Origin of the sequence: Caballeronia sp. Sq4a, from assembly GCF_023170545.1 — a bacterium.
Lineage (GTDB): Bacteria > Pseudomonadota > Gammaproteobacteria > Burkholderiales > Burkholderiaceae > Caballeronia.
This window is the reverse complement of record NZ_CP084250.1, coordinates 2033245-2089204: the sequence shown is the minus strand read 5'-3', so window position 1 is coordinate 2089204 and position 55960 is coordinate 2033245. Positions and strand designations below refer to the sequence as shown.

Here is a 55960-nt window from a genome sequence, read left to right as displayed (position 1 = left end):
CTTCTTGTCCTTCAGATGGTTCGCGCCTTCGTAGCCGTAGCGCACTTCGCGCAGGCCGACCACGCCCGCCATGTCCTGCAATTCGCAGTCGCCGTTGGCGGGGCAGGTGAGGCAATCGAGCGGGTGATCGGAGATGTAGAGCTCCATCACGTTACGCCGCAGCAGTTGCAGCTTGTCGCTTTGCGTGCGGACTTTCATGCCCGCTTCGACAGGCGTCGTGCAGGACGCCGGATAGCCGCGCTTGCCTTCGATCTCGACGAGGCACAGCCGGCACGAGCCCCACGGTTCCAGCGAATCGGTGGCGCAGAGCTTCGGCACGTTGACGCCCGCTTCGATCGCGGCGCGCATCACGGACGTGCCGGCGGGCACCGTGACCGACTGGCCGTCGATGTCGAGCGTCACGTCGATGTCGGCGTGGCGCAGCGGCGTGCCGTAGTCGGTCTCGTCGAACGGATCGCGGCGTTGCACCGATGCCGCGCTCTTGCACGCGCAGTTGCCCGAACCGCAGCCGTTGATGGTGTTGGACATGTTCTGTGTCTCCGTACTTTTATGCCGCTTTCCGTGCAGGCGTGCGGGGCAGGCCGAAGTCTTCGGGGAAATGATCGAGCGCGGAGAGCACCGGGAACGGCGTCATGCCGCCCATCGCGCAGAGCGAGCCGCCGATCATGGTGTCGCACAGTTCGCGCAACAGCGTGATCTGCTTGACCGACGTATCGCCTTCGCGGATCTTCGCGATGACTTCCTCGCCGCGCGTCGAACCGATGCGGCACGGCGTGCACTTGCCGCACGATTCGATCGCGCAGAAGCGCATCGCGTATTGCGCGAGTTCGGCGAGATTCGAGGTGTCGTCGTGAATCACGAGGCCGCCGTGGCCGACCACCGCGCCGACCTTCGCATACTCTTCGTAGTCGAGCGGAATGTCCCACTGGCTTTCCGGCAGATACGTGCCGAGCGGGCCGCCCACTTGCACCGCGCGCGCCGGCCGGCCGCTCGCCGTGCCGCCGCCGAAATCGCGGATGAGTTCGCGCAGCGTCACGCCGAACGCGAGTTCGACGAGCCCGCCTTGCTTCACGTTGCCCGCGAGCTGGAAGGGCAGCGTGCCGCGCGAGCGGCCCATGCCGTAGTCGCGATAGAACGCCGCGCCTTTCGCGAAGATGATCGGCACGGTGGCGAGCGTAATCACGTTGTTGATGACGGTCGGCTTGCCGTACAAACCGGTGAGCGCCGGCACCGGCGGCTTCGCGCGCACGACGCCGCGCTTGCCTTCGAGCGATTCGAGCAGCGCCGTTTCCTCGCCGCAGACATACGAGCCCGCGCCTTTGGCCACGTAGAGCTCGAACGCGTGCGACGTGCCGAGCACGCTCGCGCCGAGCCATCCGGCTTCGCGCGCGTTATCGATCGCGCGATTGAGCGTCGCGATCGAATGCGGATACTCGCTGCGGACGTAGATATAACCTTTGGTAGCGCCGGTCGCGACGCCCGCGATGATCATGCCTTCGATCAGCATGTACGGATCGCTTTCCATGACGAGCCGGTCGGAGAACGTGCCGGAGTCGCCTTCGTCCGCATTGCAGACGACGTACTTCTGATCGGCCAGCGCCGCGCGCACCGTCTTCCATTTGATGCCGGCCGGGAACGCCGCGCCGCCGCGCCCGCGCAGTCCGGAATCGACGAGCGCCTCGCACACCGCGTCGCCGTTCATCTCGAGCACGTTGCGCAGACCTTGCAGGCCGCCGAGCGACACGTAGTCGTCGATAGAGAGCGGGTCCGTGATGCCGATGCGCGCGAACGTCAGCCGCTGCTGTTTCTTCAAATACGGAATCTCGTCGACGACGCCGACGTGCTTCTCGTGCGCGCCGCCTTCGTGGAAGCCCGCATCGAAAAGCGCCGCGATCTCGTCTTCTTCGACGTTCGCGTAGCCGATGCGTCCTTGCGCCGTCTCCACTTCGACGAGCGGTTCCAGATACAAGAGCCCGCGCGAGCCGTTGCGCACAATCTGCACGTCGATGCCGCGTTGCGCTGCTTCGGTCGCAATCGCCTTCGCGATGCGATCGGCTCCGAGCGCGAGCGCCGACGAGTCGCAGGGAACATAGATGCGCGTCATGCCGTCACCTCGCTGCTTTGCTTGGCCGCGTCGTACAGGCGATCGAATTTGTGCGGCGTCACCTTCGCGTAAAGCTCGCCGTTGATGGTGATGGCGGGCGAGAGCGCGCACTGGCCGAGGCAATACACGGATTCGAGTTCCGTGTCCTCTGCATGGCCGCTGTCGAAACGGCAGCCCGTGTGCCCTTCGATGTGATCCTTCAGCGCCTCCGTCCCCATGCTGCGGCACGCTTCCGCGCGGCATAGCTGCACGGTCACGCGCGCGGGCGGCGCGGAACGGAAGTGATGATAGTAGGTGATCGTGCCATGCACTTCGGCGCGCGAAAGCGATAACGTGCGAGCGAGCGGCGCGACGACTTCGGCCGGCACGAAGCCGGTTTCGTCCTGAATGGCGTGCAGGATCGTCATCAATGTCGCGCCTTGCACGGCGTGACGGCGCACGAGTTCGTCTGCTTCGGCGGCGGACAGCTGCGGTTGCGTCATGGGGCTCCTCCGGGGCTCGGCATATGTTTTATCGGTGCATATATCAGTCGTATAATCGGGGCGCCGAGCCCGTGAAGCAACAATAGGCGTCGTGATATATCTTGGCAATAGGAAAGGACGATGCATATGGTTGACGTCGAATGCCGCGCCGAACTGATCCTGCGCGACCCCGATGGCCGCGAAACCAGTCTCAGCGCGGTTGTCCCGCTGTTGCAGCTCGTGGCGCAGACGGGCAGCATCGCCAACGCGGCGAGCGCTAAGGGTTTGTCCTATCGCCATGCATGGGGTCTGCTGCGTGAAATCGAGGCGCGGCTCGGTGGCGCGCTCATCACGAAATCACGCGGGCGCGGATCGGTGCTGTCGGAACTCGGCGAGTCGGTTTTGCGCGCGCAGCGTCTGTGCGGCGATCGCCTCGAAGCGCCGTTGCAGGCAGTCGCCACCGATGTCGCCGACGAACTGAATCGCCGGCTCGCGGGCGAAGTATCGAACCTGCGCATTCACGCATCGCACGGCTACGCGGTCGCCACGCTCGTTCGCGCGCTCGGCGAACGGCGCGTGCCGGTCGATATCAAGTACCGCGAAAGCGCGGAAGCGGTGAGGGCGCTCGCGCGCAGCGAATGCGAGCTCGCCGGATTTCACTTGCCTATCGGCAAGTTCCGTTCGACGTGCGCGGAGATCTATCGACCGTATCTCGATCCGAAGAAGCATCAGCTGATTCGCCTGACGCGGCGCACGCAGGGACTCTTTCTGCCGAAGGGCAACCCGAAGCAGATCAGCGGCTTGCGCGATCTGGCGCGCAACGACGTGCGTTTCGTGAACCGGCAGCCCGGGTCCGGCACGCGCATGCTGTTGGACCTGTCGCTGCGCGGCGTGGGCGTCGATCCGGACGAAATCAATGGCTATGCGTCGACGGAGCTCACGCATTCGGCAATCGCGGCGTTCGTCGCGAGCGGCATGGCCGACCTGGGCTTCGGCGTGAAACCCGCGGCGCAGCACTTCGGACTTGATTTCATTCCGGTCATCGACGAGGACTATTTCTTCGCCTGCGAACGTGCGCGGCTCACCGAAGCGAGGCTCGTGAGTGTCCTCGGCGTGCTGCGCAGCGCGGCATTCAGCGATAGCGTGGCGCATCTGGGCGGCTACGATCCGCAACGCTGCGGGACGCTCTTGGAAGTCGAGGAGGGGCTTCACGGCTGAATTCGCTCGAGACGCGAAACGGACGGTAAGACGAATCTCTCCCGTCGAAACCGCCCGCCGCGGCGAATTGCGTTAACCTAGCGGCTTCGGTTTTTCGTTTCAGCGTTTTCTTCTCGTTCCAGACGCGCCTTCGACGCGCGAAATCGCCATGAAATTCACGTTGCTCGCTTCACTGTCCGCCGCGCTCGTCGCCGGCGCCGTTTATCTCACTCCGGCAGCATTCGCGCAAAACTCGCCGGGCATTCCTGGCGGCGTGCTGCAGGAGAACTTCCGCATCAACGAGCATCCGCAGATGCCGTTCGCCGCCTCCGCGCCGTCCGACAAGTATCAGCGCGGCACGTCCGCGATGCGCCGCCGTGGCGACAACGGCGACCCCGACGGGTGCAACCTGAAGTGCCCGAAAGACGGCAGCAATTAAAAGCCGGATGAATCGCGGCGCGTGCAATGCGCGCCGTCAGCGTGTCTTTCCTTCCTTCGCTTTTCGGTTGTATCCCTTCGCGCCATGTGCGCGCCGCCTCATACCGCAGCCATTGAACTCCGCAGCGACCGAAAAAGACTACGAGATGGCCGATGTGCCATGCGGGCCGAGGAGTACCTTGATCGACGTGTCATCGAGCGATAGTTCGATGCGCACGGCCGTTTTTTCTCCGACCTAAAAACCATAAAAACAGGAAGTGCGCGGCTGCGCGAACCACGCGAGACAGCGTGGGGCAAGCAGCAACGGACGCCACGCAACCGTGGGCAGACGTGGCCCCGAACGCACTTCGGACCACCGAGGGACTGCACGCATGCGAATTCTCCAGGTCATACTGGCGCCTCGCCTTTCGGGGGCGGAAGTTCTCGCCAAGGGCGTCGCGATCGGTCATCAGCGCGCGGGACATAGCGTCTCGATCGCCTCGCTGATGCCCGAGCACGACGATTTCAGGCACATTAGCGCAGAGTTGCGCGCGCACGGCGTTTCGTGCGTCTTCCCGGCGAAGAATCCGACGAAGCTGGGCCGGCTGCTCTTTCTGCATCGCGCGATCCGGTCGTTCAAGCCCGACATCATCTTTGCGCACGCGACCATTCCGGCGCTTTACGTGCGCGCGTTGCCGACGCGCGTGCCGATCGTCTGGGTCATGCACTCGGGCGCGAACGACTTCGCCAATGCCGCGCTGATGCGCGCCGAGCGCCTGCTGTCGAATCGCGCGAAGGCGGTGATCGGCGTATCGCAGAAGAACATCGACGACTATGTGAAGGAGATCGGCCTGCATCCGTCGATGATCGTGGTGCCGAACGGCGTCGATGTCTCGCGCTTCGCCGACGATGCCGGGCCGCGCGTGCCCGTCGCGCATAAGCAGATCGTGCAGGTCGGCCGCTATATTCCCGAGAAGAATCAGCTGCAGACGGTCGAAGCGTTCGCGCACGTCGCCTGCGCCGATCGCGATGCGCGGCTCCTGCTATGCGGCGTCGTCGAAAACCTCGACTATCACGCGGCGGTGGTCGAGCGCGTCGCGCAGTTGGGGCTGAAGGATCGCGTGTCGATTCAGGGACCGCAGCAAAACGTCGCGCAGATTCTGCGGGCGTCGAGCGTGTTCGCCATGCCGTCGAGCTTCGAAGCGCACAGCATCGGCTTTCTGGAGGCGCTCGCGTCGGGCATTCCAGTGGTGGGCAACAGCATTGCGTCGTTCGCGTTCGCGGGCGGTTTCCCGGGCGTGCAACTGCTCGATACGAGCGACATCGCCGCCTACGGCCGCGCGCTTCTCGATGCGCTCTCGCAGCCGCGCGCCACGCGCCCGCTGCAAGGACTGACGCTGCAAAGCACGGCGGATCGGTATCTTGCGATTGCGCGCGATGTGCTGGATTTGCGCGTGGGGCTTGGTTGACGGGCGAGGGGGCGAAGAGCGCGCTGACCGCAGCACGGGACGGCGCGTTTTTTTTCCACCTCTTTGCTGCGGGCGTCTTGGGTCAGCGCCGTTCCGAGTACAGTTACGACACGTCGTGCTGAACTGAGCGTTGGCGTCCGTTGAACGGCAACACTTGAAGATCACGCGCCGCCCCGATCGAAAGGGCGGCGCGCTTTTGTTTGCCGCCGCAGGATGCGAGCGTCATGGTCCATAGCGATTCCAATGTAATTCCGGCACGTCCGGCTGAACTTCGCGTAGGCGTTAGTTAAACGGCAAGACTTGAAGAACACGCGCCGCCCCGATTGAAAGGGCGTCGCGTTTTTATTTGCCGCTCCAGTAAGCGAGCGTCTCGAGCCAAGACGAATCGGAGTACGAACGGCTCAAACGCGGCCAAATATTATGCGCGTGGGCGCAAGCGAAACGCCAATGATGAGAGACGCCACGCGCCGCCCGAACCAGAAGCGCGGCGCGTGTCCTATTTGCCGCCCCAGTAAGCGAGCGTCTTCAGCCAGAGCGATTCCGAATATAACCCCGGCAAGTCTCCCCAAATCTGCACCGGCCCCAGCCTGAACGACGCGTCGACGTCATAGCCGGATAAGCTCGGCGCGCCGCCGGTGTAATAGAACTCCTTGAGAATCGCGTTCGCGCGGCTGAACAGGATCAGCGTGGCGTGGTTGTCGTGATCGTTGCGACGAATCAGCGCCGGCATGGAATCGGCGTACGACGTGCCCGCCAGCGTCGCGGCTTCCTCGGCCGGGCCGAACACCTTGCCGCCCTCGATGCCGAAGACGCGCGTGCTGGCCGAGTCGCCACGTGGCGCGAGCACCGCGAGATCGTCGATGCCGTCACCGTCGATATCGCCCGCCGCGACTTTCACGGACGCGGCGCGCAGTTGCGGGTACACGTTCGTGCGGTAGCTGGCTTCGAATGCAGCGCCCGTGCTCGCCAGTTGCGAGAGCGCGAGCGCGCCGTTCACGTTCTCCATCGCGATGAGTCCCGCGCGCTCCGATCCCGCGACGCGCGCAGGCACGAAGCGGGCGCTCGCGGACAGCGCGGGCGCGTTCAGCCAAAGCGCAGGGGCGCTTGCCGTCGCTCCGTTCGATGCGAGCACCCAGAGATCCAGCCCTGCGTCCTTGCGCTGCTGTGCAATCGCGACGTCGGCGCGGCCATCGCCATTGAAATCGCCCGCGATGTATTGCTGCGCGGTGGCAGGCGTCCATTCGGCGCTCGTCTGGAACCAAAGTCGCGGCGCTTCGAAGCGCGTGCCCGCGCTTTTGAGCAGCCAGAACGCGGTGCCACCGTTCCGTGGCGTGATCACCATCAAATCGGCGCGACCGTCGCCGTCGAAATCGCCCAGCAGAAAGCGCGCGCTGTCGAAGCAGAGCGTGTCCGCCTCGCAGGTCGGCGCGCTCGCCTGCGGATCGAACGGCACGGCGTTCAGATACCACGGCGCGGCCTGATCCATGCGCGACATTTCCGCGACCCAGACGTTGAACCCCGGTCCGTCCTTGCGACGCTGCACGTACACGGCGCTGTCGCGGCCGGTGCCGCGGACGTCGCCGTAAAGCGCGCCTTCCTGGCGGGTATCGGTCCACACGGTCTGCGGCGTCGGCGACCAGCGGTATTCGGCGGTCAGCAGCGAGCAGCGCCCGGCGGTCACGGCGCCGTTTTTCTCGCCCAGACAGTGATTGAGCGGCGTGTAGACGAAGCCGAAGTCCCACGGCGTCCACCGCTGCGACGCGCTTTTCGCGTTGCACGCCTCTTCGACGAGCCCAGCATCGCGTTCGGCGATGCACGCGTGGGTGGCGGCGTTCACGAGCAGCGCGTCGTTCTTTTCGCCGGGCGTCGCGGGCAACTGTTGCCAGAACCAGTTCTGCGATGCATCGCCCGAACACGCGCCAAGGCGCGGCGGCTGGCCCGCGCCGCCGGATTGCAGGCATCTGCTCGAATATTCGTTGACGAGCTGCAACGGACGCAGCTGGAAGTCCGGGCCGGCGTCGTTCGCGCGGGCGCTGCTCCAGTAGCGGCGAGCGACCCAGTTGCCGTCCCACATGTATTCGTCGAAGACGTGGCCGGCGTCGTTGCCGTCAACGGAAAAGTAGCTGCCGACGACATCGCGCTTGCGCAGCGTCTCTTCGGCGTCCAGATTCTTGGGCAGGCCGCCGGTTGGGTAGGTGACGTGATAGCCGATCGGCAGATCGCGTTTGAGGCTCTGCGCGACCACGCGCGTGACGCGCGCCGCGTAGATGTGGTCCGGGTGCTCCATGAACGCGACCGTGTCCGGATTCAGCGTGTAGATGGCGGTGGCCTGCGTGAGAATCGCGCGCAGCGTCGCGGACAGTGAGGCCCGGTCGTATGTCGTCGCCCCCGTGCCGTCCGACTGCATCGGATAAGTGGTCACCGTCTGGCCGCGATCCCACAGCAGCCCGAGCGGGACTTTCCCGCCGCGCACGCCGCCGCCCGGCAGCCGCAGTTCGAGCAGCTTGACGCGCGGCTGTCCGGCAAGCACCAGTTGATGCACGGGCTTGCCGGCAAGCATGACGGTCGATTCCTGCCACCGGTCCGGCACGCCCGCCATTCGCGCGTAGGCGAGCTTGGTGCCGGTCTCGCGTAGCAGCACGTAGTCGAACTTGGCGCCGTTCGCGCCGCCGATCAGATGAACGGTGGTCACGCACCAGCCGGCGTCGAGTTTGTCGCTGATGCCGGGATTGACGAAGAGCAGGTCGTCATCCAGATGCGCCACCACGGTGACGAGCGTGCCTGCGCGGCAATCGGCGGAGGCGGTCGCTGTCGCAGCCCGCGCGGCCATCGGAAGAAGCAGGGCGAGCATCGCCCACACGAGCGCCATCACGCTCGTTCGAATGTTCTTGATACCGCTTTCTCGATACATGCTTCTCCCGCAACGCGCCGGTTCGCCGGATAAAGCAGAAGATTGCCTTCGCGCGGACGGCACGGTCGGTTGCCGAGCGAACACGTCTGACGGATACAAGCGCGTTCAATCCGACGAAAAAAAGCCTCGCCGAATGGCGAGGCTAAAGTACTTGGAATGGCTTCCCGTCCACGAGAACGAGAAGCGTGAAAAGGTTAATGTCGCGGCGCTAGGAGAAAAATCGGATTTGTCGGAGAACGACCTCCGCATCCGTCTCCGCGCCAGGATTGTTGACCGAGGTCAGTCATGTAAGCGGAACAAAGGGAAGCGTGCGCTGATTGTCAGATGGCTGACGCGCAGCAATAGATTCGGACGGCTCCGATACGAAGCGCGCACCGCGGCCTCTATTCTGTGGCCCGTAGCTCGCGTCGTCTCTGCCGCAGCTATGTCTCTCAAGGATGTTTGCCCCGCCTCGCGCGGGGCTTTTTTTCGCCTGTGCGATGAGACAGAGGCAGCACGCACGCTAAGGCACAAACAAAAAACCCGCGACGCTTGCGCGATCGCGGGTTTCGAAATGGGGTGGTGGAGGCGGCGGGAATCGAACCCGCGTCCAGAAGCGCTCTACGACCAGTTCTACATACTTAGTTCTGTCTTTTGATTTAACCGCAACGACGCGGACGAACACGCTGCGTTACGGCGATTCACTAAATTTTCGATCTTGGCGTCGTGACGCCACCAAGACTTATCTGACGTATATGACCTCTCGCGGTATTGCTACCCTAACCCGTCAGCGAATTAGTGAGAGGACGGCGGCCCTTAGGCTGCCAGTGCGAACGTATCGTCGTTTGCAGTTACGTTTTTCCCATTGATTAACGAGGTGACGGGTCCTCGGTATGCCCTGACCGCTTCACAACCCCTGTCGAAACCAGGTCGCCCCCAAAGCGGAACTGAGATTATCCCACGAAATACTGTATGAGGCGAACCGCGGCTTTTTTCAAGAGCCTGCGCCGTCCGCGCTCGCGCCGTCAGGGGATCTCGCGCAGCAGCAGCTGCAACTCCTCGGTTGATTCGACGACGTGATCCGCGTGCCAGCGATGCGGCGGGATGTCGTCGCCACAATAGCCGTACGCGGCGGCGACCGTGATCATGCCGGCGGCGAAGCCGGCCTGAACGTCGCGCAGGTCGTCGCCGACGTAGACGATGCGCTCCGGCGCGACGTCGAGCAAATCCGCAGCGTGCAAAAGCGGCGCGGGATGCGGCTTCGAATGCGGCGTCGTGTCGCCGCAAACGAGGCAGCCGGCGCGCGTATCGAGCCCGAGCAGTCCGACGAGCGGCGCGGCGAGCCGCGTCACCTTGTTCGTGACGATGCCCCAGCGCACGCCGCGCGCGTCTAGCTCGTCCAGCAATTCGCTGATGCCCGGGAACAGCGTCGTTTCGATGCAGAGGTCCGCCTCGTAATTGGCGAGGAACTCCTCGCGCATCGAGGCGAACTCGTGGTGCTCCGGCCCGATTTCGAACGCGCCGCCGAGCAAGCCGCGCGCGCCCGCCGATGCGTACGGCCGCAGCGCCTCCAGCGGACGCATTTCGAGCCCGCGGTCGTGGCGCATCTTGTTGACGGCCGCCACGAGATCCGGCGCGGTATCGGCGATAGTGCCGTCGAGATCGAACAGCACCGCCTGGCAGAGCCCGAGCGAGCGGCCATCGGCCGCGCGTTGCGGCTGCGGCGTGGGATCGTCGGGCAGGGGCTTCGTCTGGACGATGCCCGTTTCGTCTTGTTCTTCCGGAGTCATGGCGTCACGCTTCCCGACGGCAAGCCATCATGTAGTTGATGCTCGTGTCGTTGGAAAGGCCGAAGTGCTGTGAGATCGGCCGGTACGTGATGCCCTTGATGTCGACCGGCAAGAGCGACGCCGTGCGCGCGAACGTCGCCAGTTCCGAGGGCTTGATGAAGCGCGCGTAATCGTGCGTGCCGCGCGGCAGCATCCGCGCAATGTACTCGGCGCCGATCACGGCGAAGAGATACGCCTTGGCGTTCCGGTTGAGCGTAGAGAAGAACACCCAGCCGCCGGGTTTGACGAGCGCGGCGCACGCGGCGACGGTGCCAGCGGGATTCGGCACGTGCTCGAGCATCTCCATGCAGGTCACGACGTCGTACGAGCCCGGCTCGCGCGCGGCGAGCGCCTCGGCCGAGATTTCCTCGTACGCCACCTCGACGCCGCTTTCGAGACTATGCAGGTCCGCGACGCCGAGCGCGTTCGACGACAGATCGATGCCTTTCACCGTTGCGCCGCGCGTGGCCATCGACTCCGACAGGATGCCGCCTCCGCAGCCGATGTCGAGGACACGCTTGCCCATCAGATGCGCGTGCGCGTCAATCCAGTCGAGCCGCACCGGATTCAGCTCGTGCAGCGGCTTGAACTCGGCGTTCGGGTCCCACCAGCGATGCGCCAGATCGCTGAATTTCTGCAGTTCGTGGGGATCGACATTCGTCATGAGGAGGACCTTGGCTAAACGTGAATCGGTAGGGTCGAGTATATAGGCGGTCAACAGACCGGGCAAAACGCACGGCGCGTTCCGCGGTGGCATGCAGCAAGAAACTTCGTGAATGCGCCGCCGTTGGGCATAAAAAAACCCCCGCCGAGGCGGGGGTTCGAGTCTGCGGCAAGCCGGCAGAGCTTACTGTTGCGGCTGACGCGTCGTGCCGACAACTTCGACTTCCACGCGACGATCCGGTGCGAGGCAGGCGATGAGTTGCTTGCGATTGCGCTGCGTGCACGAACCCTTCGTGACCGGGTCGCGCTTGCCCTTGCCTTCCGTGTAGATACGGTTGGCTTCGATGCCCTTGCTGACCAGGTACGCCTTGACAGCTTGCGCACGGCGCAGCGACAGACGGTCGTTGTACTTGTCCGAACCGATGCGGTCGGTGTAACCCGTTGCAACCACGACTTCGAGGTTCAGCGCGCCGATCTTCGATGCGAGATCGTCCAGCGCGGTCTTGCCGGCCGGCTTCAGGACTGCCTTGTCGAAGTCGAACAGGGCGTCGGCCTGGTACGTAACCTTCTGGCTGGTGATAGCCGGTGCGGGCGGCGGCGGCGGAGCAACTGCCGGAGCCGGGGCTTGCGCGACCAGTGCGCCATCGCACTTCGCGTTAGCCGTGGCCGGCGTCCAGAATGCGTCGCGCCAGCACAGTTCGTTCGTGCCGTTCATCCACACATACTCGCCCGTGCCATTCACCCAGTTGTCATTGACGGCTTGTCGCGAGGCCGGCACCGATTGCGCCGAGGCCGATGCAGCCATAACTGCGGTAGCTGCAATGAACGCGAGCTTTGAAAGTTTATTCATATTTCTCCTCTCGAAATTGAGATTACCGCAGGTTTACTGCGAGCCTTGTAGACGAAGACAGGTCATACATTGCTCGAAGTATAACATTCCCCTGCGGAACAAAACGCTTTGTATAGACTTCGAGCAGTGTCTAACTTTGTGCGTTGGCATTTTGCCATATCGTTCCCTTGCAACGATAAAAATATCCCCGCACCCAGTTCGGCCGCAACCTTATGTGGTGCCTCCGCAACAAGAAAGGGACAGGAGCCGGCCCCGCGCCACAAAGGCGCCGAACCTGCGCATATCGCGTGCCTAAACGGCGTTTCCCGCGCATTTTTATCGCCGCCGCTTCGCCGTTGCCGAAGCGCTGAGGCGGCATGATAGCCCGGCTCGATGACCAATTGACGGAAATCGTTCCCCAGTTTTTGTAAGTAATTGGTACAGCCTGACGCCGTTCAGAATGCCTGCGACGCCGCACGGACGGCGCACCAACACTATGTATACGCACCTCGCCGGACGCGAAGGTGCCGCATGGTAGAATCTCGCGATGCGCTGCGTTCGCAGCGCCGCAGCGTACGCCGGCTACGCGCCTGGCCGGCGCAAGTCGCGCGGCCGGCTGGCGGGTGTCGCGAAACTCACGAACGCGCTGCCGTGTCGCTGCTGCACAGTTCAAGACACGGATAATGGATCAATTCGCCAAAGAGACTCTGCCTATCTCCCTCGAGGAGGAAATGCGCCGTTCGTATCTCGATTACGCGATGAGTGTAATCGTCGGGCGCGCGCTTCCCGATGTCCGCGATGGCCTGAAGCCGGTGCATCGCCGGGCGCTGTACTCGATGCATGAACTGAACAACGACTGGAATCGCGCGTACAAGAAGTCGGCGCGTATCGTCGGGGACGTCATCGGTAAGTACCATCCGCACGGCGACGCCTCGGTGTACGAAACCATCGTCCGCATGGCGCAGCCGTTCTCGCTGCGCTACATGCTCGTGGACGGGCAGGGCAACTTCGGTTCCGTCGACGGCGACAACGCCGCGGCCATGCGCTACACCGAAATTCGCATGGCGAAGATCGGCCACGAGCTGCTCGCCGACATCGACAAGGAAACCGTCGACTTCGGTCCCAACTACGACGGCAGCGAAAACGAACCGCTCGTGCTGCCGGCGCGAATCCCGAATCTGCTGATCAACGGCTCGGCCGGCATCGCGGTCGGCATGGCGACCAACATTCCGCCGCACAATCTGCGCGAAATCGTCGATGCCTGCCTCCATCTGCTGAACAATCCCGAATCGTCGGTCGACGAGCTCATCGAGATCGTGCCCGCGCCGGACTTCCCGACCGCCGGCATCATCTATGGCGTGGCCGGCGTGCGCGACGGCTACCGCACCGGGCGCGGGCGCGTCGTCATGCGCGCGGCCACGCACTTCGAAGAGATCGACCGCGGCCAGCGCATGGCCATCATCGTCGACGAAATTCCGTATCAGGTGAACAAGCGCACGCTGCTCGAGCGCATCGCGGAACTCGTCAACGAGAAGAAGATCGAGGGCATCTCCGACATTCGCGACGAATCCGACAAGAGCGGCATGCGCGTCGTGATCGAGCTCAAGCGCGGGGAAGTGCCCGAAGTCGTCCTGAACAACCTGTACAAGCAGACGCAGCTTCAGGACACGTTCGGCATGAATCTGGTCGCGCTCGTCGACGGTCAGCCCAAGCTGCTGAATCTGAAGGAAATGCTGGAGTGCTTCCTGTCGCATCGACGGGAAGTGCTGACGCGGCGCACTGTATACGAACTGCGCAAGGCGCGCGACCGCGGTCACGTGCTCGAAGGTCTCGCCGTGGCGCTCGCGAACATCGACGAGTTCATCGCCATCATCAAGGCTGCGCCCACGCCGCCTATCGCGAAGCAAGAGCTGATGAACCGTCCGTGGGACTCGTCGCTCGTGCGCGAAATGCTGACGCGCGCGGAGACTGAAGCCTCGGGCGGGCGCCTCGCGTATCGTCCGGAAGGGCTTAATCCGGCTTACGGTCTGCAGGAAGACGGCCTGTACAAGCTGTCGGACGTGCAGGCGCAGGAAATTCTGCAGATGCGGCTGCAGCGCCTGACGGGCCTCGAGCAGGACAAGATCGTCGGCGAGTATCGCGAGGTCATGGCGCAGATCGCCGACCTGCTCGACATTCTCGCGCGGCCGGAACGCATCCGGCAGATGATCGTGGAAGAACTCGGCCAGGTGCGCGCGGAATTCGGCGACGAGCGTCGCTCGCGCATCGAAATGAACGCGACCGAGCTCAATACCGAAGACCTGATCACGCCGCAGGAAATGGTCGTGACCATGTCGCATGCCGGCTACGTGAAGTCGCAGCCGCTTTCCGAATACCGCGCGCAGAAGCGCGGCGGGCGCGGCAAGCAGGCCACGCAGATGAAGGAAGACGACTGGATCGACACGCTCTTCATCGCGAACACGCACGATCACATGCTGTGCTTCTCGAACCGCGGCCGCGTCTACTGGGTCAAGGTCTACGAAGTGCCGCAAGGCTCGCGCAACTCGCGCGGCCGGCCGATCGTCAACATGTTCCCGTTGCAGGACGGCGAGAAGATCAACGTCGTTCTGCCGATCAAGGAATTCTCGGCGGACAAGTACGTGTTCATGGCCACCGCGCTCGGCACCGTCAAGAAGACGCCGCTCGAAGCGTTCAGCCGTCCGCTGAAGAAGGGCATCATCGCGGTCGGTCTGGATGACGGCGACTACCTGATCGGCGCGGCCATCACCGACGGCGCGCACGACGTCATGCTGTTCTCGGACTCGGGCAAGGCCGTGCGTTTCGACGAAAACGACGTCCGCGCGATGGGCCGCGAAGCCCGCGGCGTGCGTGGCATGCAGCTCGAAGAAGGGCAGCAGGTCATCGCGCTTCTGGTGGCGGGCGGCGAGAACCAGTCGGTGCTGACGGCCACGCAGAACGGCTTCGGCAAGCGCACGCCGATCAACGAGTACACGCGCCACGGCCGCGGCACGAAGGGCATGATCGCGATCCAGACATCGGAGCGCAACGGCAAGGTGGTCGCCGCGACGCTCGTCGATTCGGAAAGCCAGATCATGCTGATCACCACGTCGGGCGTGCTGATTCGCACCCGCGTGTCAGAGATCCGCGAAATGGGCCGCGCAACCCAAGGTGTTACACTCATCAGCCTTGACGAGGGCACGAAGTTGTCGGGACTGCAGCATATCGCCGAAGCCGAGGCGGACGCTGAACTCGAAGAAGCGGACGCAGCCGATGCCGCCGCGGATGCCGACGCTTCCGCCGCACCGCCCGACGAATCTCAAAATGGCGACGCGGGCGAAGACGCCTGATATTTTTTGTGTCGCCGGTTTCTCGTTATCGCTTTTGAAAGCCTGAATTGGTTAAGCTGCGCGACGTGAGCCTCATGCCGGCGCTGCGTTTCTCGAGTGAGAACGCGAGCGCCGCTCGTGCGGACGTGCAAGGCTCGTCGCGAGTGCTGAACTGAATATTTTTTACAGGGAGTAATGATGCAAGGACGTTTCAAGCAGTGGATGTTGCTGGCCGCTTTCGTGCCGACTTTCGCGATGGCTCAGTCGCTTCAGAACCAGGCGCCGAACCAGGCGGCGGCGCCGGCCGCAGCAGCACCGGTTGATCCGGCCAAGCAAGCTGCGATCAAGGATCTGCTCGACGCAATCGACGCGCAAAAGCTCGTCGGCGCAATCGGCAACAGCGCACAGATGCAAGCGAAGCAGCTCGTTCCGGCCATCCTGTCGGACGCGCTGTCGGAAAACAAGTCGCTGAACGACAAGCAGAAGCAGGCTGCTGTCCCGACGCTGCAGAAGAACGCAGTGCCGAAGCTGGTGGACTCGGCAGGCCAGGTGTTCGCCACGGATAACTTCCGCCAGGACGCCATGAAGGCCCAGTACGACGCGTACGCGAAGTACTACTCGACCGACGAGATCAAGGACCTGACGAACTTCTACAAGAGCCCGACGGGTCGCAAGTTCATTCAAGTGCAAGATCAGGTCGGCCGCGACGTCGTCAACGGTCTGATGCAGAAGTACATGCCGCAAGCCATCAAGGCAACCCGCACGCAAGCGGATCAGGAAGTGGCGAGCGTCAAGCCGGGCAAGTAAGCACGGCGTGACAACCGGAAAACCCGCGGCGAGGCGCGCTGCCCCGCGCGTTGGCGGGTTTTCAGGACAGTGCGATAATGGCTGTTTGTGCAAACGCACAAGCAGCCATTTCCTTTTTAGGCGCGCGTCATCCGCTGAACTCAGCGACTCGACCCAACGCCGCGCCTGCCATTCGGGATTCCACATGCGCGTGTTCAATTTCTCCGCCGGCCCGGCCGCGATGCCAGAAGAAGTGTTGAGGCAAGCCGCCGACGAAATGCTCGACTGGCACGGCAGCGGCATGAGCGTGATGGAAATGAGCCACCGCGGCGCGGAATTCATGTCGATCCACGAAGCGGCGCTCACCGACCTGCGTGAACTGCTGAAGGTGCCGGCTTCGCATCGCATCCTGTTTTTGCAGGGCGGCGGCATCGGCGAAAACGCCATCGTGCCGATGAATCTGCTCGGCGCGAAGAAGACTGCGGATTTCGTCATGACGGGTTCGTGGTCGACGAAGTCCTACAAGGAAGCGCAGAAGTACTGTACGCCGCACGTCGCGGCCACGGGCAAGACGGAGCAAGGCTTCACGCGCGTGCCGGCCATCGGCGAATGGAAGCTGTCGGACGATCCCGCCTACGTGCATCTGTGCACGAACGAAACCATCGACGGCGTCGAGGCCTTCGACATTCCCGATCTCGGCGACATTCCGCTCGTCGCGGATGCATCGTCGCACATCCTGTCGCGTCCGATGGACGTCGCCAAGTTCGGCGTGCTCTTCGCGGGCGCGCAGAAGAACATCGGCATGGCGGGCGTGACGGTCGTGATGGTGCGCGAAGACCTGCTGGACCGCGCGCTGTCCATTTGTCCGTCCGCGTTCGAGTGGAAGACGGTCGCCGAGAACAACTCGATGTTCAACACGCCGCCCACGTACGCCATCTACATGGCCGGTCTCGTCTTCAAGTGGCTCAAGAAGCAGGGCGGCCTCGAGGCGATGGAAGCGCGCAACGTCGAAAAGGCGAAGCTGTTGTACGACACCATCGACGCCAGCGATTTCTACGTCAACAAGGTCGAGCGGCAGAATCGTTCGCGCATGAATGTGCCGTTCTTCCTTGCCGATGAATCGCGCAATACCGATTTCCTGGCCGGCGCCAAAGCGCGCGGGCTACTGCAGCTGAAGGGCCACAAGTCCGTCGGTGGCATGCGGGCATCGATCTACAACGCGGTGCCGGTCGAGGGCGTCAGGGCGCTCGTCGACTATATGAAGGAATTCGAGCGGACGAGCGCGTGAACGCGCCGTCGCTCCTCTAACCGCATTCGCTCAACACGCACCGCATGGACGACGATCTCAATTCAAAGCTCAAACCGCTGCGCGAGCGCATCGACGCGCTCGACGCACAACTCATCGCGCTCTTGAACCAGCGCGCTTCCGTGGCGCTCGAAGTGGGCGAGGTGAAGAAGCACTTCAACGCGCCGGTGTTTCGTCCGGAGCGTGAGATGCAGGTCATCGCGCGCTTGCAGGCCATGAGCGACGGCCCGCTCGCCGCCGACCACATCAGCGCGATCTGGCGCGAGATCATGGCCGCGAGCCGCGCGCTCGAACAGACGCTGCGCGCCGCGTTCCTCGGGCCGGTCGGCACCTACAGCGAACAGGCGATGTTCGAATACTTCGGACACTCGATCGAAGGCCTGCCGTGCCCGTCCATCGACGAAGTGTTCCGCTCGGTCGAAGCCGGCGCGGCGCAGTACGGCGTCGTGCCCGTCGAGAATTCGGCGGAAGGCGCGGTGTCGCGCACGCTGGATCTGCTGCTGCAAACGCAACTCGTGATCGGCGGCGAGCTTGCGTTGCCGATTCATCACAATCTGCTGACGGCGTCCGGCTCGCTGGAAGGCGTGACGCGCGTCTGCGCGCACCCGCAGGCGCTCGCGCAGTGCCAGCGGTGGCTTTCCGCGAACGCGCCGCATCTGGAGCGGCAGGCGGTGTCGAGCAATGCCGAAGCCGCGCGCATGGCCGTGGCGGATCCGACCGTGGCTGCAATCGCCGGCGACCGCGCGGCGACGCACTACGGCCTGGGCGTCGTGTATTCGCTGATCCAGGACGATCCGCACAACCGCACGCGCTTCGTGATCATCGGCAAGCAGCCGTCGGACGCGAGCGGCCACGACCAGACTTCGCTCATCGTGTCGGTCGCGAACGAGCCGGGCGCGGTGTTCAAGCTGCTGGAGCCGCTCGCGAAGCACGGCGTCTCGATGACGCGCTTCGAATCGCGGCCCGCGCGCGTCGGGACGTGGGAGTACTACTTCTATATCGATCTCGAAGGCCATCGCAACGATGCGTCGGTGGCCGCCGCGCTGGAAGAACTCGGGCAGAAGGCCGCGTTTCTCAAGATTCTCGGGTCGTATCCGCGCGCCCGGTAAAATTCGCGCTTTCAGCCGTTCCGTCTTCCGCGTCTTTCGACGCGCTTTTTGCGATGTCCCGTGGCCGCGTTCACTTTCAATAAACTGGTTATTTTCGGCGTCGGCCTGATCGGCGGATCGCTCGCGCGCGCGTTGCGCGAACGCGCCGGGCTCGCCGGGCGCGTGGTCGGCGTCGGGCGTTCGGCGCAGTCGGTGGCGCGCGCGGTCGAGCTCGGCGTCATCGACGAAGCCGCCGCGCTGGATGACGACGCCGCGCTCGCTCGCGCTTTGCAGGGCGCCGATATCGTGCTGCTCGCCGCGCCGGTCGCGCAGACGCAGCCGTTGCTCGCGCGCATCGCGCCGTTTCTGGACGCGCACGCCATCGTGACGGATGCCGGCAGCACGAAGAGCGACGTTGTCGCAGCGGCACGGGCGGCACTCGGCGAACGCGTCGCGCAGTTCGTGCCGGGACATCCGATTGCCGGGCGCGAGTCGAGCGGCGTCAATGCCGCGTTGCCTGATCTTTATGTCGATCGCAATGTCGTGCTGTGTCCGCTTGCCGAGAACGCGCCCGAAGCCGTCGAGCGCATTGCCGCGATGTGGCGGGCGACCGGCGCGGCGTTGCACACGATGAGCGAGGCGCAGCACGATCGCGTGTTCGCGTCGGTGAGTCATCTGCCGCATGTGCTCTCGTTCGCGCTCGTCGAGCAGATTCTCGAAGCGCCGGACGCGCAACTGAAGTTCTCGTTCGCTGCGGGTGGCTTTCGCGATTTCACGCGCATTGCGGCGTCGAGCCCGGAAATGTGGCGCGACGTCTGTCTGGCGAACCGCGCGGCGCTGCTCGCCGAACTCGACGCCTACACCGACGTGCTGGCGCGGTTTCGCGCGGCCATCGACGCGTCGGACGGCGCCGCGCTCGAAGCCGCGTTCGCGCGCTCGCGCGTGGCGCGCACGGAGTGGCAGGAACGCGGCGGCAAGAAGATTTCCGGCGATCCCGCCGCGAAATAAGACACACCAGGAAACAGCATGGAACATCTCGACCTCGGACCCTTCGCGCGCGCGTCCGGCACGGTGCGGCTGCCCGGCTCGAAGAGCATCTCGAACCGCGTGCTGCTGCTCGCCGCGCTTTCGACCGGCGAAACGGCGATCACCAATCTGCTCGATTCCGACGACACGCGCGTGATGCTGACCGCGCTGGAAACGCTCGGCGTATCGCTCCAACGCGATGGCGAGCGCGTGACCGTCACGGGCACGGGCGGCGCGTTTCCGTCCAAGTCGGCGGAGCTTTTTCTCGGCAACGCGGGAACGGCGGTGCGTCCGCTGACGGCGGCGCTCGCGGTCAACGGCGGCGAATACCGCGTGCACGGCGTGCCGCGCATGCACGAGCGGCCGATCGGCGATCTCGTCGACGGCTTGCGTCAGATCGGCGCGAACATCGACTACGAGCAGAACGACGGCTTCCCGCCGCTCAGGATTCACGCGTCGAAGATCGCCGTGGACAAGCCCATTCGCGTGCGGGGCGACGTGTCGAGCCAGTTTCTCACCGCGCTCCTGATGAGCCTGCCGGTCATCGAGGGCCGCAGCGGCCCGGTGACGATCGAAGTCGAAGGCGAGCTCATTTCGAAGCCCTATATCGAAATCACGGTGCGGTTGATGGAACGCTTCGGCGTCACCGTCGAGCGCGACGGCTGGGCGCGGTTCACCGTGCCCGCGGGCGCGTCGTACCAGTCTCCCGGCGCGATCATGGTGGAAGGCGACGCGTCGTCCGCGTCGTATTTTCTGGCGGCGGGCGCCATCGGCCACGGGCCGGTGCGCGTGGAAGGCGTCGGACGGTCGAGCATTCAGGGCGACGTCGGCTTCGCGGATGCGCTCAATCGCATGGGCGCGAACGTGATGATGGGCGACGACTGGATCGAGGTGCGCGGCGTCGAGTCCGACGACGGCAAGCTCGCGCCCATCGACATGGACTTCAACCTGATTCCCGACGCCGCGATGACCATTGCCGTGGCCGCGCTTTTCGCGAACGGCACGACGACGCTGCGCAACATCGCAAGCTGGCGCGTGAAGGAAACCGACCGCATCGCCGCGATGGCGACCGAATTGCGCAAGGTCGGCGCGACGGTCGAGGAGGGCGCGGATTATCTGGTCGTCACGCCGCCGGCGAAGCTCACCGCGAACGCCGCGATCGACACCTACGACGATCACCGCATGGCCATGTGCTTCTCGCTCGTGAGTCTGGGCGGCGTGCCCGTGCGCATCAACGATCCGAAGTGCGTGAACAAGACTTTCCCCGACTATTTCGACCGTTTCGCGACGCTCGTCAGAACCTGAGCCGCGCCATGCCTTCCATCACGAAAACAGCAACAACGGGCCGCAACGGCCATACGCAATGAAACCGAGCCGTCCATTCGACCCCACTCCAGTCATCACCATCGACGGGCCGACGGCGTCCGGCAAGGGCACGGTCGCGGCGGTCGTCGCGGCCACGCTCGGGTTTCACCTGCTCGACAGCGGCGCGCTGTACCGGCTCGCGGCGCTCGCGAGCGTCCGCTACGGCATCGACAAGGGCGACGCCCCCGCGCTTGCAAACCTCGTCGGCGACCTCCATATCACCTTTCGCGAAGGGTGCGCGCAACTGGACGGCGTCGATGTATCGACCGAAATCCGCGCCGAGGAAATCGGCAATCGCGCGTCCGCGATCGCAGTGCATCCCGAAGTGCGGCAGGCGCTCGTCGCCCGGCAGCGGGCGTTTCGCAAGCGCCCGGGGCTCGTCGCCGACGGCCGCGACATGGGCACGGTCATCTTCCCCGACGCCACGCTGAAGGTGTTTCTGACCGCGAGCGTCGAGGCCCGCGCGGCGAGACGCCATAAGCAATTGATGCAAAAAGGCTTTTCTGCTAATATGGATGACTTGCTGCGCGATTTGCGCGAACGCGACGCCCGCGACATGAACCGGGCAGCCGCGCCGCTAAAGCCCGCGGCGGACGCGAAGACGCTGGACACCTCCGGTTTGTCGATCGATCAAGCGGTCGAACAAATCATCGGCTGGTACAGCGAAGTGCGCGTGTAGCTGAAAACGTAGTAGATGTGCCGGTTCGCCCGCCGCTGTGGTCGGCTGCCGGATAGTTGGGTGCTCCGTCATGTGGCCGAGCGTGTGTTAAACCCCTTAACCCCGTACGGCTTCGCGCATCGTCGGCCCTTTTCGGCCATTAGCGCAAAGCTGTGCAAATATTGATTTTTATGTCCGACCTGCAAACCTCCACCCCGAATAACGAATCTTTTGCGGCTCTGTTCGAAGAGTCGCTGACCAAGCAGGACATGCGCGCTGGCGAAGTGATCTCCGCCGAAGTCGTGCGTGTCGACCACAACTTCGTGGTCGTGAATGCTGGTCTGAAGTCCGAAGCCTATATTCCGCTCGAAGAGTTCCTGAACGACGCGGGTGAAGTGGAAGTGCAGGCGGGCGACTTCGTTTCCGTCGCGATCGACGCGCTGGAAAACGGCTATGGCGACACTATCCTGTCGCGCGACAAGGCGAAGCGTCTGGCTTCGTGGCTGTCGCTGGAAAAAGCGCTGGACAACAACGAACTCGTCACCGGCACCATCACCGGCAAGGTGAAGGGCGGCATGACCGTGATGGTCAACGGCATCCGCGCGTTCCTGCCGGGTTCGCTCGTGGACACGCGTCCGGTCAAGGACACGACCCCGTACGAAGGCAAGACGCTCGAATTCCGCGTCATCAAGCTCGACCGCAAGCGTAACAACGTCGTGCTGTCGCGCCGTGCCGTGATCGAAGCTACCCAAGGCGAAGAGCGCGCAAAGCTGCTCGAAACGCTGAAGGAAGGCGCGATCGTGGAAGGCGTGGTCAAGAACATCACCGACTACGGCGCGTTCGTGGACCTCGGCGGCATCGACGGCCTGCTGCACATCACCGACATCGCATGGCGTCGCGTGCGTCACCCGTCGGAAGTGCTGTCGGTCGGCCAGGAAGTCACCGCGAAGATCCTCAAGTTCGACCAAGAGAAGAACCGCGTTTCGCTCGGTATCAAGCAACTGGGCGACGATCCGTGGGAAGGCATCTCGCGCCGTTACCCGTCGGGCACGCGTCTGTTCGGTAAGGTCACGAACATCACCGACTACGGCGCATTCGTCGAAGTGGAATCGGGCATCGAAGGCCTCGTCCACGTGTCGGAAATGGACTGGACGAACAAGAACGTTGCACCGTCGAAGGTCGTGCAGCTGGGCGACGAAGTCGAAGTCATGGTTCTCGAAATCGACGAAGACCGCCGTCGTATCAGCCTCGGCATGAAGCAGTGCAAGCCGAATCCGTGGGACGACTTCAGCCGCAACTTCAAGAAGGGCGACAAGCTGCAAGGCGCGATCAAGTCGATCACCGACTTCGGCGTCTTCATCGGTCTGCCGGGCGGCATCGACGGTCTGGTTCACCTGTCGGACCTGTCGTGGTCGGAAACGGGCGAAGAAGCTGTTCGCAAGTACAAGAAGGGCGACGAAGTCGAAGCCGTGGTTCTGGGCATCGACGTCGAGAAGGAGCGCATTTCGCTCGGCATCAAGCAGCTCGAAGGCGATCCGTTCAGCAACTTCGTCGCGATCAACGACAAGGGCGCTATCGTCGACGGCGTCGTGAAGTCGGTCGATCCGAAGGGTGCGGTCGTCACGCTGTCGGGCGAAGTCGAAGGCTACCTGCGCGCTTCGGAAATCGCACAGGACCGCGTGGAAGATGCGCGCAACGTGCTGAAGGAAGGCGACAAGGTCAACGCGATGATCATCAACATCGATCGCAAGTCGCGCGGCATCAACCTGTCGATCAAGGCGAAGGATTCGGCCGAGCAGCAGGAAGCCATGCGCGGCCTGCAAGCTTCGGACTCGAACGCCGCCGCTACCGGCACGACCAACCTCGGCGCGCTGCTGAAGGCCAAGCTCGACGGCCAGAACAGCTAAGCCTTAACGGTACTGCTGCAGTATGACCAAATCGGAATTGGTCGCCCAGTTGGCCTCGCGATTTCCGCAACTTGTGCTCAAGGATGCGGATTTCGCGGTCAAGACGATGCTCGATGCAATGTCGGAGGCGCTTGCCAACGGTCATCGCATCGAAATTCGCGGCTTCGGCAGCTTCGGGCTCAACCGTCGTCCGTCGCGCGTCGGGCGCAATCCCAAGTCGGGTGAAAAAGTGCTGGTGCCGGAGAAATTCGTGCCGCACTTCAAGCCGGGCAAGGAGTTGCGTGAACGCGTCGATGGCCGCGCGGGCGAGCCGCTGAAGGCGTCGAATGACGACGATGCGGACGATCTCTGATCGGCGCGCATCGCTACGCATCATTGCGTGCGCGTGCGCGCAAGTGATCCGCCGCGACGTCCGGCCACGAGGCAATCGACCAGAAAAGCACCCCATGTGGGTGCTTTTTTTTCGTCCCGACGGGCTGCACGCGGCGCCTCGCGTTCGCTAGCGCACATAGTTCGGACGTTTCGTCGGAGGCTTGGGCCGCGCCGGTGCTTCCAAGCAAACGCATCCATTACAATACCGGTCACTTTGACTCGGGTAATCACGTAGGCCGAACGGCGAAGCGACGGCCGCGGATGCCCCGCCATTGCGAGACGTTCATGAAATTCATAGTCTGGCTGATCCGCGTTCTGGTCTTCGTGTTGTTGCTCGTGCTGGCGCTCGCCAACACGCAGACGGCGACGCTGAATTTCCTCGCAGGCTACGCCTGGCAGGCGCCGCTGATCCTGATCGGGCTGGCGTTCTTCGTCGTGGGACTGCTCGCCGGGCTCGTTTCGGCGGTGCCGGCGATGCTGCGCTTGCGGATCGAAAACGGGCGTCTGAAGCGCGACGTGCGCGCCGCACGGGAAACGCCGCTGGTCAAAGAAGAACCGCCGATGCCGCCGCTCATCTGATACGCGCATCGTCCGGGCGGCGGCGCTTGCGCTTGATTCGCCCGAAGCAGACACCTAACCGACTCACCGAACATTCGCATGGATCTAGACTTCTGGTGGCTGCTCGTCATCCCGGTCGCATTCGCGCTAGGCTGGATGGCATCGCGCTACGACCTGAAAACGCTGTTATCCGAGAATGCGAACTTGCCGCGCTCGTACTTTCGCGGCCTGAATTTCCTGCTCAACGAGCAACACGACAAGGCGATCGACGCGTTCATCGAAGTCGCCAAGCTGGACCCGGAAACGATCGAACTACACTTTGCGCTCGGCAATCTGTTTCGGCGGCGCGGCGAGACGGATCGCGCGATTCGCGTGCATCAGAATTTGTTGAGCCGCGCTGATCTGCCGGTCGCCGAACGCGATCACGCGCTGTATGAACTCGGGCAGGACTTCCTGAAGGCGGGCTTGCTGGATCGCGCGGAGGAAACGTTTCGGTCGCTGGAAGCCGGCGAATATTCGCTCGGCGCGCAACGCGCGCTGCTCACCATTTACGAGATCGAGAAGGACTGGCCGAAATCCATCACCACGGCCGAGCGCATCGAGAAAATGGGCGCGCCGTCGCTGCATATGGAAATCGCGCATTTCCATTGCGAACTCGCGCAGGAAGCGTTGCAGCGCAAGAATCTGGAGGATGCGCGCGCCGAACTGAAGCTCGCGCTGGCGTCGAATCCGGACAACGTCCGCGCCACGATTCTCTCGGGCGACGCCGAAGCCGCCGCCGGAAACATCGAGGCCGCGATTGCTGTCTGGAAGCGCGTCGAGGCGCAGAACGAAGCGTATCTGCCGCTCGTCGCCGAGAAGCTGATGAAGGCCTATGCCGCGCTGGGTCGCAAGGAAGAAGGCGTCGACTTGCTGATCGACTACGCGACGCGTTATCCGTCGAACGATCTGCTGGATGTCGCGTACAAGCATGTCCAGGAATTGCGCGGTCTCGATGCGGCGCACGCGCTCGTGCGCAGGCAAATGGAGATCGCTCCGAATCTCGCGGGCATGACGCGCCTGCTCGAAGCGCAGGAAGCGACCGCCGAGGAGCCGCGCCGGGGCGAACTGCAGCTCATGCGCACGCTCGTCAAGCAACGCACCAAGAATTTGCCGCGGTATACATGTCAAACGTGTGGATTCCGCGCGCGCCTGTTTTATTGGCAGTGCCCCGGCTGCAGCGGCTGGGAGACCTACGCGCCACGACGCGTCGAACCGATCACGAGTTCGGCCTGAGTTCGCACACCATCGCGAGCGCGCTGTTTTCGCGCTCATCATCATCGCCGCTATCTTAGAAACCCACGGAGAGCTATGAAAGTTACCATCGTTGGTACGGGTTACGTCGGTCTTGTGACCGGTGCTTGCCTCGCTGAAATCGGCAATGACGTGTTTTGTGTCGACGTCGATCCGCGCAAGATCGAGATCCTCAATAACGGCGGCGTGCCGATTCACGAGCCGGGCCTCCAGGAAATGCTCAAGCGCACGCGTGCAGCGGGGCGCATCCAGTTCTCCACTGACGTAAAGGCGAGCGTCGAGCACGGCGACATCCAGTTCATCGCGGTCGGCACGCCGCCCGACGAAGACGGCTCGGCCGACTTGCAGTACGTGCTCGCGGCCGCGCGCAACATCGGACGCTATTCCAACGGCTTCAAGGTGATCGTCGACAAGTCGACGGTGCCGGTCGGCACGGCGCTGCAAGTCAAGCGCGTCGTCGACGAAGAACTGAAGGCGCGCGGACTCGATGTCGCGGACAAGCACGGCTTTTCCGTCGTATCGAATCCCGAGTTCCTGAAGGAAGGCGCCGCGGTCGACGACTTCATGCGGCCGGACCGCATCGTGATCGGCATCGACGACGATCAAGCCGGCAACCGCGCGCGCGAAATGATGAAGCGCCTTTACGCGCCGTTCAACCGCAATCACGAGCGCACGCTCTACATGGACGTGCGCTCCGCCGAGTTCACGAAGTACGCCGCCAACGCCATGCTGGCCACGCGCATCTCGTTCATGAACGATCTGTCGAATCTGGCGGATGCGGTCGGCGCGGACATCGAATCCGTGCGTCGCGGCATTGGCTCGGACCCGCGCATCGGCTATCACTTCCTGTATGCGGGTTGCGGCTACGGCGGCTCGTGCTTCCCGAAGGACGTGCAGGCGCTCGTGCAGACGGCGCGCGAAAACGGACATCGGCTGCAGATTCTCGAATCGGTCGAAGCGGTCAACAACGCGCAGAAGGAAGTGCTCGTCAACAAGATCGTCAAGCGCATGGGCGAGGACCTGCGCGGCCGCACGTTCGCCGTGTGGGGCCTCGCATTCAAGCCGAATACCGACGACATGCGCGAGGCGTCGAGCCGGCGTCTGATCGCGTCGCTGCTCGAACGCGGCGCGACCGTGCGGGCGTACGATCCTGTCGCCATGACCGAAGCGCAGCGCGTGTTCGCGCTCGATCTGGAAGGCCGCCGCGAGGACATGGAGCGTCTGCACTTCGTGCAAACGCAGCAGGAAGCCTTGACGGGCGCGGACGCGCTCGTCATCGTGACCGAATGGAAGGAATTCAAGAGCCCGGACTTCGGGCACTTGAAGAGCGAGCTGAAGATGCCGGTTATCTTCGACGGCCGCAATTTGTATGAACCGGAAGCGATGGCTGAACTAGGCATCGATTATTTTGCAATAGGACGTCCCCATGTCGAACTCGACGGCAATGGCAGCCGGCAATAGCCCGGCGAATATCCCAGTGGTGCCGCGCGCCCGCATTTCCGCGGCGCGCGTGCTGGTGGTCGGCGATGTGATGCTCGACCGCTACTGGTTCGGCGATGTGAACCGCATCTCGCCCGAGGCGCCCGTGCCGGTCGTGCACGTGCAGAAGAAGGAGGATCGCCTGGGCGGGGCGGCGAACGTCGCGCGCAACGCGGCGGCCCTCGGCGCGCAGGCGGGTCTGCTGTGCGTCGTGGGGCATGACGAGCCGGGCGAGCGCATCGTCGAGCTGCTCGGCGAAAGCCGGGTCGCCGCGCACTTGGCGCGCGACCCGGAGTTGCTCACGACCATCAAGCTGCGCGTGTTGTCGCGTCAGCAGCAACTGCTGCGCGTCGACTTCGAGAACACGCCGAATCACGAAGTGCTGCGCGCGTGCCTCGAACGCTTCACGGAGCTGCTGCCGCAGCACGACGTCATTCTGATGTCGGACTACGCGAAGGGCGGTCTCACGCACGTTACGAAGATGATCGCCGACGCGCGCGAGGCCGGCAAACCCGTGCTCGTCGATCCGAAGGGCGACGACTGGGAGCGTTATCGCGGCGCGACGCTCATCACGCCGAATCGCGCGGAACTGCGCGAAGTGATCGGCCACTGGAAGTCCGAGGAAGACCTGCACGAGCGCGTGACGAAGCTGCGAACGGATCTGGATCTAGGCGCGCTCTTGCTGACGCGCTCGGAAGAGGGCATGACGCTCTTCACGGAGAACCAGGTGCTGCACAATTCGGCCGAAGCGCGCGAAGTGTATGATGTGTCGGGCGCGGGCGACACCGTCATCGCAACGGTCGCCACCATGCTCGGCGCAGGCGTGCCGCTCGTCGATTCCATCGTGTATGCGAACCGCGCGGCCGGCATCGTCGTGGGCAAGCTCGGCACGGCGACCGTCGACTACAACGAACTCTTCGCCTGATCTCACATGACTTTCATCGTTACCGGGGCGGCCGGCTTCATCGGCAGCAATATCGTCAAGGCGCTCAACGAGCGCGGCGAGCATCGCGTGATCGCGGTGGACAACCTCACGCGCGCCGACAAGTTCAAGAATCTCGTCGATTGCGAGATCGACGATTACCTCGACAAGACCGAGTTCGTCGAGCGCTTCCGGCGCGGCGACTTCGGCAAGGTGCGCGCGGTGTTCCACGAAGGCGCCTGCTCCGACACGATGGAAACCGACGGCCGCTACATGATGGACAACAACTTCCGGTACAGCCGGGACGTGATGGACATCTGTCTCGCGCAGGGCGCGCAGTTTCTGTATGCGTCGTCGGCGGCGACCTACGGCGGATCGAGCCGCTTCGTCGAGGAGCGCGAAGTCGAGAAGCCGCTCAACGTGTACGGTTACTCGAAGTTCCTTTTCGATCAGATCGTGCGTCAGGTCTTGCCGAAGGCAGGCAGCCAGATCGTCGGCTTCCGCTATTTCAACGTGTACGGTCCGCGCGAGACGCACAAGGGGCGCATGGCGTCGGTCGCGTTTCACAACTTCAACCAGTTCCGCGCCGAAGGCAAGGTCAAGCTCTTCGGCGAATACAACGGCTACGCGGCGGGCGAGCAGACGCGCGATTTCGTGTCCGTGGAAGACGTGGTGAAGGTCAATCTGCACTTTCTCGATCATCCTGAGAAGTCGGGCATCTTCAATCTCGGCACGGGGCGCGCGCAGCCGTTCAACGACATTGCGTCGACGGTCGTCAACTCGCTTCGCGCGATCGACGGCGAAGCGCCGCTGTCGCTCGCGGAACTCGTGCAGCGCGGGCTGATCGAGTACATTCCGTTTCCCGACGCGCTGCGCGGCAAGTACCAGTGCTTCACGCAAGCGGACCAGACGCGCCTGCGCGCAGCCGGCTACGAAGCGCCGTTTCTCACCGTTCAGGAAGGCGTCGACCGCTACGTGCGTTGGCTATTCGGCCAGCTATAAACGCCATCGAAGTCTCTCTACACTGGGTCTCGCGGTCGGCACTGTTCGCCGGCCGGTTCTTCTGGAGACTCAGCATGTTCAAGCAAGCCCTTTCGACCCTCGTTGCGCTCGCGCTCACCCTGTCCATCGGTTCGGCGCTCGCAGCGGTCGATGTCAACACCGCCAATACCGATGCCCTGCGCGGCATCAAGGGCATCGGCCCGGCGAAGGCGAAAGCCATTCTCGATGAACGTCAGGCGCACGGCCCCTTCAAGGATGCGGCCGATCTCAGCTCGCGCGTCAAAGGCATGGGCGGCAAGACGGTGCAACGGCTCACGGCCGAAGGCCTGACCATCGGCACGGCGTCGAAGACCGCGGCAACCGGCACGCCTGCGGCCACCGGCGCCAATGGTGCCAACGGCGTCAGCGCGACGCCCGTGCTGTCGTCGCAGGCGTCCAAGCCTGTGGTCGTCAAGAAGTAAGCGGTAGGGCGCGCGGCGCGGCTTGTCGGCGGCCGCGCGCTGCAACGGGTTTCTTCGCTCCTTCAGCCTTCGGATGTTTGGGCTCCCCGCGGTTTGCCTCGCCGCGGGTTTTTTGCGTGACGAAAGCCGCGCGCTCGGCCGCTCGCGTAGCCATCCGCGCAGGAGGGGCGAGGCGCATGGCGCGAAGCGGTGGGCTACAATCAATGAACTCCCATATCAATATTCCGGCGAACGCGCGCACAAGCATGCGCCGTCGTTCCGTGGAACCCGAATCCGGTCCGCTATGGCTTACATGACTATCGAAGACACGATCGGCAATACGCCGCTCGTGCAACTCGTCCGCGTGGTGGACGATGAAATCCGCAGCCGCAACAACGTCGTGCTCGGCAAGCTCGAAGGCAATAACCCGGCCGGCTCGGTGAAAGACCGTCCGGCGCTGTCGATGATCAGGAAAGCTGAAGAGCGCGGCCGCGTCAAGCCGGGCGACACGCTGATCGAGGCGACGAGCGGCAACACCGGCATTGCGCTCGCGATGGCAGCGGCCGTGCGCGGCTACAAGATGGTGCTGATCATGCCGGAGGACCTGTCCATCGAGCGGCGTCAGAGCATGGGCGCGTACGGCGCGCAGATCATTCTCACGCCGGTCACGGGCGGCATGGAGTACGCGCGCGATCTCGCCGATCAGATGCAGCGCGACGGCCGTGGCATCATCCTCGATCAGTTCGCGAATCCGGACAATCCGCTGGCGCACTACGAAACCACCGGTCCGGAACTGTGGCGGCAGACCGAAGGACGCATCACGCATTTCGTCTCCTCCATGGGCACGACCGGCACGATCATGGGCGTGTCGCAGTATCTGAAGGAGAAGAACGAGAAGATCGAGATCATCGGCGCGCAGCCGGAGGAGGGCTCGCGCATTCCGGGTATCCGCAAATGGCCGGAAGCGTACTTGCCGAAGATTTTCGATCGCAGCCGCGTGGATCGCGTGGAGAACGTGAGTCAGGCGGCAGCCGAGGCAATGGCGCGGCGGCTCGCGTCGGTGGAAGGCATCTTCGCCGGCATTTCGTCGGGCGGCGCGTGCGAAGTCGCGCTGCGCGTCGCGCGTCAGCTCGAGAACGCGACCATTGTGTTCATCGTCTGCGACCGCGGCGACCGTTATCTGTCGACGGGCGTCTTTCCCGCCTGAGCGCGCTCATCAATCGCGGTCCGCTTCGCACGGCGGACCGCCGATGAGAAGCGACCTTATTGCGACGCGTCGCCCGCCGCCATGCGCGCCTTCACGGCCTCGCCCAACTGATACACGGCGAGCGCGTAGAAGAAGCTGCGGTTGTAGCGCGTCAGCACATAGAAGTTCTTGAGGCCGAGCGTGTATTCGGTCGCGCGGCCCGGCGTCGGCAGGTCCACGACGGTCAGCGGCGTGGCCGCTTCCGCGCCCAGGTTCAGGCCCGGCTCGGTCAGCAGCATGCCGGCCTTCGTCAACTGCGCGAGCGACCAGTGCGGCTCCGGCTGCCCGTCAGCCGCGGCTTGCGCGATGCCCTGGCTGCCTTCATCGCCCGCAATGCGCCACACGACCGGACGGCCCGGCTCCCAGCCGTTCTGCTTCAGATAATTCGCGACACTGCCGATGGCATCCGCCGGACTCGTGCGCAAATCGATGCGGCCGTTGCCGTCGAAGTCCACCGCGTACTGCACGATGCTGCTCGGCAGAAACTGCGGAATGCCGATGGCGCCGGTGTACGAGCCGAGCACGGTCGTCGGATCGATTTGCGAATCGCGCGTCCAGACGAGCAGGTCTTCGAGATTCTTGCGGAACGTCGCCTGACGTTCGGCGCGGTTCGGCGTGTTCGGGTAGTCGAACGTGAGCGTGGTCAGCGCGTCGAGCGCGCGGAAATTGCCCATGTACTTGCCGTAGATGGTCTCGACACCGATGATCCCGACGATCACTTCCGGCGGCACGCCGAACTGCGCGGACGCGCGCTGCAACGTGGCCTGATTCGCGCGCCAGAACTTCACGCCCGCGTTGATGCGAATCGGCTCGATGAAACGCGACTGGTACGCGCGCCAGTTCTTGAGCGATGGCGTGGGCGACGGCAACACCAGCTTCACCGCCGTCGCGGAGTAGCTCACGCGATTGAAGAGGTCGTGCAGCGTGGCGGGATCGAAATCGTAGCGCGCGACCATGTCGTTGATGAACGCCTCGACATTCGGGTTGTTCGCGTACCGCTGCGGCACGATCTCTTCTTCGAACACTTGCCCTTGCGGCGTCGCGCTCTGCGGCTGCTGCGACTGCGCAAGGGCACTGTTGCCGCAGACGCCGCCGATTGCGCACAGCAAGGAAGCGATGAACGCGCGCGTCAGCGGCTTGAGAGGGAAATCGAGCGAGGCAAGCTGAAAAGTCATAGTGTGCTTGGTGAGCGATTGAGGGCGATGCCGGATGTTCTGCCGTCGCGTGCAGCTTCTTGCAACGATTCTTGACCGAGCGCATTGGCCTGCAACGTGCCGTCGGCGCTGGCTGCCGGGGCGTCGGGGCAGTATAACCGACGCCCTGCGCGCGCCATGCCGATGCGGCTCGGCAAGACCCGGCGCGACGGCCGTTTCGAACGGTGTGGTAACTTAACGTCAAATGCGCGGCACGGGATCGCGTATGACGAAAAAAGACGAGACGCGCCGACGACAGCGGCACTGCGAGACATCATGGCCACCGGCTTCTACACCCACTCCGACTGCCTTCAGCACGATAACGGCCAGTGGCATCCCGAATGCGCCGCGCGCCTTCAGGCGATCGAAGATCAACTCATCGCGAGCCGCATCGACGCCCTGATCGAGCGCGAAGACGCGCCGCTCGCCGAGGAAGCCGATCTCGCGCGCGTCCACACGCAGGCGCACATCGACTACATCAAGAGCCGCACGCCGGAGCATGGGCGCAGTGAACTGGACCCGGACACGTCGATGTGTCCGCAGTCGTATCGCGCGGCGTTGCGCGCGGCGGGCGCGGCCATCGCGGCGACCGATGCCGTCATCGAAGGCCGCTACGACAACGCGTTTTGCAGCGTGCGTCCGCCGGGCCATCACGCGGAGCCCGCGCGCGCGATGGGCTTCTGTCTCTTCAATAACGTCGCAATTGCCGCGCGTCATGCGCTGGAAGTGCACGGACTGCAACGCGTCGCGGTCATCGACTTCGACGTGCATCACGGCAACGGCACCGAAGCCGCCTTCACCGGCGACTCGCGCGTGCTGATGTGCAGCTTCTTCCAGCATCCGTTCTATCCGTTCAGCGGCGCGGACAGCCACGCGCCGAACATGGTGAACGTGCCGCTGCCCGCGCGCACGAAGGGCATGGCGGTGCGCGAAGTGATCGACTTGATGTGGCTGCCGCGCCTCGAGGAGTTCAAGCCGCAGATGTTGTTCGTCTCTGCCGGTTTCGACGCGCACCGCGAGGACGACCTCGGCAACATGGGCCTTGTGGAAGACGATTACGCGTGGATCACCGAGCAGATTCGTGCGGTAGCGGAGCGCCATGCAGAGGGGCGCATCGTCAGTTGTCTCGAAGGCGGCTACAACCTGTCGGCGCTCGGGCGCAGCGTCGTCGCGCACTTGCGGGCATTGGCGCAGATCTAGCGAGCGGCCAAATAGGCCAGCGTAATTAGCCGATCCGAAATCGTTATTAAGCGAAGCGGTCAGCGTCCTGTAAAATCGCGCTTCTCAAAAAGCGGCAGTTCAACAAGCGGCGGCCGGCTGCGCGGGTGCTCTCACCTGGCGAAGCCTTCCGCCGTTTGCATTTTCCAGACCGGCGCATGATCGACATACGTAACCTCTCGCAGCGTTTCGCGGGACCCCGAGGCTGGGTCGAAGCGCTGCACAACGTCAACTTGACGATTCCCGCCGGCGAAGTGTTCGGCATCATCGGGCGCAGCGGGGCGGGCAAGAGCACGCTGGTGCGCACGCTCAATCTGCTGACGCGGCCGAGCGAAGGCAACGTGATCGTCGATGGACGCGATCTCACGACGCTGCGCCCCGACGACTTGCGCGCCGCGCGCCGCGACATCGGCATGATCTTTCAGCACTTCAACCTTCTGTCGTCGCGCACGGTGTACGGCAACGTCGCGCTGCCGCTCGAACTCGCGGGCAAGAAGCGCGCGGAAATCGAAGCGGCGGTGCTGCCGCTGCTCGACCTCGTCGGCCTCACCACGCACAAGGACAAGTATCCGGCGCAGATCAGCGGCGGGCAGAAGCAGCGCGTGGGCATCGCGCGGGCGCTCGCGAGCAATCCGAAAGTGCTGCTCTCCGACGAAGCCACGTCCGCGCTCGATCCCGAAACCACGCGCGCAATTCTCGACCTGCTGCGCAAGATCAATCGCGAGCTCGGGCTCACCATCGTGCTCATCACGCATCAGATGGAGGTCATCAAGCAGGTCTGCGATCGCGTGGCCGTGCTGGATGCGGGGCGCGTGGTCGAGGAAGGCAAGGTCGTCGATGTCTTCATGCAGCCGCATCACGAAGTCACGCGCGCGCTCATCGGCGATGTCATCGCGCATGAGCTGCCGCCCGCGCTGAAGGCGCGCGTCGCCGAGCGGCTCAAGAGTGGCAGCGGCCATTTGCTGCGGCTCGCGTTCACGGGCTCGGGCGTCGACCAGCCGATTCTTTCCGAAACGATCCGCCGCTACGAACTGGACTTCAACATCCTGCACGGCCAGATCGACGAGATTCAGGGGCAGGCGTTCGGATCACTCGCCGTGCTGGCGGGCGGTCAGCCGGTCAAGGTCGCGGAGGCGATCGCTTATTTGCGCACGCAAGGCGTGGTCGTGGAGGAGTTGTCCCATGTTGAGTGAAATGTTCGACATGTTCGTGCAGTCGTTCTGGGAAACGCTGATCATGGTCGGCATCTCGGGACTCGTCGGCGCGGCGGTGGGCCTGCCGCTCGGCGTGCTGCTCTATCTGACCGACCGCGACGGCGTGCTGCGAAACATGGCCGTCAACCGCGTGCTCGGCGGCATCGTCAATGCGGTGCGCTCGACGCCGTTCATCATCCTGCTTGTCGCGGTCATTCCGTTCACGCGGCTCATCGTCGGCTCGTCCATCGGCACGGCGGCGGCGGTCGTGCCGCTCACCATCGCGGCGGCGCCGTTCATTGCGCGGCTCGTCGAAACGGCGCTGCGCGAAGTGGATCGCGGTCTCATCGAAGCCGCGCAGGCCATGGGCGCGACCACGAGCCAGATCGTCTTCAAGGTGCTGCTGCCGGAGTCGCTGCCGGGTGTCGTCGCGGGACTCACCATCACGTTCGTCTCGCTGGTCGGCTATTCGGCGATGGCCGGCGCGATCGGCGGCGGCGGCCTCGGCGATCTCGGCATCCGCTACGGCTACCAGCGATTCCTGCCGGGAGTGATGCTGGCGGTCGTCGTCATTCTCATCGTGTTCGTGCAGCTCGTGCAGTCGTTCGGCGACTGGCTCGTGCGCCGTCTGAGCCACAAATAATTCCATTAAGAAGAAGGTCAGCACATGCAACGTCGATTCATCCTGAAGTTCGCCGCGGCGCTCGGCGCGGCATCGCTCATGAGCACGCTCGCGCACGCGGACGACAACGCCATCAAGGTCGGCGTGACGGGCGGCCCGCACGCGCAAGTCATGGAAGTCGTGAAGCAGGTCGCCGCGAAGAACGGGCTGAAGATCACGGTCGTCGAATTCTCGGACTACGTGCAGCCGAACGCGGCACTCGCGGCGGGCGATCTCGACGCCAACAGCTACCAGCATCAGCCGTATCTGGACGCGCAGGTGAAAGACCGCGGCTACAAGCTTATTAAGGTCGCCGATACGGTCACGTTCCCGATGGGCATCTATTCGAAGAAGCTCAAGTCGCTGAATGAGTTGCCGAATGGCGCGCGCATCGCCGTGCCGAACGATCCGACCAACGGCGGCCGCGCGTTGCTGCTGCTGCAAAAGCAGGGCTTGCTGAAGCTGCGCGCGGATGCGGGCCTGAAGGCGACGCCGCTCGATATCGTCGAGAATCCGAAGAAGCTGAAGATCGTCGAACTGGACGCCGCGCAGATTCCGCGCTCGCTCGCCGATGTCGATGCCGCCGCCATCAACACGAACTTCGCGATGGAAGCCGGCCTGAAGCCGAAGTCCGACGCCATCGCCATCGAAGATCCGCGCGGCCCGTACGCGAACATCATCGCCATCCGCGCCGCCGACAAGGACAAGCCGTGGGTCGGCAAGCTCGTGGCCGCCTATCACTCGCCGGAAGTGAAGCAGTTCATCGAGGGCAAGTACGCCGGCGCGGTCATCGCGGCCTGGTGAGCTTTCTCGCCGCATCCGGGTTTTTTGGGATGGAAAGCGAACGACCGTTCTTTTAAAGTGAGATCAAATGGATTGCACGCTGACCCGGTTCGCCGTTCTGGCCGAAGGCGCGAACGCGCGGCTCGTATAATGAGGCTGGGTTGACGTAATCGTAACTTTGGAGCGTGTGGATGAAAATTCTGGTGCCAGTCAAGCGCGTGGTCGACTACAACGTGAAGGTCCGCGTGAAATCGGACAACACGGGCGTCGAACTCGCCAACGTGAAGATGTCGATGAACCCGTTCGACGAAATCGCCGTGGAAGAGGCGGTGCGTCTGAAGGAAGCGGGTGTCGCAACGGAAGTGATCGCGGTGTCGTGCGGCGTCACGCAATGTCAGGAAACGCTGCGCACGGCGCTGGCGATCGGCGCGGATCGCGCGATTCTCGTTGAAACCGCCGAGGAGTTGCAGCCGCTGGCAGTGGCGAAGTTGCTCAAGGCGCTGGTCGATCAGGAAAAGCCGGAGCTCGTGATTCTCGGCAAGCAGGCGATCGACGACGATTCGAACCAGACCGGCCAGATGCTTGCAGCACTGGCGGGGCTGCCGCAGGCGACGTTCGCATCGAAAGTCGTGATCGCCGATGGCCGCGCGACTGTCTCGCGTGAAGTGGATGGCGGCGCGGAAACGCTGTCGCTGAAACTGCCCGCCGTGGTGACGACCGACCTGCGCCTCAACGAGCCGCGCTACGTGACGCTGCCCAACATCATGAAGGCGAAGAAAAAGCCGCTGACGACCGTGACGCCCGCCGATCTGGGCGTCGATGTCGCGCCGCGTCTGAAGACGCTGAAAGTCACCGAGCCGCCCAAGCGCAGCGCCGGCGTGACGGTGCCGGACGTGAAGACGCTGGTCGAGAAACTGAAAACCGAAGCGAAGGTGATCTAACGTGACGACTCTCGTAATTGCAGAACACGACAACGCGTCGATCAAGGCGGCGACGTTGAACACGGTCGCGGCAGCGGCCAAGCTGGGCGGCGGTATTCACGTTCTGGTCGCGGGTTCGAACGCGCAGGGCGCGGCGGAACAAGCGGCGAAGATCGCAGGCGTTTCCAAGGTGTTGCTGGCCGATGCGCCGCAGCTTGCCGAAGGACTCGCGGAGAACGTCGAAGGCACGGTGCTGAACATCGCCAAGGACTATTCGCACATCGTCGCGCCGGCGACGGCTTACGGCAAGAACATCGCGCCGCGTATCGCCGCGCATCTGGATGTCGCGCAGATCAGCGAGATCACGGCTGTCGTGAGCGCAGACACGTTCGAGCGTCCGATCTACGCGGGAAATGCGATCGCGACGGTGCAATCGGCTGATCCGATCAAGGTCATCACGGTTCGCGCGACGGGCTTCGATCCGGTCGCGGCTGAAGGCGGCAGCGCATCGGTCGAGAAGATCGAAGCAGCGGCCGATGCGGGCGTCTCGCAGTTCGTCAATCGCGAAGTGACGAAGCTCGACCGGCCGGAACTGACGAGCGCGAACATTATCGTCTCGGGCGGGCGCGGTCTCGGCAGCGGCGAGAACTACACGCAAGTGCTGGAACCGCTCGCGGACAAGCTCGGCGCGGCGCTGGGCGCATCGCGCGCGGCGGTCGACGCGGGCTACGTGCCGAACGATTATCAAGTCGGCCAAACGGGCAAGATCGTCGCGCCGCAGTTGTACGTGGCCGTCGGTATTTCGGGCGCGATTCAGCACTTGGCCGGCATGAAGGACAGCAAGGTGATCGTCGCGATCAACAAGGACGCCGAAGCACCGATCTTCAGCGTGGCGGATTACGGCCTCGTCGGCGATCTGTTCTCGGTGGTGCCGGAACTGGTGAAAGAACTCGGCTGATCGCGTGCGTCGCGAGCGGCGCCTGCAATAGAAAAACAAAGGGCGCGACAACCGTTGCGCCCTTTTTGCATCCGGAAACGAAAGAGGAGACAAACGATGAGCTACCGCGCTCCGGTGAAGGACATGCTGTTCGTCATGAAGGAACTGGCCGATATCGACAGCATCGCCGCGCTGCCGGGCTATGAGGACGGCAACTTCGACACCGCGCAGGCTGTCGTCGAAGAAGCCGCGCGCTTCTGCGGCGAAGTGCTTGCGCCGCTGAACGTCACGGGCGATCGCCAACCCAGCACGTGGGCGAACGGACAGGTGACGACGACGCCCGGCTTCAGGGACGCGTTTCGCCAGTTCGCGGAGGGCGGGTGGCAAGGCATCGTGCATCCGGCGGAGTTCGGCGGACAGAACCTGCCGAAGCTCATCGCGACTGCCTGCATTGAAATGCTCAACTCGGCCAATCTTTCGTTCGCGCTCTGTCCGCTGCTGACAGACGGCGCGATCGAAGCGTTGTTGACAGCCGGCAGCGAAGAGCAGAAGGCGCGCTATCTGCCGAAGTTCATTTCCGGCGAATGGACCGGCACGATGAACCTGACCGAGCCGCAAGCCGGCTCCGATCTGGCGCTCGTGCGCACGCGCGCCGAGCCGCAGGGCGACGGCACGTACAAGCTCTTCGGCACGAAAATCTTCATCACCTACGGCGAGCACGATATGACGGAGAACATCGTGCATCTGGTGCTCGCGCGCACGCCCGATGCGCCGGAAGGCGTGAAGGGCATTTCGCTCTTTATCGTGCCGAAGTTTCTCGTCAACGACGACGGGTCGCTCGGAGAACGCAACGACGTGCATTGCGTCTCCATCGAGCACAAGCTCGGCATCAAGGCGAGCCCGACCGCCGTGCTCCAATACGGCGACCACGGCGGGGCGGTCGGCTATTTGATCGGCGAGGAGAATCGCGGCCTCGAATACATGTTCATCATGATGAACGCCGCGCGTTTCGCCGTCGGCATGCAGGGCGTCGCGGTTTCGGAGCGGGCGTATCAGCAGGCCGTCGCATATGCGAAGGAGCGCGTCCAAAGCCGCCCGGTGGATGGCAGCGCGAAGGCGGCGGTGTCGATCATCCAGCATCCGGACGTGCGCCGCATGCTCGCCACGATGCGCGCCTATACGGAAGGCGCGCGCGCGCTCGCCTATGTCGCCGCCGCGCATAGCGACCTGGCGCACGCGCATCCGGAAGAAGCGGTGCGCAAGCGCCATCAGGCGGTCTATGAATTCCTCGTGCCGATCGTCAAGGGCTTCAGCACCGAAATTTCCGTGGATGTCGCGAGCCTCGGCGTGCAGGTGCATGGCGGCATGGGCTTCATCGAGGAGACCGGCGCCGCGCAGCATTATCGAGATGCGCGCATCCTGCCGATCTACGAAGGCACGACCGCTATTCAGGCCAACGATCTGATCGGGCGCAAGACCGTACGCGATGGCGGCGCGACCGCGCAGGCGCTGCTCGCCCATATCGACCAGACCATCTCGGCGCTCGCCGAAGTCGACGGCCAGGCGTTCAAGTCGATGCATCGTCATCTGAGCGCGGGCAGCCTGTCGCTCGCGCGCGTCATCGAGTTCGTCGTCGCGCGGTTCAAGAGCGATCCGAACGCGGTGTTCGCGGGCAGCGTGCCGTATCTGAAGCTCGCCGGCATCGTGCTTTCCGGCTGGCAAATGGCCCGCGCGATGCTCGTCGCGCAAACGAAACGCGCCGAAGACGAGCCGTTCTATTCGGCGAAGATCGCGACCGCCGAGTTCTTCGCGGAACACATCTTGTCGCACGCGCCCGGCTTCGAGGCGGCGATCGTGAGCGCCAACGGACACGAAGGCGTGCTCGCGCTGAGCGAAGATCAGTTCTGAAAACGACGACGGCGCCTTTGCAGGCGCCGTCGTTCAATCAGCCGGTTCGAATGTCAGGCGTCGGCGTAGGCCGGTCGCCCGGTGACGCTTGCATCGCCGAAGTAGCGATGCACCGACAAGTCGTCCGAGCGGATAGCGGGCTGCCTGCCGGACATCAGGTCCGCGAGCAACTGGCCCGAACCGCACGACATCGTCCAGCCGAGCGTGCCGTGGCCGGTGTTGAGGAAGAGATTGGGCACGGGCGTGCGGCCGACGATCGGCGTGCCGTCCGGCGTCATCGGGCGCAGGCCGGTCCAGAAACTCGCGCTCGCGGTATCGCCGCCGCCGGGGAACAGGTCGTTCACGCACATTTCGAGCGTCTCGCGACGTGCCTGCTTCAGCGTCTTGTCATAGCCGACAATCTCCGCCATGCCACCGACGCGAATGCGGTCGTCGAAGCGCGTGATCGCGATCTTGTACGTTTCGTCGAGCACCGTGGAGACCGGAGCGCGCTTCGCATCGACGATCGGCGCGGTGATCGAATAGCCCTTCAGCGGATACACCGGAATCTTGACGAGATCGCCGAGCAGCTTCGGCGAATACGACCCGAGCGCGACGACATACGAATCCGCCGTGATAAGTTCTCTCCCGCATTGCACGGCGGCGATGCGGCCGTTGCTCACGCGCAGCGCGTCGATCGGCGTCTTGTAGCGAAACTCGACGCCGAGCGCTTCGGCCATCGCGGCCAAGCGCGTGGTGAACATCTGGCAGTCGCCGGTTTCGTCGTTCGGCAGGCGCAGGCCGCCCGTCAGCTTGTGCGATACGGCGGCGAGCGCCGGCTCGGCCTTCGCCAGCTCCTCCGCCGACAGCAACTCGAACGGCACGTTGGCGTCCTTCAACACCGCGATGTCTTTGGCCGCGCCGTCCAACTGCTGCTGCGTGCGGAACACCTGCAACGTGCCGCCGGTGCGGCCTTCGTATTGAATGCCGGTGTCCGCGCGCAACGCCTGCAGGCAATCGCGGCTGTATTCGGCGAGGCGCACCATGCGGCCTTTGTTCACCGTGTAGCGCTCCTGCGTGCAGTTGCGCAGCATCTGCCACATCCACTGAAGCTGGCTCATCGTGCCGTCGAGGCGGATGGCGAGCGGCGCGTGCTTTTCGAACATCCATTTGACGGCCTTGAGCGGCACGCCCGGCGCGGCCCACGGCGACGCGTAGCCCGGCGAAATCTGTCCCGCATTGGCGAAACTGGTTTCGAGCGCGGGGCCGGCTTCGCGGTCGATGACCGTGACTTCGTGCCCGGCGCGCGCGAGGTAATACGCGCTAGTCACGCCGACGACGCCGCTTCCCAGAATAACGATTCGCATGTGATCTCCGTTTCCGATCCGACTGGACAGTCGCGAATCGCACGAGGGCTGCGACGGATTGTCCGGCTAGTGTTATCGACTATACTATTGGCAGTAAGGCAGTTTTAGTTATTGTATTTCGCGGATTTTCAGGAAGGAAACGATGAGAACGCAGCGAAATCCGCTTCGGACGCTCGATAAACTCGATCACAAGATTTTGAGCATCCTGCAGCAGGACGGACGCATCGCGATGAAGGATCTGGCGGAGCGTGTCGGCCTGTCGGTGACGCCGTGCATCGAGCGCGTGCGGCGCATGGAACGCGACGGCGTGATCACCGGCTATTACGCGCGCGTGAACCCCGCACAATTGGGCGCGGCGCTGCTCGTGTTCGTCGAAATCACGCTGGATCACAAAAGCGGCAACATGTTCGAACAGTTTCGGCGCGAGGTTCAGCGCATTCCCGAAGTGCTCGAATGCCATCTCGTTTCGGGCGATTTCGACTATCTGATCAAGGCGCGCATCGGCGAAATGGCCGACTACCGCAAGCTGCTCGGCGACATTCTTCTGCAACTGCCGGGAGCCGTGCAGTCGAAGAGCTACGTGGTGATGGAGGAAATCAAGGAGACGCTGACCATTCCGGTCGACGTCTAAAAAACTGCTTGCGGTCGCGGCGTGATACTGTATATTTGTACAGTACTTCAAGACGCAACCCTGTGACCGCAATGCCCACGCCGGACGATGAATTTCCTGTCGCGCCGCCTTCGCCGCTGAAGGGGCGCGGCGCTGTGTCCAACCTTCAGGGTCGCTACGAGAAGGACGAGCGCGAGCGCGTCGACGACGGCTGGACGCACGAAACCGCCGAGGACGAAGGCTCGCCGCCGCTGCGCACGCAGGTTTTCGAGGAACGCGCGAAGAGCATTCTCACGCGCAACAACTCGCCGGACATCCCATTCACGGTTTCGTTGAACCCGTACCGTGGCTGCGAACACGGCTGCATCTATTGCTTCGCGCGTCCGACTCACAGCTATCTCGGCCTCTCGCCGGGACTGGATTTCGAAAGCCGCATCTATGCCAAGATCAACGCCGGAGAGTTGCTCGAGCGCGAGCTGGCGAAGCCTAGCTATCAGCCGGATCCCATCGCGCTCGGCGTCAATACGGACGCGTATCAGCCGGTCGAGCGCGATCTGAAGCTGACGCGGCGGGTGATCGAGATTCTCCACGACTGCGGGCATCCGTTCGGGGCGATCACGAAGTCGTCGCTGATCGAACGCGATATCGATCTGCTCGCGCGCATGGCCGAGCGCAAGCAGTTCATGGCGGCGATCACCGTCACGACGCTCGATGCCGACATCGCGCGCACGCTGGAACCGCGCGCCGCCACGCCGTCGCGCCGGCTGCGCACCATTCGCACGCTCGCCGACGCGGGCATTCCGGTCGGCGTCAGCATCGCGCCGGTGATCCCGTTCGTCACGGAACCGGACCTCGAACGCGTGCTGGAAGCCTGCGCGGAGGCGGGCGCTACCACGGCGAGCTATATCGTGCTGCGTCTGCCGTGGGAGGTTGCGCCGCTTTTCAAGGACTGGCTCGCCGCGCATTTTCCGGATCGCGCGGACCGCGTGATGAGCCGCGTGCGCGACATGCGCGGCGGCAAGGACTACGACTCGGACTTCGCCACGCGCATGAAGGGCGAGGGCCTGTGGGCGGACATGCTGAAACAGCGCTTTAGTCAGGCGACGAAGCGGCTCGGTCTAAACCTGCGCAATCGCGGCATTCTGGATATGTCGGAGTTCCAGCGGCCAGCGAGCGCGAAGGCCCAGCGGGCGGCGGTGCCTGCCGCTGGCGGCCAGCTGAACCTATTCTGACCTTATTGCGACAACGTCTTGGCGGCTTCCACCTGGCCTTCGAAATACGTCTGGAACGTCAACGCGAGGCCCGTCATCAGCAGGAACGCTCCGATCAGCAGCGAGAAGATCACCACGAAGATCACCGTCCAGCCCGAGTGGCTTTGACGGCCGGTATGGGCGTTGAACTGCGCGTCCCACTTCGCATCGGGCCGCAGTCCGTACACGATGGCCGAAAGAAACGCCGCGAGCAGCGACACCGCGCCCGGCACGGCGAGCGCCCAGCCGAGCACCGACGTACGCTCGGTCGCGGCGAGCAGCAGATAGCCGACCGCGCCCATCACGATCCCCACGATATGCGCCCAGCCGTACTTGTCGCGCATGCCATACAGATAGAAGCGGTGCAGGCCGATGCTGCCGAACAGGAACGCGAGCGCGGCGGTCAGCGTTTTCGAACGGAAGTAGGGCGGAGCCGCCTTGCCCGCAGGTTTCGAATCGGACTGCGCGGCAACGGACGAGGAAGTCATCTTGGAGAGCGGTGATGAGTGCAGATTCGTCATTTTACGATGCGGCGCGCGGCGTAGACAGAACGCGACATTTCGGTCGCGGCGGCTCCCGGCGCTGCACGTTGCCAGCAAAAAATGCGTTAAGTGTTTGTTAGGGCTTCGGATTCCCGTTATAATCGCGTGTTCTGGTAGTTCCGAACCCCGGTTTTCAAGGATTTCAGCATGGTCATCATCCGCTTGGCTCGTGGCGGCTCGAAGAAGCGCCCGTTCTACAACATCGTCGCAACCGATTCGCGTAGCCGCCGTGACGGCCGCTTCATCGAGCGCGTGGGTTTCTACAACCCGGTCGCCACGAAGGGCGAATCGCTGCGTATCGCTCAAGATCGCCTGACCTACTGGCAAGGCGTCGGCGCGCAACTGTCGCCGACCGTCGAGCGTCTGGTCAAGCAGTCGAAGCAAGCTCAGCCGGCTGCTTAAGCTGTCTCGCTGCTTTTCGATTGAGGCGACGCGTCACGCTTTCAAGCGTAACCGGTCGCCCAAGTCGCACATATTTGCCCAAAGGTTCGCTGATGCCCGCGCGTGATCCCCGAAACGGCCACGAGTCCGGTTCCGTCAGTCAACCGAAGCCGGGGCAACAGGAAGGTGCCGCCACGTTCGGCGCGTTCGTCCGCAAGCCGGGCGCGCGCCGCGTGGCGGCCGGCGTTTCGGGCGCAGGCAAGCCCGAAGGCGGCGGCGAGGGCATCGAGCCGGCGGAGAGTCTGCCGGAAGATGCAGTCGAAGTCGGTTTCATCGTGGATGCCTATGGCCTGAAGGGCTGGGTCAAGGTCATGCCGCATGCGCACGGCAAGTCCGGCGGCGACGCGTTGCTCTCGGCCAAGCGTTGGTGGCTCGTCAAGAATCGCGACCGCAAGTCCGCGCGCCGTCTGCAGTCGAAGGTGCACGGAGATTCGATCGTCGCGAGTCTGGCGGGTTGCGACGACCGCGACGCCGCGCTGACGCTGAAAGGCTACGCGGTGCACATCGCGCGCAGCGACTTTCCGAAGCTCGACGACGAAGACGAGTTCTACTGGGTCGATCTGATCGGCCTCGATGTCGAAAACGAAGCGGGCGTGGCGCTTGGCCGCGTTGCCGACATGATCGACAACGGCGCGCATTCCATCCTGCGGGTCGAGTACCCGGCCACGAACAAGGATGGCGAGCCCGTCACCGGCGAGCGGCTTATTCCGTTCGTCGGCGTGTACGTGAAGACGGTGGATCGGGCGGCGAAGCGTATCGTCGTCGACTGGGACGCCGATTATTGAAAGCCATCGGCAGAACACGGAGAGGGCGATGCAGTTCGATGTCGTGACGCTCTTTCCCGAGATGTTTCGCGCGCTGACCGACTGGGGCATCACCAGCCGGGCGGTGAAGCAGGGGCGGTTCGGTCTGCGCACATGGAATCCGCGCGATTTCACCACGGACAACTACCGCACCATCGACGACCGTCCTTACGGCGGCGGCCCCGGCATGGTCATGCTGGCGCGTCCGCTGGAAGACGCGATCGATGCGGCCAAGACAGCGCAGCGCGAGCAGGGCATCGAGAACACGCGCGTCGTGATGATGTCGCCGCAAGGCGCGAAGCTGGACCATGATCGCGTGATGCGTTTCTCGCAGGAACCCGGCCTTGTGTTGTTGTGCGGCCGGTACGAAGCGATCGACCAGCGTTTGATCGATCGCGTGGTGGACGAGGAAGTGAGCCTCGGCGACTTCGTGCTATCCGGCGGCGAATTGCCGGCCATGGCGCTGATGGACGCGGTCGTGCGCCACTTGCCCGGCGTGCTGAACGACGCGCAATCCGCAGTGCAGGACAGTTTCGTCGACGTATTGCTCGACTGTCCGCACTACACGCGCCCGGAGGAATACGAAGGCGTGCGCGTGCCGGATGTGCTGCTCGGCGGCCATCACAAGGAAATCGACGCCTGGCGCAGGCGCGAAGCATTGCGCAATACGTTCATCAAGCGGCCCGATCTGATCGAGCGGGCGCGCAAGAGCAAGTTGCTGAGCCGTGCCGACGAGGCGTGGCTTGCAAGTCTCGCGAAGGACGCGTCGAAGCCGCAATAAGCTTCGGGCTACGAGCGGGACAAATGGGGGCGCCGACCAACATCGGCGCCGGAAGTGAACCCATCCTCTACCGGGGCCTCTTACCAGAAGTCGAGGCACACAACTCCGGCAAGATGGCACAAGGAGTCAGTAATGAATCTGATTGAACAACTCGAGAAGGAAGAGATCGCACGCGTGCTGGGCGAGAAGGCCATCCCCGACTTCGGTCCGGGCGACACGGTCGTCGTCAACGTGAACGTCGTCGAAGGTACGCGCAAGCGCGTGCAGGCTTACGAAGGCGTCGTGATCGCAAAGCGCAATCGTGGCCTGAACTCGAACTTCATCGTCCGCAAGATTTCGTCGGGCGAAGGCGTCGAGCGTACGTTCCAGACCTACTCGCCGCTGCTCGCGAGCATCGTCGTGAAGCGTCGCGGTGACGTTCGTCGCGCGAAGCTGTACTACCTGCGCGAGCGTTCGGGCAAGTCGGCTCGAATCAAGGAAAAGCTGGTCTCGAAGGACCGTGCCGCTACCGCCGCCGAGTAAGCTCTCAGCAGCGCAGTCGCACCGGAAAAAGCACCCCTCGCGGGTGCTTTTTTCTTTGGTGTGTTCAAATCATATCTTCCACATTCAGGCTTGAGACCCGTGTCCACTGGCAAGACATCGACTCCGCGCATTCTCGAACCCGAACTGATGCCCGTCGTCTCGACGGGCGAAGCCATGCCGCCGATTCCGCCGGAACGCCTGACGCCGGACGGACTGCGCGAACGCTTCACGAAGGAACTCGACTGGACGCAGGAGCCGCCCGAGCAGCGCATCAAGGCGATCGGCGGCGATCCGCGCGTCGCTTCGGTGCTCGTGCCGCTCGTCGTGCGCGAGGGCGGGCTCACTGTGCTGTTGACTCAGCGCGCCGATCATCTCTCCGATCATGCCGGCCAGATCAGCTTCCCCGGCGGACGCCGTGAGCCCGAAGACGCCGATGCCGCCGCGACCGCGCTTCGCGAAGCGCGCGAGGAAGTCGGCCTCGGCGCGGAGCATTGCGAAGTCATCGGCGCAATGCCCGACTATCTGACCGGCACGGGCTTTCGCGTGACGCCGGTCGTCGCGCTCGTCTATCCGACGTTCACGTTGCAGGCCGACACGAGCGAAGTCGCCGATATCTTCGAAGTGCCGCTCGCGTGGCTCATGAATCCGGCGAACCACGAAGTGCGCGTGTTTCGTTGGGAAGGCGGCGAGCGGCGGTTCTTCGCCATGCCGTATACGCCGTCCGAAGGCAAGGCGCCGTACTTCATCTGGGGCGCGACGGCGGGCATGTTGCGCAATTTCTATCGCTTCCTCGCTGCACGTTAGCCACGCTCGCAACACGCGCAGCGACCGATCGTACAAAACGCGCAAGGCGCTGTGATATCGTTACGCGAAACTCGAATCAACCGACTGTTTCGGCGCTTCGCATGACTTTTTTCTCCGTATTGCTGGCTCTTATCATCGAGCAAGTGCGTGCCCTGTCGCCGCACAATCCTGTTTCGTCGTTGCTTCAGTATCACGCGGAATCCACCGCGCACGGCTTCGATGCCGGCAAGCCCAAGCACGGCGTCGTCGCGTGGCTGCTGGTCGTATTGCCGTGGACGCTCGCGGTCGGCCTCGTCTATTACGTGCTGTATCGCATCAACTTCGTTCTGGCGTTTTTGTGGAACGTGGTGATCGTCTACTTCACGCTCGGCTTTCGCCAGTTCAGCCACTATTTCACCGACATCCATCTCGCGCTCAATAACGACGACGTTCCGCGCGCGCGCGAAGTGCTGACGGAGTGGACCGGGCTCGATACCGTCGACATGCCCGTGAGCGAGATCGTGCGGCACACGCTGGTTCATGCGGTAGTCGCGTCGCACCGGCACGTGTTCGGCGTCTTCTTCTGGTTTCTGATCCCGATCGGTCCGGCGGGCGCGGTGTTCTATCGCATCGCCGAATATCTGGCGCGTGCATGGGCGATGCCGAGCCCCGAGCGCACCGCGGAGTTCTCGTCGTTCGCGCAGCGCGCATTTTTTGTGATCGACTGGATTCCGACGCGCCTGACCGCAATGGGCTTCGCGATCGTCGGAAACTTCGAGGACGCGATCTACGCGTGGCGCAATCACGCGCGCCAGTGGCCGGACTCGAACGACGGCGTGCTGCTGGCCGCAGGCAGCGGCGCGTTGGGCGCGCGACTCGCGGGGCCGCTCGCCGAACCGTTGAGCGTGGAAGCCCTCGCTGTCGGCGATGCGAGCCCGCTTCCCGTCGGCGACGACTGCACGCCGCGTACGCTGCAATCGGCGGTCGGCCTCGTGTGGCGCGCCGTCATCTTGTGGATGCTGCTCTTGCTGATGCTCACCATCGCGGTGTGGCTCGCCTGAGCGTCAGCCGTCGAGCGGATCGCGGTCCGTCTGACATTGCCAGCACACGGTGAACTGCGGCTCCAGCCGTTCGCCGCAATGCTTGCAGAACCAGGGCCGGGCGTTCGCGTCCGGCCCTTTTTGCGCGCGGTCCAGCAGACGGTGCGCCAGCGCTTCGTCGCGGTCGTCGACGATCCAGATTTCCGGTGAACATTGATCCGCCGGAATCTCGCCTAGCGCACCGTTGAGATAGCGGTTGTGCAGCTCGCACGGCACGCCCGCTATCGCCAGCACATTCACCCAATGTTGTGCCGTGATCAGGTTGGGCGCCGACGTGAGCCGTTTCATCGCACGATCTGGCTGGCTTCGTGAACGAGTTGCGCGTAGAGCGCGTGGCGCTCCGGCCGGATCTTGCCGGCCTCGACCGCTTCGAGCACCGCGCACCCCGGTTCTTGCAGATGATGGCAGTTGTAGAAGCGGCAGTGGCCCAGATACGGGCGGAAGTCAGCGAAGGCGCGTTCTAGCTGGCCTTCCGACAGGTGATGCAGGCCGAACTCCTGAAAGCCCGGCGAATCGATCAGCGAGCCGCCGCCGGGCAACGTGTAGAGGCGCGTGAACGTGGTCGTGTGGCGGCCGCTGTTGAGCGCCGACGATATCTCGCGCGTGGCGGCGTCCGCATCGGGCACGAGCAGATTCACGAGCGTCGACTTGCCCATGCCGGATTGCCCGAGCAGGATCGTCGCGCGGTTGCGCAGATGCGCGTCCAGTTGCGGATGCACTTCGCCCGGACGCGCCTTCGCCGACAGTTCGATCACGGTGTAGCCCAACTCGCGATACGGCGCGAGACGTTCTCGCAGGAGCGGCAGGGCGTCCGTCACGTCGGTCTTGTTGAGAACGATGAGCGCATCGAGCTCGTGCGCTTCGGCCGCGATGAGCGCGCGCCCGAGCAGGTCTTCGCTGAAGTGCGGCTCGGTGGCGAGCACGATCAGCAATTGGTCGAGATTCGCGGCGAAGAGCTTCGACTTGAACTGGTCTGAGCGGTAGAGCAGGTTGCGCCGCTCGCCGATCTCGACGATCACGCCCTGATCCGCCGACGACTGTTCGTACATCACATGATCGCCCACTGCCACCTCGCTCTTCTTGCCGCGCGGGAAGCATTGAAGCATCGCGCCGCCGTCGTCCGGCATCACGAGATAGTGCCGGCCGTGCGCGGCGATCACCGTGCCGCGAAGTCGCGCGGCGGACGGCGCGCCGGTCTTGCGCGGGGCGCGCGTCGTCATGCGGCGTGTTGCATCAGACGGTCGATGCGCTGCGAGGCGGGTGGATGCGAATAGTAGAACGCGGTGTAGATCGGATCGGGCGTCAACGTAGACGCGTTGTCCTCGTACAGCTTCACGAGCGCGTTGACGAGATCCTTCGGATCGGTCTGGCTCGCGGCGAAAGCGTCGGCTTCGAACTCGTTCTTGCGCGATGTCAGACTGCCGAGCGGCGTCACGAAGAACATGAACACGGGCAGCACCAGCATGAACAGCACGAGCGCGAGCCCGTTGTTGCCGCCGACGAGCGACGGCCGCACGCCCAGGCCTTCGTAGAACCAGACCGTCTGCACGAGCCAGCCGAGCAGCGCGAGCATCGCAAGGCTGATGCCGAACATCACGATCATCAGCTTGAGCACGTGACGGCGCTTGAAGTGACCGAGTTCGTGCGCGAGCACCGCTTCGATCTCGCTGCCGGACAGCCGCGCGAGCAGCGTATCGAAGAACACGATGCGCTTGGCCGCGCCGAAGCCCGTGAAGTACGCGTTACCGTGCGCGGACCGGCGGCTGCCGTCCATCACGAAAAGGCCCTTGGCCGCGAAGCCCGTGCGCGACATCAGGTTTTCGATGCGCGCGCGCAGCGCCTCGTCCTTCAGCGGCTCGAACTTGTTGAAGAGCGGCGCGATGAACGTCGGGTAGATGATCATGGCGAGCAACTGGAACGCGACCCAGACCATCCACGTCCACAGCCACCAATAAGCGCCCGCGCGATCCATGAGCCACAGCGTGAGCAGGAGCAGCGGCGCGCCGATCACGACGCCGAGCACCGTGCCTTTCACCAGATCGACGAAGAAGAGCTTCTTCGACATGCGGTTGAAGCCGAACTTCTCTTCCACGACGAAGTGGCGGATGTAGTCGAACGGCAGGTCGATGAGGCTTGTGATCGCGACGACCGACGCCACCAGCGCGATCTGCCCGAGGTAGCCGCGCCCGAGCCAGCCGGAGATGGCGTTGTCGAGCGCCTGCACGCCGCCGAGCAGCGTCAGCGCGATCAGCACGACGGCGCTCGTCACGACTTCGATCATCGTGAGACGCGTGCGCTCGATCGTGTAATCCGCCGCCCGCTGGTGCGCCGCGAGCGGGATGGTGCCGGTGAACTGCGGCGGCACGCCGTTGCGGTGCGCGGCGACGTGGCGAATCTGGCGCGACGCGAGCCAGAGCTTGGTCGAGACCATCGCGGCGAGCGCCACGACGAAGACGGTCGAGAAGGCGAGCGAGAGGTGGGTCATCCGGGCATTCCGATTGAACTATGCGAGAATTATAGGTTCTTGGCCGTGTCGCCGTTGTCACATCATGCCATCGCGTTGGCTTCTCAGATGCATTCGGCCCGCGCCCCATTCTCTTCTCAGGCAGCATCCATGACCGACTCCTCCGACCGTTCCGCAAGCGCTGACCTCGCCGCCGAATCCGCACTCGCGCGTAGCGACATGAATCTCATCTGGCTCGACATGGAAATGACCGGGCTCGATCCGGACAACGACCGCATCATCGAAATCGCCGTGGTCGTGACGAACTCGACGCTCGACAAGATGGTGGAAGGTCCGGTGCTCGCCATCCACCAGACGGAAGAAGCGCTCGAACGCATGGACGAGTGGAACCGCAATACGCACGGCCGCTCGGGGCTGATCGAGCGCGTGAAGGCGTCCACGGTGGATGAAGCCGAAGCCACGCGGCAAATTCGCGAGTTTCTCGGCCAGTACGTGCCGCCCGGCAAGTCGCCGATGTGCGGCAACTCCATCTGTCAGGATCGCCGTTTCATGGCGCGCTGGATGCCGGAACTGGAGACCTTCTTCCACTACCGCAATCTGGACGTCAGCACGCTGAAGGAACTGTGCCGCCGCTGGCAGCCGGCCATCTACAAGGGCTTCCAGAAGCGCGCGATGCACACGGCGCTCGCCGATATCCACGAGTCCATCGACGAACTGAAGTACTACCGCGAGCACTTCCTGATTCCGGCGGCGGCGAGCAGCGCGTCCTAAACCTTCGGCGGCCGGATCGCGCTTTTAGGACGAAACGCGGCGACGACTTCCGGCTGCGTGTCGATATACGGCCCGCCAATCAGGTCGATGCAATAGGGCACCGCGGCGAAGATGCCCGGCACCGTCGTCTTGCCGTCCGCGTCCTTCACGCCTTCCAGCGTCTCGCGGATGGACTTCGGCTGCCCCGGCAAATTGATGATGAGCGCGGCGTGATCGGCGGTTTCGCGAATGACTGCCACTTGTCGCGAAAGAATGGCGGTCGGCACGAAGTTGAGGCTGATCTGGCGCATCTGTTCGCCGAAGCCCGGCATCGGCTTAGTGGCGACGGCGAGCGTGGCTTCGGGCGTCACGTCGCGGCGCGCGGGGCCGGTGCCGCCGGTGGTCAGCACGAGATCACAGCCGAGCGTATCGACCAGTTCGATCAGCGTCGCAGAAATGGTGGCCGCGTCGTCCTGAATCAGCCGCGTTTCGGCGCGCCAGGGCGAAGCCATTGCGCCGCCGAGCCACGCTTGCAGCGACGGCAAGCCCTTGTCCTCATACACGCCTTGCGACGCGCGATCGCTGATGGACACGAGTCCGACGATCAACTCGTCCGGATGACTGCGCTCAGGCTTCATCTTTGCCTTCCTCGTCGTTCTCGTCGATGTCTTCGTCTTCGTCGTCTTCCACGCCCGCCGCGTTCTTGATCCACTGGAACAGCTCGCGGTAATAGCGCGGCGGCTTCTGCTGCTGGCGCTCCTTGCGCGCGTTGCGAATCAGCGTGCGGCCTTCTTGCGGATCGACGCCCGGATGTTCGCGAATGAAGTCGGTGAGCGCGGCGTCATCGGCGAGCAGTTGTTCGCGTGTGCGCTCGATCCAGTGCAGCCGCGCCGTTTCCGCCTTGTTCACGCCGCGATGCGTGTCGAGCGCGGTGCGCAGCGCGGCGACTTCCTCTTCCGACAGCGAGCGCATCACGCGCCCGACATACTGCAACTGACGGCGCTTGCCCTCGTGATCCGTGATGCGGCGCGCTTCGCGCACGGCGCTGTCGAGATCTTCGGGCATCGGCATGCGCTTGAGCGCGTCTTTCGGCAGCGCGATGAGCGCTTCGCCGAGCTCCTGGAGCGCGTGCATCTCGCGCTTCAGTTGCGATTTGCTCGGGCGGTCGTAGGCCTGATCGGGCGCGTCGTCGCGATCGGCTTCCATCGGTTGAATGCGGGTTTTACGGTTCATGGCGACATTGTAGCTTGCGCCCGCGCGCGAGCCGACGCGGTCGCGACGGGTGAACGCGCGCCGTCCTTGCTATGATCGCGTGGAGAGTCGGCGCGCGTCTTGAGCGACGACAGGCGCAACAACGGGCGCAACAACGGGCGCGACGACAGGCGCGACATTCATGACACGGAGCGCGACGGGCGCTTGCGCGGTCAACAAAACCGAAGGCAACGACACATGGCAGCAGACATCGACGTCAGGCAACGCTTTTTTCCGCACACGCAAGACGAGTTGAAGGAGATCGCGTCGGACATCCTGCGCTACGCGAAGGAACTCGGCGCGAGCGATGCCGCCACCGAAATCTCCGAGGGCGACGGCCTCTCGGTGAGCGTGCGGCGCGGCGAAGTGGACACGATCGAGCACAACCGCGACAAGATGGTCGGCGTCACGGTGTTCATCGGCAAGAAGCGCGGCAACGCGAGCACCGCCGACTTCACGCGCGAGGCGTTGCGCGACACGGTCGCGGCGGCGTACAACATCGCGCGATTCACCGCGGAAGACAGCGCGGCCGGGCTCGCCGAGGAAGAACTGCTCGAGAAGTCGCCGCAGGACCTCGATCTCTATCACCCGTGGGACATCGACGCCGAAGAGGCCGCCGACATCGCACGCCGCGCCGAGGCTGCGGCGTTCGCGGTCGACAAGCGCATCACGAATTCGGAAGGCGCGAGCGTGTCCGCGCAGCATTCGCAATTCGTGCTCGCGACCTCGCGCGGCTTCATGGCGGGCTATCCGTACTCGCGACACTACATCGCATGCGCGCCGATCGCGGCGAGCGGTCGCGACATGCAGCGCGACGACTGGTACACGTCGAAGCGCGACGCCTCCGAGCTTGCCGATCCGGAAGCCGTCGGCCGCTACGCCGCCGAGCGCGCGCTCGCGCGCCTGAACGCGCGCAGCCTCGACACGCGCAAGTGCCGCGTGCTGTTCGAAGCGCCGCTCGCTGCGGGCATCCTCGGCGCGTTCGTGCAGGCGGTGAGCGGCGGGGCGCTGTATCGCAAGACCACGTTCCTCGTCGACAGTCTCGGCAAGCCAGTGTTCGCGCCGCACATTCAGATCGTCGAAGACCCGCACGTGCGCGGCGGCATGGGCAGCGCGCCCTTCGACGAAGAGGGCGTGCGCACGCAGCGGCGCAACGTCGTGGAAGACGGCGTGGTGCAGGGCTATTTCCTCTCGACGTATTCGGCGCGCAAGCTCGGCATGCAGACCACCGGCAACGCGGGCGGCTCGCACAATCTGTCGATGAAGAGCACGCACACGCAGCCCGGCGACGACTTCGAAGCCATGCTGAAGAAGCTCGGCACGGGCCTGCTGCTGACCGAGCTGATGGGGCAGGGCGTGAACTACGTGACGGGCGACTATTCGCGCGGCGCGTCGGGCTTCTGGGTCGAGAACGGTCAGATCCAGCACGCCGTGGAGGAAATCACGGTGGCGAGCACGCTACAGGAGATGTTCCGCCATATCGAAGCCGTGGGCGCGGATACCGTGGTGCGCGGCACCAAGGCAATCGGCTCGGTGCTGATCGAGCGGATGACGGTGGCGGGGCAGTAAGCGCTTCCCGCGCTGCTGGCGAAACGAAAGGCCCCGGACGATGAGCAATCGTCCGGGGCCTTAGTCGTTGAGTCGTTGTTATGCGCGCCGCTCGTAAGTGACGAACGCGAACTCGAAGTCGTTGGGCGCCGCCGCGCGATGCCGCTCGCGCGACACTTCGCGCCACTGCGACGCGTCGGGCGCCGGAAAACGCGTGTTGCCGTCGAAATCGGCGTCGATTTCCGTGACGATCAGCTTATGCGCGCGGCCGATCGCATCGCCATAAAGCTGCGCGCCGCCGATCAGGAACGCTTCCGCCGCGCCGTCGGCAGTCGCGAGGGCGAGGGCTTCGTCGATGCTCGTCACCGTGTCGCAGCCTTCGAAGCGGCGCGTGGCGTCACGCGTCACGACGATGTTGCGCCGCCCGGGCAACGGCCGCCCGATCGACTCGTGCGTCTTGCGTCCCATGATGATGGGCGCGCCCATCGTCGTGCGTTTGAAGAAGGCGAGGTCTTCGGGCAGGCGCCACGGCAGTTGGTTATCGCGTCCGATCACGCCGTTGCGTGCTCGGGCGACGATGAGAGTGAGCGTCGTCATGTGCAGTCAGGAGAGAGGCGGCGCGCGCATTCTAACCGACGCGCTGGCCAGCGCGTCCCGCTCCCTTCGACGAGCGCATGCTTAGCCTGCCGATGCGTCCTCCGCGCCGTCGCGATAGGCGCGCGGGACTTCCGGCGCGATTTCGTCCCACAGCGTCACGCTCGGAATAGCGGCGGTTCCGCGCCATGACGCGGCGTCCGCATCATTGGCCGCTCGTTCATTCGCGGGGGACCAGTCGATTGCTTGCGTCTCGCTCGCGTCCGGCCGTGCATTAGCCGTCGATTCAAAACGCGGTAAATTGTGATCGAGAGCCATTGTCAACACAACAAACGAAGTAATTAATTCCACAAGCGCAGTTTCGGGAAATAAAATCGTGGGGCGACGGGTATGAAAGACAATCTCGCCGTTTCATGCGTGCCGCGTGTGGGGCAATCTATAGCTAAATGCATGCCATTCGCATCGGCGCCTTGACAGTCAAAGCGTCGCGCATAACGCCTCGACGGAAATCGGTGAAAACCTCCGGAAAACGTTTCATCAACGAAACGTGGGGCAAGAAAAGCCGAAAGATCGGGCAGATTCGGTATAAGCTCTCGTCGTACGAAAAGCACGACGCGAACTTGCAATAAATCCGTGTGAAACTGGTCGCGAGCCTTAGCCAGCAAGGTTTTGCGGCGAGTCAAGCCGTCTTTGGCGGTATTTGTTTTTGGTGATTCTGGGTTATAGTAGTCTCTTCAATGCGGCGCAGAATCAAACCAAAAGGGTTTCGCGGAAGGCTGCCGGCGCTATGCGCGGCACGTTCCAGGGGGCGAGGTATCGAATTGCAAGTCCGAACGCATCACCTGCGAGGGCCAAGAATTCTGCTTGAAGCGAAAGCCTGAACTACGCGACCTTTTCAACGAACGTTGAACCAAGGATCTGAATAATGGACGTCGCTCGGCGGCAACTGATCTATGTGACTCGGGACCCCAGCGAAACGCTATGCTCGCGTTTCGAGGAACGCGGCTGGCAAATCGAGATCGTGGCAAGCGCGCGCGACACGCGCAAAGCGCTGCGCAGCGACCTCGCAATGGGCGGGCTGCTCGATTTATCGGGACATTTCGAATCACACGAACTGGCGGCGTTCGAATCGTCGCTGACCATGACCAACGTCGGCTGGGTGGCGGCAACCGTCGCCGGCCAGCTCGAAGATGCTGCAGTGCGCCGGTTGATCCGCGACTACTGTTTCGACTACGTCACGCTTCCCACGTCGAACGACCGGGTGGTCGATTCCGTCGGCCACGCCTACGGCATGGTGGCGCTGCACGACGCCGCGTCGAACGACGCGCGCAGCGAGGGCCGCGCCGAGGGCGAGATGGTCGGTTCGTGCGACGCCATGCTCGCGCTCTTCCGCTCGATCCGCAAAGTCGCGATGACGGACGCGCCCGTCTTCATCTCGGGCGAATCGGGCACCGGCAAGGAACTCACCGCCGTCGCCATCCACGAGCGCTCGGCGCGCCGCGATCAGCCGTTCGTCGCGATCAACTGCGGCGCGATTCCCGCGCACCTGCTGCAATCCGAGCTGTTCGGCTATGAACGCGGCGCGTTCACGGGCGCGAATCAGCGCAAGATCGGTCGCGTGGAAGCGGCCAACGGCGGCACGCTGTTCCTCGACGAAATCGGCGATCTGCCGCTCGAAAGCCAGGCGAGCCTGTTGCGCTTCCTGCAGGAGCGCAAGGTCGAGCGTCTC

General features: G+C 63.9%; 55 protein-coding genes and 1 other RNA gene (2 of these 56 running past the window's edge). 37 read left to right on the top strand and 19 right to left on the bottom strand.

The genetic code is table 11. The features are described from left to right. The 3 genes in view from fdhF to LDZ24_RS09945 are tightly spaced (at most 19 nt apart) and all read right to left on the bottom strand, a layout consistent with a single transcriptional unit that may run on beyond the window. Positions 1 to 528, bottom strand: partial view of a formate dehydrogenase subunit alpha gene (gene fdhF, locus LDZ24_RS09955; RefSeq protein WP_248320314.1) — the 5' end (the start) only. The gene continues 2400 nt to the left of window position 1, outside the view; only the first 528 of its 2928 coding nucleotides appear in the window; its start codon is at positions 526 to 528; its stop codon lies off the left edge, out of view. 19 nt (positions 529 to 547) lie between these two features. Next, positions 548 to 2104 (bottom strand): NADH-quinone oxidoreductase subunit NuoF, encoded by a 1557-nt coding sequence (locus LDZ24_RS09950; protein WP_248320313.1) that lies wholly within the window; start codon positions 2102 to 2104, stop codon positions 548 to 550. After that, positions 2101 to 2586: an NAD(P)H-dependent oxidoreductase subunit E gene (locus LDZ24_RS09945; protein WP_248320312.1), complete on the bottom strand. Its 486-nt coding sequence runs from the start codon at positions 2584 to 2586 to the stop codon at positions 2101 to 2103. The genes LDZ24_RS09950 and LDZ24_RS09945 overlap by 4 nt, the downstream gene beginning before the upstream one ends. Positions 2587 to 2712: 126 nt before the next feature. Here LDZ24_RS09945 and LDZ24_RS09940 point away from each other — a divergent pair, with 126 nt between their 5' ends. The 3 genes from LDZ24_RS09940 (at position 2713) to LDZ24_RS09930 (ending at position 5648) form a co-directional block, all read left to right on the top strand. Beyond that, on the top strand, positions 2713 to 3783 hold the full coding sequence (locus tag LDZ24_RS09940) for a substrate-binding domain-containing protein (RefSeq protein WP_248320311.1): 1071 nt from the start codon (positions 2713 to 2715) through the stop codon (positions 3781 to 3783). A gap of 148 nt (positions 3784 to 3931) precedes the next feature. Then, positions 3932 to 4201 (top strand): hypothetical protein, encoded by a 270-nt coding sequence (locus LDZ24_RS09935; protein ID WP_248320310.1) that lies wholly within the window; start codon positions 3932 to 3934, stop codon positions 4199 to 4201. Between the two features lie 370 nt (positions 4202 to 4571). After that, entirely contained in the window at positions 4572 to 5648 is a 1077-nt protein-coding gene (locus LDZ24_RS09930) for a glycosyltransferase family 4 protein (RefSeq protein WP_248320309.1), read from the top strand. Between the two features lie 103 nt (positions 5649 to 5751). Here LDZ24_RS09930 and LDZ24_RS27975 read toward each other — a convergent pair whose 3' ends face one another. The 6 genes from LDZ24_RS27975 to ompA form a co-directional block, all read right to left on the bottom strand. Then, the gene (locus LDZ24_RS27975; protein WP_256465371.1) at positions 5752 to 5874 is read right to left on the bottom strand and encodes a hypothetical protein; all 123 of its coding nucleotides are present in this window, start codon (positions 5872 to 5874) and stop codon (positions 5752 to 5754) included. 270 nt (positions 5875 to 6144) lie between these two features. Continuing rightward, the gene (locus LDZ24_RS09925) at positions 6145 to 8559 is read right to left on the bottom strand and encodes an FG-GAP-like repeat-containing protein (RefSeq protein ID WP_248320308.1); all 2415 of its coding nucleotides are present in this window, start codon (positions 8557 to 8559) and stop codon (positions 6145 to 6147) included. 559 nt (positions 8560 to 9118) lie between these two features. Next, positions 9119 to 9476: a transfer-messenger RNA gene (gene ssrA, locus LDZ24_RS09920) on the bottom strand. 87 nt (positions 9477 to 9563) lie between these two features. Next, complete coding sequence (gene gph, locus LDZ24_RS09915) at positions 9564 to 10328, bottom strand: phosphoglycolate phosphatase (protein ID WP_248320307.1); 765 nt, start codon at positions 10326 to 10328, stop codon at positions 9564 to 9566. Positions 10329 to 10332: 4 nt separating this feature from the next. Beyond that, complete coding sequence (ubiG, locus tag LDZ24_RS09910; RefSeq protein WP_175944635.1) at positions 10333 to 11031, bottom strand: bifunctional 2-polyprenyl-6-hydroxyphenol methylase/3-demethylubiquinol 3-O-methyltransferase UbiG; 699 nt, start codon at positions 11029 to 11031, stop codon at positions 10333 to 10335. A gap of 183 nt (positions 11032 to 11214) precedes the next feature. Next, positions 11215 to 11880, bottom strand: coding sequence for an outer membrane protein OmpA (ompA, locus tag LDZ24_RS09905; RefSeq protein WP_248320306.1), 666 nt, complete (start codon positions 11878 to 11880; stop codon positions 11215 to 11217). A gap of 662 nt (positions 11881 to 12542) precedes the next feature. On the opposite strand from ompA, the gene gyrA reads away from it, so the two are divergent. The 16 genes from gyrA to cysM all read left to right on the top strand — a co-directional run bounded on the left by gyrA (position 12543) and on the right by cysM (position 30594). Beyond that, a complete protein-coding gene (gene gyrA / locus LDZ24_RS09900) occupies positions 12543 to 15206 on the top strand; it encodes a DNA gyrase subunit A (RefSeq protein WP_248320305.1) in 2664 nt (887 codons plus the stop codon). 177 nt (positions 15207 to 15383) lie between these two features. Then, on the top strand, positions 15384 to 15992 hold the full coding sequence (locus tag LDZ24_RS09895) for a DUF2059 domain-containing protein (RefSeq protein ID WP_159838093.1): 609 nt from the start codon (positions 15384 to 15386) through the stop codon (positions 15990 to 15992). Positions 15993 to 16176: 184 nt separating this feature from the next. Further along, entirely contained in the window at positions 16177 to 17259 is a 1083-nt protein-coding gene (serC, locus tag LDZ24_RS09890; RefSeq protein ID WP_248320304.1) for a 3-phosphoserine/phosphohydroxythreonine transaminase, read from the top strand. 44 nt (positions 17260 to 17303) lie between these two features. Then, complete coding sequence (gene pheA / locus LDZ24_RS09885) at positions 17304 to 18386, top strand: prephenate dehydratase (protein ID WP_248320303.1); 1083 nt, start codon at positions 17304 to 17306, stop codon at positions 18384 to 18386. 60 nt (positions 18387 to 18446) lie between these two features. Further along, on the top strand, positions 18447 to 19373 hold the full coding sequence (locus LDZ24_RS09880) for a prephenate dehydrogenase/arogenate dehydrogenase family protein (protein WP_248320302.1): 927 nt from the start codon (positions 18447 to 18449) through the stop codon (positions 19371 to 19373). 18 nt (positions 19374 to 19391) lie between these two features. Continuing rightward, positions 19392 to 20696, top strand: a complete 1305-nt coding sequence (aroA, locus tag LDZ24_RS09875) for a 3-phosphoshikimate 1-carboxyvinyltransferase (protein ID WP_248320301.1) — start codon at positions 19392 to 19394, stop codon at positions 20694 to 20696. Between the two features lie 58 nt (positions 20697 to 20754). Next, positions 20755 to 21435: a (d)CMP kinase gene (cmk, locus tag LDZ24_RS09870; RefSeq protein WP_175944621.1), complete on the top strand. Its 681-nt coding sequence runs from the start codon at positions 20755 to 20757 to the stop codon at positions 21433 to 21435. 170 nt (positions 21436 to 21605) lie between these two features. Then, complete coding sequence (rpsA, locus tag LDZ24_RS09865) at positions 21606 to 23321, top strand: 30S ribosomal protein S1 (protein WP_284502950.1); 1716 nt, start codon at positions 21606 to 21608, stop codon at positions 23319 to 23321. Between the two features lie 22 nt (positions 23322 to 23343). Continuing rightward, positions 23344 to 23673, top strand: a complete 330-nt coding sequence (locus LDZ24_RS09860; RefSeq protein ID WP_008342376.1) for an integration host factor subunit beta — start codon at positions 23344 to 23346, stop codon at positions 23671 to 23673. A gap of 305 nt (positions 23674 to 23978) precedes the next feature. Then, positions 23979 to 24272, top strand: coding sequence for a lipopolysaccharide assembly LapA domain-containing protein (locus tag LDZ24_RS09855; protein WP_175945260.1), 294 nt, complete (start codon positions 23979 to 23981; stop codon positions 24270 to 24272). A 78-nt stretch (positions 24273 to 24350) separates the two neighbouring features. Then, positions 24351 to 25526 carry a lipopolysaccharide assembly protein LapB gene (gene lapB / locus LDZ24_RS09850; protein WP_248320300.1) on the top strand — a complete coding sequence of 392 codons (1176 nt, stop codon included), beginning with the start codon at positions 24351 to 24353 and terminating at the stop codon, positions 25524 to 25526. Between the two features lie 75 nt (positions 25527 to 25601). Further along, positions 25602 to 27005, top strand: a complete 1404-nt coding sequence (locus LDZ24_RS09845; protein ID WP_248320299.1) for a UDP-glucose/GDP-mannose dehydrogenase family protein — start codon at positions 25602 to 25604, stop codon at positions 27003 to 27005. Next, complete coding sequence (rfaE1, locus tag LDZ24_RS09840; protein ID WP_248320298.1) at positions 26971 to 27948, top strand: D-glycero-beta-D-manno-heptose-7-phosphate kinase; 978 nt, start codon at positions 26971 to 26973, stop codon at positions 27946 to 27948. Before LDZ24_RS09845 ends, rfaE1 begins: the two co-directional genes overlap by 35 nt. A gap of 6 nt (positions 27949 to 27954) precedes the next feature. After that, positions 27955 to 28947: an ADP-glyceromanno-heptose 6-epimerase gene (gene rfaD, locus LDZ24_RS09835; protein ID WP_175944613.1), complete on the top strand. Its 993-nt coding sequence runs from the start codon at positions 27955 to 27957 to the stop codon at positions 28945 to 28947. Between the two features lie 74 nt (positions 28948 to 29021). Continuing rightward, positions 29022 to 29408 carry a helix-hairpin-helix domain-containing protein gene (locus LDZ24_RS09830; protein ID WP_244846977.1) on the top strand — a complete coding sequence of 129 codons (387 nt, stop codon included), beginning with the start codon at positions 29022 to 29024 and terminating at the stop codon, positions 29406 to 29408. Positions 29409 to 29691: 283 nt separating this feature from the next. Further along, entirely contained in the window at positions 29692 to 30594 is a 903-nt protein-coding gene (cysM, locus tag LDZ24_RS09825; RefSeq protein ID WP_248320297.1) for a cysteine synthase CysM, read from the top strand. Positions 30595 to 30650: 56 nt separating this feature from the next. Here cysM and mltB read toward each other — a convergent pair whose 3' ends face one another. After that, the gene (mltB, locus tag LDZ24_RS09820; protein ID WP_248320296.1) at positions 30651 to 31808 is read right to left on the bottom strand and encodes a lytic murein transglycosylase B; all 1158 of its coding nucleotides are present in this window, start codon (positions 31806 to 31808) and stop codon (positions 30651 to 30653) included. Positions 31809 to 32102: 294 nt separating this feature from the next. On the opposite strand from mltB, the gene LDZ24_RS09815 reads away from it, so the two are divergent. The 7 genes from LDZ24_RS09815 (at position 32103) to LDZ24_RS09785 (ending at position 39446) form a co-directional block, all read left to right on the top strand. Next, the gene (locus LDZ24_RS09815) at positions 32103 to 33026 is read left to right on the top strand and encodes a histone deacetylase family protein (protein ID WP_248320295.1); all 924 of its coding nucleotides are present in this window, start codon (positions 32103 to 32105) and stop codon (positions 33024 to 33026) included. 176 nt (positions 33027 to 33202) lie between these two features. After that, positions 33203 to 34237, top strand: coding sequence for a methionine ABC transporter ATP-binding protein (locus tag LDZ24_RS09810; protein WP_248320294.1), 1035 nt, complete (start codon positions 33203 to 33205; stop codon positions 34235 to 34237). Beyond that, the gene (locus LDZ24_RS09805) at positions 34227 to 34880 is read left to right on the top strand and encodes a methionine ABC transporter permease (protein ID WP_248320293.1); all 654 of its coding nucleotides are present in this window, start codon (positions 34227 to 34229) and stop codon (positions 34878 to 34880) included. The genes LDZ24_RS09810 and LDZ24_RS09805 overlap by 11 nt, the downstream gene beginning before the upstream one ends. A gap of 24 nt (positions 34881 to 34904) precedes the next feature. After that, positions 34905 to 35702 carry a MetQ/NlpA family ABC transporter substrate-binding protein gene (locus LDZ24_RS09800; RefSeq protein ID WP_248320292.1) on the top strand — a complete coding sequence of 266 codons (798 nt, stop codon included), beginning with the start codon at positions 34905 to 34907 and terminating at the stop codon, positions 35700 to 35702. A gap of 170 nt (positions 35703 to 35872) precedes the next feature. Further along, the gene (locus LDZ24_RS09795; protein WP_248320291.1) at positions 35873 to 36622 is read left to right on the top strand and encodes an electron transfer flavoprotein subunit beta/FixA family protein; all 750 of its coding nucleotides are present in this window, start codon (positions 35873 to 35875) and stop codon (positions 36620 to 36622) included. Position 36623: 1 nt separating this feature from the next. Continuing rightward, on the top strand, positions 36624 to 37559 hold the full coding sequence (locus LDZ24_RS09790; RefSeq protein ID WP_248320290.1) for an electron transfer flavoprotein subunit alpha/FixB family protein: 936 nt from the start codon (positions 36624 to 36626) through the stop codon (positions 37557 to 37559). Positions 37560 to 37655: 96 nt separating this feature from the next. Next, positions 37656 to 39446 (top strand): acyl-CoA dehydrogenase, encoded by a 1791-nt coding sequence (locus LDZ24_RS09785; protein ID WP_248320289.1) that lies wholly within the window; start codon positions 37656 to 37658, stop codon positions 39444 to 39446. 53 nt (positions 39447 to 39499) lie between these two features. Here the strand turns inward: LDZ24_RS09785 and LDZ24_RS09780 are convergent, their stop codons facing one another. Next, entirely contained in the window at positions 39500 to 40792 is a 1293-nt protein-coding gene (locus tag LDZ24_RS09780) for a D-amino acid dehydrogenase (RefSeq protein WP_248320288.1), read from the bottom strand. A gap of 142 nt (positions 40793 to 40934) precedes the next feature. Here LDZ24_RS09780 and LDZ24_RS09775 point away from each other — a divergent pair, with 142 nt between their 5' ends. Next, positions 40935 to 41423, top strand: a complete 489-nt coding sequence (locus LDZ24_RS09775; protein WP_248320287.1) for an Lrp/AsnC ligand binding domain-containing protein — start codon at positions 40935 to 40937, stop codon at positions 41421 to 41423. 71 nt (positions 41424 to 41494) lie between these two features. Beyond that, a complete protein-coding gene (locus tag LDZ24_RS09770; RefSeq protein ID WP_248322329.1) occupies positions 41495 to 42634 on the top strand; it encodes a PA0069 family radical SAM protein in 1140 nt (379 codons plus the stop codon). 2 nt (positions 42635 to 42636) lie between these two features. Here LDZ24_RS09770 and LDZ24_RS09765 read toward each other — a convergent pair whose 3' ends face one another. Further along, a complete protein-coding gene (locus LDZ24_RS09765; RefSeq protein WP_248320286.1) occupies positions 42637 to 43140 on the bottom strand; it encodes an NINE protein in 504 nt (167 codons plus the stop codon). A 201-nt stretch (positions 43141 to 43341) separates the two neighbouring features. Here LDZ24_RS09765 and rpsP point away from each other — a divergent pair, with 201 nt between their 5' ends. The 6 genes from rpsP to LDZ24_RS09735 all read left to right on the top strand — a co-directional run bounded on the left by rpsP (position 43342) and on the right by LDZ24_RS09735 (position 47585). Next, entirely contained in the window at positions 43342 to 43596 is a 255-nt protein-coding gene (rpsP, locus tag LDZ24_RS09760) for a 30S ribosomal protein S16 (RefSeq protein ID WP_175944588.1), read from the top strand. A gap of 92 nt (positions 43597 to 43688) precedes the next feature. Then, positions 43689 to 44420 (top strand): ribosome maturation factor RimM, encoded by a 732-nt coding sequence (rimM, locus tag LDZ24_RS09755; protein ID WP_248320285.1) that lies wholly within the window; start codon positions 43689 to 43691, stop codon positions 44418 to 44420. 28 nt (positions 44421 to 44448) lie between these two features. Then, entirely contained in the window at positions 44449 to 45219 is a 771-nt protein-coding gene (gene trmD / locus LDZ24_RS09750; protein WP_175944583.1) for a tRNA (guanosine(37)-N1)-methyltransferase TrmD, read from the top strand. Between the two features lie 132 nt (positions 45220 to 45351). Then, positions 45352 to 45741: a 50S ribosomal protein L19 gene (gene rplS, locus LDZ24_RS09745; protein WP_159836713.1), complete on the top strand. Its 390-nt coding sequence runs from the start codon at positions 45352 to 45354 to the stop codon at positions 45739 to 45741. A gap of 147 nt (positions 45742 to 45888) precedes the next feature. Continuing rightward, entirely contained in the window at positions 45889 to 46545 is a 657-nt protein-coding gene (locus LDZ24_RS09740) for a CoA pyrophosphatase (RefSeq protein WP_248322328.1), read from the top strand. 101 nt (positions 46546 to 46646) lie between these two features. Continuing rightward, entirely contained in the window at positions 46647 to 47585 is a 939-nt protein-coding gene (locus tag LDZ24_RS09735; RefSeq protein WP_244846965.1) for a CobD/CbiB family protein, read from the top strand. 3 nt (positions 47586 to 47588) lie between these two features. On the opposite strand, the gene LDZ24_RS09730 is transcribed toward LDZ24_RS09735, so the two are convergent. The 3 genes from LDZ24_RS09730 to LDZ24_RS09720 are packed head-to-tail and all read right to left on the bottom strand — an operon-like array spanning position 47589 to position 50109. Further along, positions 47589 to 47912 carry a DUF2007 domain-containing protein gene (locus tag LDZ24_RS09730; RefSeq protein WP_248320284.1) on the bottom strand — a complete coding sequence of 108 codons (324 nt, stop codon included), beginning with the start codon at positions 47910 to 47912 and terminating at the stop codon, positions 47589 to 47591. Continuing rightward, positions 47909 to 48844 (bottom strand): ribosome small subunit-dependent GTPase A, encoded by a 936-nt coding sequence (gene rsgA, locus LDZ24_RS09725; protein ID WP_248320283.1) that lies wholly within the window; start codon positions 48842 to 48844, stop codon positions 47909 to 47911. The genes LDZ24_RS09730 and rsgA overlap by 4 nt, the downstream gene beginning before the upstream one ends. Then, complete coding sequence (locus LDZ24_RS09720) at positions 48841 to 50109, bottom strand: M48 family metallopeptidase (RefSeq protein ID WP_175944574.1); 1269 nt, start codon at positions 50107 to 50109, stop codon at positions 48841 to 48843. Before LDZ24_RS09720 ends, rsgA begins: the two co-directional genes overlap by 4 nt. A 129-nt stretch (positions 50110 to 50238) precedes the next feature. Here LDZ24_RS09720 and orn point away from each other — a divergent pair, with 129 nt between their 5' ends. Beyond that, positions 50239 to 50859, top strand: coding sequence for an oligoribonuclease (gene orn / locus LDZ24_RS09715; RefSeq protein WP_248320282.1), 621 nt, complete (start codon positions 50239 to 50241; stop codon positions 50857 to 50859). On the opposite strand, the gene mog is transcribed toward orn, so the two are convergent. Further along, entirely contained in the window at positions 50856 to 51476 is a 621-nt protein-coding gene (gene mog, locus LDZ24_RS09710; RefSeq protein WP_175944570.1) for a molybdopterin adenylyltransferase, read from the bottom strand. The two genes, orn and mog, sit on opposite strands and share 4 nt — an antisense overlap. Then, on the bottom strand, positions 51466 to 52071 hold the full coding sequence (gene yjgA, locus LDZ24_RS09705; RefSeq protein WP_248320281.1) for a ribosome biogenesis factor YjgA: 606 nt from the start codon (positions 52069 to 52071) through the stop codon (positions 51466 to 51468). Before yjgA ends, mog begins: the two co-directional genes overlap by 11 nt. Before the next feature lie 216 nt (positions 52072 to 52287). Between yjgA and pmbA the strand changes: the two genes are divergently transcribed. Further along, the gene (pmbA, locus tag LDZ24_RS09700) at positions 52288 to 53658 is read left to right on the top strand and encodes a metalloprotease PmbA (RefSeq protein ID WP_248320280.1); all 1371 of its coding nucleotides are present in this window, start codon (positions 52288 to 52290) and stop codon (positions 53656 to 53658) included. Positions 53659 to 53736: 78 nt separating this feature from the next. Here the strand turns inward: pmbA and LDZ24_RS09695 are convergent, their stop codons facing one another. Further along, entirely contained in the window at positions 53737 to 54234 is a 498-nt protein-coding gene (locus LDZ24_RS09695) for a dihydrofolate reductase (RefSeq protein WP_248320279.1), read from the bottom strand. Positions 54235 to 54315: 81 nt separating this feature from the next. Then, positions 54316 to 54582 carry a hypothetical protein gene (locus tag LDZ24_RS09690; RefSeq protein WP_248320278.1) on the bottom strand — a complete coding sequence of 89 codons (267 nt, stop codon included), beginning with the start codon at positions 54580 to 54582 and terminating at the stop codon, positions 54316 to 54318. Between the two features lie 574 nt (positions 54583 to 55156). On the opposite strand from LDZ24_RS09690, the gene LDZ24_RS09685 reads away from it, so the two are divergent. Then, on the top strand, positions 55157 to 55960 hold the 5' portion of the coding sequence (locus LDZ24_RS09685; protein ID WP_248320277.1) for a sigma-54 dependent transcriptional regulator. It continues 576 nt past the right edge of the window; only the first 804 of its 1380 coding nucleotides appear in the window; it begins with the start codon at positions 55157 to 55159; the stop codon falls past the right edge of the window.

Bases quoted from the DNA above. Each gene is read 5' to 3' on its own strand.
- mog (WP_175944570.1), bottom strand. From the start codon at position 51,476: ATGAAGCCTGAGCGCAGTCATCCGGACGAGTTGATCGTCGGACTCGTG.
- LDZ24_RS09810 (WP_248320294.1), top strand. From the start codon at position 33,203: ATGATCGACATACGTAACCTCTCGCAGCGTTTCGCGGGACCCCGAGGC.
- trmD (WP_175944583.1), top strand. From the start codon at position 44,449: ATGCAGTTCGATGTCGTGACGCTCTTTCCCGAGATGTTTCGCGCGCTG.
- mltB (WP_248320296.1), bottom strand. From the start codon at position 31,808: ATGACTTTTCAGCTTGCCTCGCTCGATTTCCCTCTCAAGCCGCTGACG.
- LDZ24_RS09765 (WP_248320286.1), bottom strand. From the start codon at position 43,140: ATGACTTCCTCGTCCGTTGCCGCGCAGTCCGATTCGAAACCTGCGGGC.
- LDZ24_RS09780 (WP_248320288.1), bottom strand. From the start codon at position 40,792: ATGCGAATCGTTATTCTGGGAAGCGGCGTCGTCGGCGTGACTAGCGCG.
- LDZ24_RS09735 (WP_244846965.1), top strand. From the start codon at position 46,647: ATGACTTTTTTCTCCGTATTGCTGGCTCTTATCATCGAGCAAGTGCGT.
- lapB (WP_248320300.1), top strand. From the start codon at position 24,351: ATGGATCTAGACTTCTGGTGGCTGCTCGTCATCCCGGTCGCATTCGCG.
- ompA (WP_248320306.1), bottom strand. From the start codon at position 11,880: ATGAATAAACTTTCAAAGCTCGCGTTCATTGCAGCTACCGCAGTTATG.
- LDZ24_RS09695 (WP_248320279.1), bottom strand. From the start codon at position 54,234: ATGACGACGCTCACTCTCATCGTCGCCCGAGCACGCAACGGCGTGATC.
- LDZ24_RS09800 (WP_248320292.1), top strand. From the start codon at position 34,905: ATGCAACGTCGATTCATCCTGAAGTTCGCCGCGGCGCTCGGCGCGGCA.
- pheA (WP_248320303.1), top strand. From the start codon at position 17,304: ATGGACGACGATCTCAATTCAAAGCTCAAACCGCTGCGCGAGCGCATC.
- LDZ24_RS09795 (WP_248320291.1), top strand. From the start codon at position 35,873: ATGAAAATTCTGGTGCCAGTCAAGCGCGTGGTCGACTACAACGTGAAG.
- yjgA (WP_248320281.1), bottom strand. From the start codon at position 52,071: ATGAACCGTAAAACCCGCATTCAACCGATGGAAGCCGATCGCGACGAC.
- rplS (WP_159836713.1), top strand. From the start codon at position 45,352: ATGAATCTGATTGAACAACTCGAGAAGGAAGAGATCGCACGCGTGCTG.
- rpsP (WP_175944588.1), top strand. From the start codon at position 43,342: ATGGTCATCATCCGCTTGGCTCGTGGCGGCTCGAAGAAGCGCCCGTTC.
- LDZ24_RS09730 (WP_248320284.1), bottom strand. From the start codon at position 47,912: ATGAAACGGCTCACGTCGGCGCCCAACCTGATCACGGCACAACATTGG.
- cmk (WP_175944621.1), top strand. From the start codon at position 20,755: ATGAAACCGAGCCGTCCATTCGACCCCACTCCAGTCATCACCATCGAC.
- rfaE1 (WP_248320298.1), top strand. From the start codon at position 26,971: ATGTCGAACTCGACGGCAATGGCAGCCGGCAATAGCCCGGCGAATATC.
- LDZ24_RS09770 (WP_248322329.1), top strand. From the start codon at position 41,495: ATGCCCACGCCGGACGATGAATTTCCTGTCGCGCCGCCTTCGCCGCTG.
- LDZ24_RS09815 (WP_248320295.1), top strand. From the start codon at position 32,103: ATGGCCACCGGCTTCTACACCCACTCCGACTGCCTTCAGCACGATAAC.
- aroA (WP_248320301.1), top strand. From the start codon at position 19,392: ATGGAACATCTCGACCTCGGACCCTTCGCGCGCGCGTCCGGCACGGTG.
- LDZ24_RS09805 (WP_248320293.1), top strand. From the start codon at position 34,227: ATGTTGAGTGAAATGTTCGACATGTTCGTGCAGTCGTTCTGGGAAACG.
- cysM (WP_248320297.1), top strand. From the start codon at position 29,692: ATGGCTTACATGACTATCGAAGACACGATCGGCAATACGCCGCTCGTG.
- gyrA (WP_248320305.1), top strand. From the start codon at position 12,543: ATGGATCAATTCGCCAAAGAGACTCTGCCTATCTCCCTCGAGGAGGAA.
- orn (WP_248320282.1), top strand. From the start codon at position 50,239: ATGACCGACTCCTCCGACCGTTCCGCAAGCGCTGACCTCGCCGCCGAA.
- serC (WP_248320304.1), top strand. From the start codon at position 16,177: ATGCGCGTGTTCAATTTCTCCGCCGGCCCGGCCGCGATGCCAGAAGAA.
- LDZ24_RS09785 (WP_248320289.1), top strand. From the start codon at position 37,656: ATGAGCTACCGCGCTCCGGTGAAGGACATGCTGTTCGTCATGAAGGAA.
- rsgA (WP_248320283.1), bottom strand. From the start codon at position 48,844: ATGACGACGCGCGCCCCGCGCAAGACCGGCGCGCCGTCCGCCGCGCGA.
- LDZ24_RS09925 (WP_248320308.1), bottom strand. From the start codon at position 8,559: ATGTATCGAGAAAGCGGTATCAAGAACATTCGAACGAGCGTGATGGCG.
- rimM (WP_248320285.1), top strand. From the start codon at position 43,689: ATGCCCGCGCGTGATCCCCGAAACGGCCACGAGTCCGGTTCCGTCAGT.
- LDZ24_RS09945 (WP_248320312.1), bottom strand. From the start codon at position 2,586: ATGACGCAACCGCAGCTGTCCGCCGCCGAAGCAGACGAACTCGTGCGC.
- LDZ24_RS09895 (WP_159838093.1), top strand. From the start codon at position 15,384: ATGCAAGGACGTTTCAAGCAGTGGATGTTGCTGGCCGCTTTCGTGCCG.
- LDZ24_RS09860 (WP_008342376.1), top strand. From the start codon at position 23,344: ATGACCAAATCGGAATTGGTCGCCCAGTTGGCCTCGCGATTTCCGCAA.
- LDZ24_RS09950 (WP_248320313.1), bottom strand. From the start codon at position 2,104: ATGACGCGCATCTATGTTCCCTGCGACTCGTCGGCGCTCGCGCTCGGA.
- ubiG (WP_175944635.1), bottom strand. From the start codon at position 11,031: ATGACGAATGTCGATCCCCACGAACTGCAGAAATTCAGCGATCTGGCG.
- LDZ24_RS09740 (WP_248322328.1), top strand. From the start codon at position 45,889: ATGCCCGTCGTCTCGACGGGCGAAGCCATGCCGCCGATTCCGCCGGAA.
- LDZ24_RS09830 (WP_244846977.1), top strand. From the start codon at position 29,022: ATGTTCAAGCAAGCCCTTTCGACCCTCGTTGCGCTCGCGCTCACCCTG.
- pmbA (WP_248320280.1), top strand. From the start codon at position 52,288: ATGGCAGCAGACATCGACGTCAGGCAACGCTTTTTTCCGCACACGCAA.
- LDZ24_RS27975 (WP_256465371.1), bottom strand. From the start codon at position 5,874: ATGACGCTCGCATCCTGCGGCGGCAAACAAAAGCGCGCCGCCCTTTCG.
- LDZ24_RS09855 (WP_175945260.1), top strand. From the start codon at position 23,979: ATGAAATTCATAGTCTGGCTGATCCGCGTTCTGGTCTTCGTGTTGTTG.
- LDZ24_RS09845 (WP_248320299.1), top strand. From the start codon at position 25,602: ATGAAAGTTACCATCGTTGGTACGGGTTACGTCGGTCTTGTGACCGGT.
- LDZ24_RS09935 (WP_248320310.1), top strand. From the start codon at position 3,932: ATGAAATTCACGTTGCTCGCTTCACTGTCCGCCGCGCTCGTCGCCGGC.
- LDZ24_RS09775 (WP_248320287.1), top strand. From the start codon at position 40,935: ATGAGAACGCAGCGAAATCCGCTTCGGACGCTCGATAAACTCGATCAC.
- LDZ24_RS09930 (WP_248320309.1), top strand. From the start codon at position 4,572: ATGCGAATTCTCCAGGTCATACTGGCGCCTCGCCTTTCGGGGGCGGAA.
- gph (WP_248320307.1), bottom strand. From the start codon at position 10,328: ATGACTCCGGAAGAACAAGACGAAACGGGCATCGTCCAGACGAAGCCC.
- LDZ24_RS09720 (WP_175944574.1), bottom strand. From the start codon at position 50,109: ATGACCCACCTCTCGCTCGCCTTCTCGACCGTCTTCGTCGTGGCGCTC.
- rfaD (WP_175944613.1), top strand. From the start codon at position 27,955: ATGACTTTCATCGTTACCGGGGCGGCCGGCTTCATCGGCAGCAATATC.
- rpsA (WP_284502950.1), top strand. From the start codon at position 21,606: ATGTCCGACCTGCAAACCTCCACCCCGAATAACGAATCTTTTGCGGCT.
- LDZ24_RS09940 (WP_248320311.1), top strand. From the start codon at position 2,713: ATGGTTGACGTCGAATGCCGCGCCGAACTGATCCTGCGCGACCCCGAT.